Origin of the sequence: Thalassospira indica, from assembly GCF_003403095.1 — a bacterium.
GTDB lineage: Bacteria > Pseudomonadota > Alphaproteobacteria > Rhodospirillales > Thalassospiraceae > Thalassospira > Thalassospira indica.
The window spans coordinates 4270155-4327825 of the sequence record NZ_CP031555.1 but is presented as its reverse complement, the minus strand read 5'-3'; the positions used below and the strand labels follow the sequence as shown (position 1 = coordinate 4327825).

The window sequence follows — 57671 nt, the reverse complement described above, 5'->3', positions numbered from 1 at the left end:
CTTTGTGCCGATCCTTGATGCCGGGGATTTCGCTGCCTTTGCGGTCATATGCCTTGTTACCGGGGCGGCACTGGGCGCGGATCTGGCTTTGCCACCCGCCATTCAGGCCGATGTCGATGACTGGGATCGTTACCGGTTTGGGGTACGGCGCACAGGCCTTTTATTTGCCCTTTGGAACATGACCAACAAGCTTGCCATGGCGCTTGCCGCCGGGATTGCCTTTCCGATATTGGGGGCATTTGGTCTGACCGACGGCGGAGACGAAAAAACTGGCGCATTGGTTGTGCTGGTTTTGATCTATGCGGTGATCCCCATCGTATTGAAGGCAGGAGCAATCGGGATGATGTGGCGTTTTCCGTTGGACAGCACGCATCAGGTTGCCATTCGTCGGCGCCTTTCACGCCGCAATGATTGATCTTGGGATTGTCAGGACAGGAGAAAATCGATGCTGCGGAACTTCATGGCGCTGTGTGTTTTGGTACTATTAGCCGGATGTGGGTCGATGAAACCGCAGGATTTTGCGCAAAAAGAACCCCGCTTCGACGTGTTTGACTATTTCGAAGGCGACAGCCGGGCTTGGGGAATTTTCGAAGATCGTTTCGGAACCCTGCGTCGTCAGTTCACCGTCGAAATAACGGGAACCGTTGAAGATGGTGTTCTGACACTTGAAGAAGACTTTATCTATGACGACGGCGAAACAGACCGCCGTGTCTGGAAAATCAGCAAAACCGATGAACACAGCTATGAAGGGCTTGCGGACGATATCGTTGGCAAGGCGATTGGCAGTCAGTACGGCAATGCGCTGAACTGGTCTTATGACATGGATCTTAAGGTCGGTGATGGTGCCTGGCGGGTGACGTTCGACGACTGGATGTTCCTGCAACCCGATGGGGTTCTGGTCAACCGGGCACGGGTCAAGAAATGGGGCTTTGAGATCGGCGAAGTAACGCTGTTTTTCACAAAGACCCAACGCGTCGCGCAAGCCGCTGAATAAACCAGCGCAATACCGGGATTTTGGCATAAAAGTTCTGGCCGGAATCCCAGTGGTCAAAATGCGATGCCAGGCGCGTGCCATCGTCGTTAAACGTCACCTCTGACATGCCGGTAAATTCCCAATTGCCGATCACCTTTACCCGTGCACTAAAGCGCCAGCGTAAAAATCCGCGATCCCGATCGATCGCACGGTGGGTAACGACAAAGCGCGGATGATCCGCATCGGTAAACGCCTTGGCCAGATAGGCACAAACGGCGTCTGGACCCCTGACGGTCGTGAACGGGTCGCAAAACACGAAATCGTCTGTCACCAGTTCCTTTAACTGATCAACAGTCTCAAGCGACAGTTTCTCGTAATAGTCTGCGTAAGTTGCCAGCAGCTGGCGCTTGGCGTCGGTAATGTCGTTCATGATCAGAGCAGCTTGCGCATCAGTTTGAAGAAAATCGGATACGGCAGAATTTGGGTCAGCTTCAATTGCCGCACAAATGGGGGCGGGAAGGCAATCTCGAATTTGTCACTGCCGCAAAGCCCGCGATAGATGTAATCAGCGGCCTGTTCCGGTTCGAGCAGATAGGGCATTTCAAAATCGTTCTTGTCGGTCAGCCGTGTTTTAACAAAACCCGGATTGATCACGCGCAACAAAACGCCGCTGCCGCTCAGTTCGGTATGCAGCGATTCACACAGATTGATCAGGGCGGCTTTTGTCGGACCATAGGCCGCGGCATTGGGCAGGCCGCGATATCCTGCCACCGATGCCATGACGGCGATCTCGCCTGATTTGCGTGCGCGCATCTTGTTCAAAAGCGGCTCTAGGCAATTGACGATGCCCATGTAATTGGTATCGACGTGACTGCGGATGGTGGCGGCTGAAAACGCACTGAGCTTCATCGGGGAATAGATACCAGCCGCCAAAACAACCAGGTCAGGCAGGCCAAACTGCTTTTCAACCTTGGCAATCGCACCATTCACCGCATTTGTATCGGTAATATCGACCGGAACCGGGGTTAAACCCGGCATTTCAGCCGCAAGTTCATCGAGTTTGTCGGAATTTCGGGCCGAAATGATGATTTTTTGCGCGGAGGATGTCGGGTTTTCATGGAGTTTGCGTGCTAATGCTGCACCAATCCCTGAAGACGCCCCGATAATCCAGATGGTCTGGAAGTGCTTTTTCATTCCTCATCCTTTTGCGCGGTTTGTGTCGCGCAATTCATGCAACGATATGTGATCTGCGATCCGTCGCGTGCCTCGAAGGCAAGACCGACCCACCGGCCGTCGGCATCATACCATGCGGTGGTTTCAAGTTCGCCGTCATAGGTGAAACGGGTGGCGCGCAACGTGCCGTTGGTTGTCTGCAGCGTTTCCGGCTCGTTCGCGCTGATATCGACCGCGTTTGACTTGCCGGTGATGGTATTAAGGACCGCTTTGCTGCCCAAGACACCGCAATGCCAGTGATCAGTCGGGAAAATCCCGTTTGGCAATGACTGATCCCCCTCCGGGCCACTGACAACGAGTGTACCCTGCGCATCAGATTTGGCGACCACCTCGGTCTTGTCACCATCATCATCTACCCGCACCGAAAGGGCGGCCAGGCGGTCACCCTGCCACACGCTTTCGGATCGATAGTCAAAGCTGTAGGCGTTAAACCCCAAGAAGCTGATATCGATATTGCTTTGGGCAACCACCTGCAGGCCATCACGCCCCTGATTGAACTGCACAACATGGCTCCCGACCGGGGAATCATTGCGCCGGATCTGAAAGCGAAGCTCATTGCCATACCGCTGGATCGCATCAAATTCGCGGCAGGTCTCCGGGCCATCGAATGCCTCGGAAAGGCGCGCTTGCTCAACGGGTGTGGAGTTGTGCTGCGTTGCTGATTGGGCATCGGCTGCAAAGGCATTGGAAGACAGCGCGATACCGCCCGCAAAGGCGCAGGCGCCAAATAGCGATTTGACCGGATATGCCATGGATGTCTTCATGATTGGTACCAAAGCCAGATTGAAAAACTAATACTCCCTTCTTGTTACGCAGTGGCGTGATCTGCGGATCAAACGTCATGATCATTGCCCGCAAAGGTCTGATGGGGTAAGCAGGGGCTCACGGGCCAAGACCCGAAATGAAAGGCCACGCCATGCCCCATCCGATTGCAGACGACCTGATCGCGCATGTTCTGCACCGCGATTCCAACATCATTGTTCTGAACAAGCCGCCCGGGCTGGCTTCGCACGGTGGGCCGAAAACCTATTTTCATGTTGATGCCTATCTGCCGGATCTGAAATTCGGCATTCAGCCTGAACCAACACTTGCACACCGTCTGGACCGGGACACCGCCGGCTGTTTGTTGCTGTGCCGTCATCCGAAATCGTCAAAAAAGATCACCCGCCTGTTCACCGAAAAGAAAATCGGCAAGTCCTATTGGGCGGTGGTCCGCGGTGCGATGGAAGATGATCACGGCTTTATTGATGCGCCGATTGGCAAGATCAATGATGAAAGCGGTTGGACCATGCTGGTGCATGAAGATGGTCAGCCGTCAAAAACCGAATATACCGTGCTGGGCCGTGGCAAGGATGCGGATGGCAAGGACATCACCTGGCTGGAACTTGTCCCGCATACCGGGCGGACTCATCAGTTGCGTGTGCATCTTGATCATGTCGGGCACCCGGTGATCGGCGATCCGTTTTATGGCCGCGGCGATGAACCACCGGTCTTTGGTGCGCCGCCGACCCTGATGCTGCTATCGCGCCAGATCATCGTTCCATTCCATGCCGACCGTGATCCGGTGATTGTCGATGCCCCGCCGCCCGAGCTGATGCGTTCCGGGCTCGAAGCATGCGGTTACGACGGCGAATACGCCGCGCATGCAAGTTCAATTGATGCTCAATACACCGGCGATGACAGCGACGCTGAAGGCGGAGAGTAACGTCTCCAGCGTGATGATCGATGCCATTGCCTCCGGATCACCATTGAGTTGGCGTGCGAGGATATAGGCATTGCCCGCACACGGCATGCCGGCATAAAGAACCCCCATCGCCAGAACCATGCCATCGACACCGGCAAGATACAGGCAGACGCCGGTGATAACCGGCAAAACCGCAAGCTTGATGGTGGTAGCCAGGGCAATCGCACCCACGGCCTTTTTATCCATCACAAAGCGCAAACCCGCCCCGACCGAAAGCAGGCTGAGCGGCAGGGCGGCTGTCTTGAACAGGGCGGCGGTATTTTCAATTGGCAACGGAACGTGAATATTACTCACATTCAGGATGGCGCCGGCCCCGGCGGCAATAATGATCGGGTTTTTCAGAACGCCTGCAATGATCCGCTTAAGGTTGCTTTTGCCACTGCTAAAGGCGCTTAGCACTACAACGCCCAGCATGTTGGTGGCGATCACCATCACCGCAACAAAGATGATGGCAAGCGCCAATCCCTCTGCCCCGTAAAGCGCATCGGCAACCGCCAGCAGGACATAACTGTTGTAACGTACCGAACCCTGAAAAATGGATGTGAAAAGCGGGGTGTCCCGCGTGATCACCGGACGCAACAAAAGCAGGGCCGCAGAAAGCCCGAGTGTCGCAGCAAGCGTGACACCGACGGCGGTGCCTGCATGGCCGCTGGAAAAATCGGCGCGATAAATCTCGACGATCAAAAGCGATGGCAGCAACAGATAATAGGTCAGCCGATCAATCCCGGCCCAGATATCGGCGGTTTTGATCAGGAAATGCTTTAAGGCCGCGCCGACCAAAATGGCGGCAAAGATCGGAAAGATCGCGGCGATGACATCATAGGCGAGCTGCATGGCGGGTGGGGCGCTCCGGCGCAGAAAACGTCTTGTTGGGCCGTTTGGGGTGCGGGCTAAACCTTGCGGTTGCTGTAATCGGCAAAGACCTGTTCGGGGGAATGGTTGCGATATTGTTCGCAGATTTCCTCGAACTTCGGATTGCTGATCAAAAGGTCTGCCGTGCTTTGATTGCAGGCAATCGGCACTTCATACATGTTGGCCAGCCGGATCAGGGCACGGACATCGACATCGTGGGGCTGGGGTGTCATCGGGTCGGTGAAAAAGAACATGGCTTGCAATTCGCCGTGCGCAATCATCGAACCCAATTGCTGATCGCCGCCAAACGGGCCGCTTTTAAGCGGATGGACATCCAGTTCAGTAAACCTTTCCTGCAACACACGCCCGGTGGTGCCGGTGGCAAAGATGCGCATATTGGCGAATACATCCTTGTGTTTTTCCAGCCAGTCAGCCATTTCGCGTTTGCGACGGTCGTGGGCAACAACGCCAACAGACAGCACCATTTTCATTCTCCGGGCCAGTAAACAGGTTTTGTCATACTAATCCCCAAAGCCCCCCAGCGTCACCTGCCAAAAGTCTGACAATTCCACAAACTTCATAAAATTTAGGCACTTAGGCGTTTCTGAGGGCCAAAACAAAACGGCCGCCCCAAATGAATGGGACGGCCGTTTGCAGATCAGGAAACTGATCAATTACATGTGGATTGCGCGTTTGTCCGCGTCCAGCGCTGCTTCCTTGACGGACTCGCCAAGGGCAGGGTGGGCGTGGCAGGTGCGTGCGATGTCTTCGGCAGAAGCGCCGTATTCCATCGCCAGAACCACTTCGGCAATCAGATCGCCCGCAGCCGGGCCGACAATATGCGCGCCGACAACACGGTGCGTTTTCTTGTCTTCGAGGATTTTGACAAAGCCCTCGGTGCTTTCCATTGCCTTGGCGCGACCGTTTGCGGTGAAGGGGAATTTGCCGACTTTGTAGTCTGCGCCTTCTTCCTTCAGCTGCTCCTCGGTTTTGCCAACAGCGGCAACTTCCGGCCAGGTGTAAACAACACCCGGGACCTTGCCGTAATCGACATGGCCTTCTTCGCCCGCCAGCATTTCTGCCAGGGCAACGCCGTCTTCCTCAGCCTTGTGGGCCAGCATCGGACCAACGATGGTATCGCCAATCGCAAAGATGCCGCCAACATTGGTCTGGAAATGCTCGTCGGTTTTGACACGACCACGATCGTCGAGTTCAACACCGACAGTGTCCAGGCCAAGGCCTTTGGTGTACGGACGGCGACCAATCGCCACCAGAACCACATCGGCTTTGAGTTCTTCTGCATCGCCGCCCTTGGACGGTTCAACAGTCAGGGTCACGCCAGACTTGGTGGTCTTGGCACCGGTAACCTTGTGACCGAGTTTGAATTCAAGACCCTGCTTGGCAAAGATGCGCTGGGTCTGTTTGACCAGCTCGCCATCCATGCCCGGCAGAATGCGGTCAAGATATTCAACAACGGTGACTTCGGAACCCAGACGACGCCAGACGGAACCAAGTTCCAGACCAATCACGCCGGCACCGATGACAACCATTTTTTTCGGCACTTTCGGAAGAACCAGTGCACCGGTCGAGGAGACGATTTTTTCTTCGTCAATTTCGACACCCGGCAACGGGGTGACTTCCGAACCCGTCGCAATGACGATATTTTTGGCAGTAAGCGTTTCTTCGCCGCCATCCAGAAGGGCAACCTTGACCGAGGTCGGCGAGGTAATTTCGCCGGCACCTTTGACATAGGTAACCTTGTTCTTCTTGAACAGGAACTCGATGCCTTTGACATTGCTGTCAACGACCTTGTCCTTGCGGGCCATCATCTTTTCGATGTTGACCTTCGGCTTGGAGACTTCGATGCCGTGGGTATCGAAATGCTCGGTCGCTTCTTCGAACAGGTGCGAGGAATGCAGCAGGGCCTTGGACGGAATGCAGCCTACATTGAGGCAGGTACCGCCAAGTGCGCCGCGTTTTTCAACGCAGGCGACTTTAAGGCCAAGCTGTGCGGCGCGGATGGCGCAAACATAACCGCCAGGACCGCCACCGATCACGACAACGTCGTAGTTCTCACTCATGAGTTCTTTGATCCTTTTGTCTGATCAGATATCGAGCAGGATGCGTTCCGGGTTCTCGATGCATTCCTTGACGCGTACCAGGAAGGAAACGGCTTCACGGCCGTCAATGATACGGTGGTCATAGGAAAGCGCGAGATACATCATCGGACGAATTTCGACTTTGCCGTCGATTGCGACCGGACGCATCTGGGTCTTGTGCATGCCAAGAATACCGGACTGCGGCGCGTTCAGGATCGGCGATGACAGAAGCGATCCAAAGACACCACCGTTGGAAATGGTGAAGGAACCGCCGGTCATTTCATCCATGCCGAGTTTGCCGTCACGTGCACGCTTGCCGAAATCGACAATGGTGCTTTCCAGATCCGCAAAGGTTTTTTCCTCTGCCGAACGGATGACCGGAACAACCAGACCCTGCGGGGTACCAACGGCAACGCCGATGTCGCAGTAGTTTTTATAGATGAAGCTGTTGCCATCGATCTCGGCATTGACAGCCGGCCATTCTTTCAGCGCCGTGGTGCAGGCCTTGATGAAGAAGGACATGAAGCCAAGCTTCACACCGTGTTTCTTCTCGAAACCGTCTTTGTACTTGTTACGGCAAGCCAGAAGGTTGGTCATGTCCACTTCGTTATAAGTGGTCAGCATGGCCGCGGTGTTCTGGGCTTCTTTCAGGCGGCGCGCGATGGTCTGGCGCAGCTTGGACATTTTGACACGCTCTTCACCGTCACGCAGTTCACGTTCCGGTTTCGGAGCTGCCGGGGCGCTCGGTGCCGGGGCAGCAGCGCGCGAAGCAGATCCGCCGCCTTCGAGGAAGTTCAGAACGTCGCCCTTGGTCAGGCGGCCGTCTTTGCCCGTTGCCGGGATTTTGGACGGATCAAGGTTCTTGTCTTCGACCAGTTTGCGAACGGCCGGTGCCAGCGGATGATCGCTGTTTGACGCGGTCGTTTCTGCCGGTGCAGCAGTCGGGGCTGCTTTCGGCTCTTCTTTCTTGGCCGGAGCTTCTTCTTTCTTCGCGGCCGGGGCCTCTTCCTTGGCCGGTTCATCAGAAGCAGCGGCGCCTTCGGCACCTTCGTTGATCATGGCGATCAGCGCACCAACTTCGACTTCGTCGCCTTCGCCAACGACCAGCTCGGCAATCGCGCCAGCAACCGGGGCGTTGACTTCTACGGTGACCTTGTCGGTTTCAAGTTCGACAATCGGTTCATCGGCTGCAACAGCATCACCGACTTTTTTGTACCATTTTGCCACCGTGGCTTCAGATACAGACTCGCCCAGTGCGGGAACTTTAACTTCAGTCGCCATTTTTTCCTCGACCGTTTTTTCAATCAGGCAGTGTGGGTCTGCCAGCATACGAATGAAATCTAAATGAACGTGGCGGACGGGCGATTTCTCGCCCGTCCGGTAAAGTTATTTTACGCTAAGTGCCGCGTCGACCAGCTCAGCCTGCTCGCGCAGGTGGGCTTTCAGAAGGCCCGTTGCCGGCGAAGCAGATGCTGCGCGACCAACATAAACAGGACGACCTGCCTTGTGCTTGATGCTGGCAAGCGTTGCCTCGATCCGGCGATCAACGAAGAACCAGGAACCCATGTTTTCCGATTCTTCCTGACACCAGACGACATCAGCATTCGGGTATTTGGCCAGTTCCGTTGCCAGTTCTTTTTCCGGCCACGGATAAAGCTGTTCGACACGCACAAGCGCAACATCTTCGATGCCACGGTTTTCGCGTTCGGCAAGCAGATCGTAATAGACCTTGCCCGACGACAGAACGACGCGTTTGACCTTCTTGTCGTCAACCAGCTTAGCGGTTTCGCTGATCACAGGCAGGAATGTCGTGCCCGTCGCAAAGTCGGACAGGTTCGACACGCACTGTTTGTGACGCAGAAGCGATTTCGGCGTCATCAGGATCAGCGGCTTACGGAACGAGCGACGAATCTGACGGCGCAGGATGTGATAATAGTTCGCCGGCGTCGTGCAGTTCGCCACCTGCATGTTGTTTTCACCACAAAGCTGCAGGTAACGTTCCAGACGTGCGGAACTGTGTTCCGGGCCCTGGCCTTCGTAACCATGCGGCAGCAGCATTACCAGACCCGACATACGCAGCCATTTGGCTTCGCCCGAGCTGATGAACTGGTCAATGATGACCTGTGCACCGTTGGCAAAATCACCGAACTGGGCTTCCCAGAGAACCAGCGAATGCGGTTCTGCAAGGGTGATGCCGTATTCAAAGCCAAGAACACCTGCTTCGGACAGAGGCGAGTTGAGAACTTCAAGCTCGGCCTGACCGGTACGGATGTTGTTGAGCGGAGTGTATTTTGCTTCGGTGGTCTGATCGATCAGTTTGGCATGACGCTGCGAGAACGTACCACGCTGGCAATCCTGACCCGACAGACGAACCGGCGTGCCTTCGCACATCAGGGTTCCGAATGCCAGGGCCTCGGCGGTTGCCCAATCAATACCTTCGCCGGTTTCGAACATCTTCGCTTTGGCCTTCAACTGACGAAGGATTTTGCGGTTGATGTCAAAGTCACTCGGCGGGGTCGAAAGTGCGCGGCCGACTTCCTGCAGCAGGTCGTTTTCAACGCCGGTTTTACCGATCCAGTCAGCATCGTCACCATGTGAGGACGCAAGACCCGACCATTTGCCTTCAAGCCAGTCAGCTTTGTTCGGACGGTAGTTTTCCGATGCCTTGAACTCTTCATCAAGGTAATCCTGGAACGACTTGTCCAGTTCCTTGATGCGTTCTTCGCTCAGAAGACCTTCCTTGACCAGCTGCTGGGCATAGATGTCCTTGGTGGTCGGGTGTTTGCCGATCACGTCATACATCTTTGGCTGGGTGAATGCCGGCTCGTCGCTTTCGTTGTGGCCAAAGCGGCGATAGCAGAACATGTCAATAACGACGTCCTGCTTGAATTCCTGACGGAATTCGGTCGCGATGCGGGCCGCATGAACCACAGCTTCGGGATCGTCGCCATTGACGTGCAGGATCGGAGCCTGAACGACTTTGGCAATGTCCGAGCAATAAGGCGAAGAACGGGAATCGGTCGGTTTGGTCGTGAAACCGATCTGGTTGTTGACCACAAAGTGGATCGTACCACCGGTACGGTAGCCTTTGAGGTGCGACAGATCGAAGGTTTCCGCCACAAGACCCTGACCGGCAAAGGCCGCATCACCGTGCAGGAGGATACCCATAACCTGCTCGCGATTGGTGTCTTTGCGCTGGGCCTGCTTGGCGCGGACCTTACCAAGAACAACCGTGTTCACCGCTTCAAGGTGCGACGGGTTCGCCGTCAGCGACAAGTGAACAACATTGCCGTCAAATTCGCGGTCAGCCGAGGTACCAAGGTGATATTTAACGTCACCCGAGCCCATCACGTCGTCCGGCTTGGACGGGTTGCCCATGAATTCCGAGAAGATCGCCTGGAAGGGCTTGCTCATGACGTTGGCAAGAACGTTGAGACGACCACGGTGCGGCATGCCGAACACAACCTCGCGGATGCCAAGCTGGCTGCCGCGTTTGAGGATCTGTTCGAGTGCCGGCATCAGGGCTTCGCCACCATCAATACCGAAACGTTTGGTGCCGACATATTTGGTGTGAAGATAGTTTTCGAAACCTTCGGCTTCGATCAGGCGCTCAAGGATGGCTTCCTTGCCACGGGTGGTGAACTGCGTCTGGTTGCCGATGCTTTCGATACGCTGCTGAATCCAGGATTTCTGTTCAGGTTCCTGGATATGCATGAATTCGATACCGATCGACCCGCAATAGGTTTTGCGTGCCAGCGAGACGATCTGACGGATGGTCGCGGTTTCAAGGCCAAGAACATTGGCGATGAAGATCGGACGATCCATGTCGGCTTCGGTAAAGCCATAGGTCTTCGGATCAAGTTCCGGGTGCGGTTCACGCGGTGCAAGGCCCAGCGGATCCAGGTTCGCTTCAAGATGGCCGCGTACCCGGAAGGAGCGGATCAGCATCAGAGCGCGAATGGAATCATTGGCGGCAGCGCGGATGGCATCGGAATTTACCTGACCAGCCGTGGGTGCTGCATGAGGTGCCGGTGCATAGCCCACCTGGGCCGGGCGTTCGGCATGCCCCTGTGAGACGTCGTATCCCTCCATGCCGCCAACAACCTTGGTTTCCCGTGGCTGCCAGCTCGGCCCGCGCATTTCTGCGAGGATTTCGGAGGCGTCGTCCTGCAACCCGTCAAAAAACTCAGCCCAGCTCTGGTCAACCGCAGACGGGCTTTCCAGATACCGGGCATAAAGTTCAGCGATGTAGGTTGCGTTCGACTCGTTCAGAATCGTGTCGAGATCTTGAGGTTTCATTTGTGGTCTTGGAAGGCATGGTCCCCAAGAAGGACCACGCCCCCCCTTGCCTTTCCTCTGACTACCCAGATTAGCCCTTCAAAGCCTTCAGCATGGTCGAGCCGAGGCTTGCCGGGGAATCGGCAACAAGAACGCCTGCACTACGCATGGCTTCCATTTTCGCATCGGCCGTACCTTTGCCACCGGAAATGATCGCACCGGCATGGCCCATGCGTTTACCCGGAGGTGCGGTAACACCGGCGATGAAGCCGGCAACCGGTTTCTTGACTTTGGAAGCCTGCAGGAATTCACATGCTTCTTCCTCGGCCGAGCCGCCGATTTCACCGATCATGATGATGCCTTCGGTTTCCGGATCCTTCAGGAACAGGTCGAGGCAGTCGATGAAGTTGGTGCCGTTGACCGGGTCACCACCGATACCGATACAGGTCGACTGACCAAGGCCAGCGGCCGTGGTCTGTGCAACTGCTTCGTAGGTGAGCGTACCGGAACGCGAAACGATACCGATTTTACCGCGGCGGTGAATGTGACCCGGCATGATGCCGATCTTGCATTCGTCCGGGGTAATGATACCCGGGCAGTTCGGGCCGATCAGGCGGGTCGACGAACCGTCGAGCGCGCGCTTGACGCGGACCATGTCAGCAACCGGAATACCTTCGGTGATGCAAACAGCCAGTTCGACTTTGGCGTCGATGGCTTCAAGGATTGCGTCTGCTGCGAAGGGCGGCGGAACATAGATAACCGAGGCATTTGCACCGGTGACATGTACCGCTTCTTCAACAGTGTTGAAAACCGGCAGGTCAAGGTGCTTGGTGCCGCCTTTACCCGGGGTAACACCGCCAACCATTTTGGTGCCGTATGCCAGTGCCTGTTCGCTGTGGAAAGTACCCTGCGAACCAGTGAAACCCTGGCAGATAACTTTGGTGTTTTTATCGACGAGAACAGCCATAGTTACGCGGCCTCCTTCACAGCTTTGACCACCTTCTCGGCGGCATCGGCAAGGTTGTCAGCCGAAACAATCGGCAGACCCGATTCTTCGAGGATCTTCTTGCCAAGTTCGACATTGGTACCTTCAAGGCGAACGACCAGCGGGACGTTCAGGCTGACTTCGCGGGCTGCTGCCACAACGCCGTCTGCGATCACGTCACAACGCATGATGCCACCAAAGATGTTGACCAGGATGCCTTCGACATTCGGATCCGACAGGATCAGCTTGAAGGCGGTGGTCACGCGTTCTTTGGTTGCGCCGCCACCAACGTCAAGGAAGTTAGCCGGTGCGCCACCATACAGCTTGATGATGTCCATGGTTGCCATGGCAAGGCCAGCGCCGTTGACCATGCAGCCGATGGTGCCATCGAGCTTGATGTAGTTGAGGCTGTGTTTTGCAGCTTCGAGTTCGGCCGGGTTTTCTTCGTCTTCGTCACGCAGTTCTTCGATGTCCGGATGACGGAACAGCGCGTTGTCGTCGAAGTTCATTTTGCAATCAAGCGCAATGATGTCGCCGTCGCCGGTAACAACCAGCGGGTTGATTTCAACCATGGCAGCATCGGTGTCGAGGAAGCATTGGTACATTGCGGTCATGAATTTGACGGCTTTGGAAACCTGCTTGCCTTCGAGGCCGAGTGCAAACGCCAGTTTGCGACCGTGGAAGCCAGAGAAACCAGCCGCCGGATCGATCTCGACAGTGACGATCTTTTCCGGGGTTGCTTCTGCAACTTCTTCAATGTCCATGCCGCCTTCGGTCGACGCCATGAAGATCACGCGCGAGCAAGCGCGGTCGACGAGAACCGAAAGATACAGTTCGCGTGCGATATCGCAGCCTTCTTCGATGTAAACGCGTTTGACTTCTTTGCCATCCGGGCCGGTCTGGTGGGTAACCAGCGTGGAGCCGAGCATCTGTTCGGCATTGGTGCCGACTTCTTCCGGGCTCTTGACGACGCGAACGCCGCCTTTGTCACCTGCCTTGGCTTCCTTGAAGGTGCCTTTACCGCGGCCACCTGCATGGATCTGGGATTTTACCACGTAAACCGGGCCAGCCTGGGACTGGGCAGCTTCGATGGCTTCCTGAGCGGTATATGCAACCTTGCCGTTCGGCACAGTTACACCGTATTTGCGAAGAATTTCTTTCGCCTGGTACTCATGAATATTCATGTTCGGTCGCTTTCTTGCCTTCCGTACGATTTCCGGTGGGTCAGAAATCTGGATTTCAATGTCCCTGTAACGAGCGGGAGGGACTTTGTTAAGAGGCCGCGATCATTGAAGTTTGAATAACAACAATGATTGAAAAACGGGCCGGTCACTGACCAGCCCGTTTCGCGTTCTTAGAGCATGCCCTTTGCAGCTTCGACGAGGCCGCGAACAGCTTTCACGGAATTGTCGAAGTTTGCTTTTTCGGACTCATCAAGATTGATCTCGACGATGCGTTCTACACCGTTGGCACCCAGAACAACCGGGACACCAACATAAAGACCGTCAACACCGTATTCGCCGCTCAGGTAAGCAGCAACCGGCATGACGCGCTTCTGGTCTTTGAGGTAGCTTTCCGCCATCGCGATTGCCGAAGCAGCCGGGGCGTAGAAAGCAGAACCGGTTTTCAGCAGGGCAACGATTTCGGCGCCACCGTCACGGGTGCGCTGCACGATCTCGTCGATCTTTTCCTGCGTGGTCCAGCCCATTTTGATCAGATCCGGAACCGGGATACCTGCAACGGTCGAATAACGGATCGACGGGACCATGGTATCGCCGTGGCCGCCAAGGACAAAGGCGGTAACGTCTTTGACCGAGACGTTGAATTCTTCTGCGAGGAAGTAACGGAAGCGGGCCGAGTCCAGAACGCCAGCCATGCCGACAACTTTCTTCGGATCGAAGCCGGTTGCCTGCTGCATTACCCAAACCATCGCATCAAGCGGGTTGGTAATGACGATGACGAACGCGTTCGGAGCGTGTTCCTTGATGCCCTGACCAACCTGGGTCATGACTTTGGTGTTGATACCAATCAGGTCATCGCGGCTCATGCCCGGCTTGCGAGCAACACCGGCGGTGACGATGACGACATCAGCGCCTGCGATGTCTTTGTAGTCACTGGTACCCTTGAGGTCGGCATCAAACATGTCGACGGGGGAGGATTCAGCAATGTCGAGCGACTTGCCCTGTGGCATGCCATCAACGATGTCGAAAAGGACGACGTCGCCAAGCTCTTTGAGACCGACGAGGTGAGCAAGCGTGCCACCAATATTGCCGGCACCGACGAGCGCGATCTTGTTGCGGGCCATTCCGTTACCTTCTTCCCTATTGCGCTTCCTGGGGGTCGAAACTCAACTTGGGAGCGCGATTGAAAATTTAAACCTGCGAACGCGAAATAATCGTTCGTAAACACCGAGTGTCGTAAACTGAATCGCCACGAATGACAAGGGGAAACCCCACTGTTTTTACGAGGAAAACCGCCGCTTCGCGGTTTATTGCAACTATGGTCTAAACGCTTAAAAACCATTCACGTTGCAGATGCGAACATGGGCTAATGCGCAGCAAAACCAAAGCTGGTTTACGATTGCGGCCTGCCTAAATGAAAGGCAGTGCGCCCCTTTGCTACGAATTCGTGCGTATGAACAGGATTACACTGGCGCAGCATTGCAGGAAACGGCCATCAGCCATGCGGTCGGGACGGGGGCGTAAAATCCAATATATGACGATTTTTGCGTGAAGCTTCGTTTCCCCTGCGTCAAACGCAAGAATCGCGCGATGATAAGCGCTCATATGGCGAATAATTGCGACGATTTTAAAGTGACCCGGATGGAGTCGTTTTCCACAGGCTGCGCTATTGCGGGCAGGTCGTCCGAAAAAGGTAGGTCAAAGGTGGGATCACAACTGCCGTTATGATCCGCCATTCTGGCGTTTTGAAAGCCGTCAGGTCAGGTGCGCCATATCGAGATATTCCTGACTGCGCATTTCGGTCATGCGCGAGACCGTGCGCTGGAATTCGAATGAGTAATCACCGTCGCTGTAGATCTCGGTCGGGTCACACTCAATCGCACAGATCAGCTTGGTTTTGTGTTCGTACATCGCATCAACAAGCGTACCGAACCGTTTGGCCCAATCGCGACGCGAGTCCGGCAGTTTCGGGATGAAGTCGATGACGATGGTGTGGAAATGCGTCGCCAGTGCGATGTAATCCCCCGGTCCCAACGGACGGGTGCACAGTTCTTCAAAGCTGAACTTGGCAACCCCGGCACCGGCAGCACTGATTTCGATCTTGCGTCCCTTGACGGTCAGGCTGTCGGGCGCGACGCGTGCGCCTTCGGTCAGGGTGGCAAACATCTCGTCAATCCGCTTGGATGCCTGTTCGCGGGTTATCGGATACAGGAATACCTCGGCGGCCGTCAGATTGCGCATGCGGTAATCGGTCGGGCTAGCCAGTTCCAGCACATCAAGCTTTTGCTTGATCATATCGATGAAGGGCAGGAAGTTCTGGCGTTGCAGACCATCCTTATACAGGTCATCAGGTACCCGGTTGGATGTCGTGACAATCACGACCCCATGGCCAAACAACTGTTCAAACAGGCGGCCGAGGATCATGGCATCGGTGATGTCGGTTACCTGCATCTCGTCAAAGCACAGCAACCAGGCATCGTTTGCAAGGTCCTTGGCAATCGGCGGGATCGGATCGGCATCGTCCTTTTTCTTGGTCTGGCGATAGCGGTGCATGCGTTCATGCACATCCTGCATGAAGTCATGGAAATGAACGCGACGCTTTTTTTCAATGTCGATGGTTTCATAGAACAGATCCATCAACATGGATTTGCCACGACCAACCTGGCCATAAATGTAAAGTCCTGATGGCGGGGTCGGTTCATCGCGCCGACGGGTGAGGCCAAACCGTTCGCGCCAGCCACCTGTGCCGGTCGACGGCTCATAGTTGATCAGCGCGTTTTTCAGGCTTTGCAGTTTTTCCGCACAGAGTTCCTGCATCGGATCGTGGGACAGCTCACCAGCGGTGATTTTCGCGCGATAACGGGAAAGCGGGCCGTCGGTCATCAACAAATCTCGAATGCAGTGAAAAGAATTAGGACTGTGAGATTGTCATAGCTCCAAGTTGCATCGCATTGCAACAAGACGGTTTGCATTGCTGCCATCAGATCAGGCGCATCTTTTTAAACAGCCAGATTTCAAACGCGGTAATCACTGCCAGAATGATCGACACCCCAAGGAACCCATACGGGCTGTCAGTTGCCGGAACGCCGCCGACATTGATCCCAAGAAGGCCGGTGACGAAACTGATCGGCAGAAACAGACCGGCAATCACGGTAAGCCAGTACATCGTGCGGTTCATCTGTTCGCTTTCGAGCGCCATCAGGTTTTCATTCACGATCTGAATGCGTTCGCGCAGGGAATCAAATTCCTCGACCAGACGGACGGTTTTATCGGTCAGTGCGCGGGCGCGGCGTTTGAACCGCTTGTCAGACCAGACCGGTTTTTGTTCGACATAATGGGCCAGTGCATCGCGTTGCGGTCCCAGATGCCGGCGCAGGCGCGACAGCCGATGACGGATGTCCGATCCGCGTTTGCGCAGCGCAAGGGTTTTGCCCTCGGCCACGGTTTCCTGATCGTCCTCGATCGCCTCGACATCTTCTTCCATGCCGCGCACGACATTCTCCACCCGAAAGGCAAGCCGTTCGGCCACAGTCAGGACGAAATCATCAACGCTGTTGGGCGCCTTGTGGCCGGCAATGGCGGCCCGCATGTCATCAAACGCCTTGAGCGGCTGGTTGCGCAGCGTGATCACCATATTGTTTGTGACCCAGAAACGCACCGAGATCATATCGGCCGGATCATTTTCCGCGTTCAGGTTCACTCCGCGCAGATTAAGCGAATAGCCCGGATCATAGAAAAACACCGCCGGACGCGTGCCGCGGGTCGAAAGCGTATCGGTGATGGTCGCATCAATTCCGGCAACCGTGATCAGCCAGTCGCGCACCCCGTCGCCCATCCAGTCCAGATGTACCCAAAGATAATTTCCCTCTGCAATCGGTGGCAGGCCCGATTGCAGGGCGTCCCATCCAACCGGTTGTGCGGTGCCATCCGGGGAAATTTCAAAGGCATTGATCAGCGCATTTTTGCTCATCGCAGGGCTCCTTGGCTGACTGCGTTCATGCAGGTCAGGGACGGGGTTATCATCACGTCACAATGACAACGGAACGAAACGTTAGATGATTCGTTACTGTTCTCAGTGTAGGGTTCGGTTCTGTGACCAAGTATCAGGCCAACCTGTTTACAAAACGCGAAAAACACTCAAGAAACGGAAGCCGGGCAGCGCTTCGGGCATCAATATGGATCATCAGGCATGACATCAGTTCGTCAGGTAATCGCAAGTCTTGCAATCTGTCTGTTTGCAATGACGGTTTCTTTTGGTTTGGCAGCACAGACCAACGGGCAGCGCCCGGACGCTGTTCAGAAAATCGAGCTGGAAAATGCCCAGAACCAGATCGCAGCCTGGGAATCCTCGCTTGATGATATCGAGAAATCGATTTCCGGCGAGGACATTACCGGGCGCGTAATTGCCGATGGCCGCGAACGTATCGAGACCATCCAGCTTGCCATCAATGATCTGCGCGGGCGGGCCAATGATCGCCTGCAGCGCTTTGAGGCAGCCCTTGGCAAGCTTGGCGAGCCGCCCGCAGAGGGAGAAGAAGAAGTTCCCCAGGTCGCGCGCGAACGCGACCGTATTGATCAAGACATCGCACGCGTTAGCGGGGTTATCAAACAGCTTGAACTGGTCAATTTCCGCGCAAGCGAGCTGTCTGATCAGTTGTCAGGTCTGGCGCGTGAACGCTTTACCCGGCGCGTTCTGGGCCGGGTGGATGTGCCGTTTGATCCGGTTGTCTGGTTTGAAGCCTGGCGCGAAATCGTAAAGCTGCCCAGCATGGTGCAGGCACGCTATTCCAACCTTGAACTCGAAGGGGACGTCGCCGATCAGCTGTCCGAGGTCGCCCCGGGTCTGGTTTTCCTGACCTTCATTGTGATCGCCGCTCTGATTGGCGGCGAGGTGGTCGTGCTGCGCTATATGCCAGCACGCTGGAACAGTGTGCCTGACGAAGATCGCGTATCACTGATATCGGGAACGCGGTTCCTGTTTACCGCCTTGGTGCCGGGCATCGCCCTGTTGATCGCTTATGGAATACTTGAATCCCGCGATGCAATTCTGAGCGGTGCGATGGGTGATTTTGTTCTGCAATGCTTTGCGGCTGCCTTGTTCCTGTTGTTTGTCGGGGCTGCGGTGCGCAGTGTGCATTCACCGTTTGCGCCGTCCTTGCGGCGTTCCGGCACAACGCCAAGGGGCGCACGGGTTGTCGGGTTCTGTTCTCTGGCAGTGGCGGTGATTTTTGCCTTTGACATGGTGCTGTTGCAAGGCGCGACGACGCTTGGAACGTCGCTTGATATCGCGCTTGTGCAAAGCATCTCGAACGTGCTGGTGATTTCGGTTCTGCTGTTTGTCTGTTCACTCGGTGTGTTCTGGCAACATGACGAACGCGACCGTCACGAAATCTGGTCAAAGATCGAACGCCGGTCGCGGCGTGGCCTTAAGGTCATTGCGATCATGATGCCGGTGCTGATGTTGCTGGGCTATGTCGCACTGGCGCGCTTCATCCTTGAAAACCTGATGATGGCGCTGGCGTTTTTGACCTGTTACTGGCTGCTGCGCGGTTATTGCCGGGCTTTGATGCATACTTACTTGGTGCGCCCGGAAAGCAGCGAGGACAGCAATGTCAGCGATGCGGTGCATGGCACGCTTTATTTCTGGCTGCGGGTTTTGATCGATGTGGTGATGTTTTCCATCGCCGTGCCGGTCGCGGTGATGATCTTTACCGACATTGCCTGGGCTGATCTTATTCTGGCGGTCCAACAGGCCTTTATCGGCATTCAGGTGGGCGGCATTCATTTCTCGCTGCGCTCTATCATGCTGGCGGCCTTGATGTTTGTCATCGTGCTGGCAGTGATGCGCTTCTTCCAGCGCATGCTGAGCACGCGGGTGCTGCCCAACACCAAGCTTGATCAAGGGCTGCAACATTCGGTTTCGGCGATCTTTGGTTATGCCGGGATTTGTCTTGCCATACTGCTTGCGGTTTCGGCCGCCGGGCTTGATTTGTCCAATCTTGCAATCATCGCCGGTGCCATTTCGGTCGGTATCGGTTTTGGCATGCAAAGCATCGTGAACAACTTTGTCTCCGGCCTGATCCTTCTGGTCGAACGCCCGATCAAGGTTGGTGACTGGATCGTCGTTGGCGCGGATCAGGGCTTTGTAAAGGACATCCGGGTGCGTGCGACCGAGATCGAAACCTTTGACCGGTCTTCGGTTGTCATCCCGAACTCCGAACTGATTTCCAACCGGGTTCTGAACTGGACGCTTAAGGAACGTTCAGGCCGCGGCATCATCAAGATTGGTGTGTCTTACGGATCGGATGTCGACAAGGTTCGCGAGATCCTGTTGGAAATGGCCGACAAGCGCCGCGAGATTTTGACCTATCCGGCACCGCAGGTGGTGTTCATGGATTTCGGGGCCAGCTCGCTTGATTTCGAACTGCGCTATTTCCTGCGCGATATTGGCGATGTGATTGCGGTGGCAAGCTCGATCCGCTTTGAACTTGTGCAGCGCTTCCGGGATGAAGGTATCGAAATTCCGTTCCCGCAGCGTGACCTGAACCTGCGTGATATCGATAAGCTGACCGATGCCATCCGCGACGCTGGCAAGGGGGCTCCGAAAAAGATCGAGAAGACCGAGCCTGAGGAACCCAAAACGTCAGAAGACAAAGCAGAAGACGCGTCCTCAGGCACCGACGATGGCGGCGCGGATCAAAAAGCTGCCCCGCCGTCTGTGGCCAAGGATATTTCGCGCGATCGCGATGCGCCTGGCCGTGAAATTCCCGATGCGGGCGGCAGTCCTGACGGCGATGCACCGCGCTAGGGCGTGTGTTCAAGCTGCCTGTTGCTATTGGGCTTTGTGGGTTTGTCGGGTGAAAAATTCTTCAAGCTCGGCAAAGCCCATGGCCTGGTCGGAAAATCCGAATGTGCCGGTATCGATCATTTCACGCGATGCTTTGACAAAGGCGCCATAGGCAAGGCGGGCAAGTGCTGATCCGACGCTGATCCTTTTTGCGCCCGCCTCCGCCAGTTCAGTCAGGCTGAAGGTGTTTCCGGGCATGCCCATAACGACATTCACCGGTTTGCTCAGCGATGCGCAAACCGTTCGGATCGTCTCAAGATCATACAAGCCCGGCGCATAAAGAACATCCGCCCCTGCCTTTTCAAAGGCCTGAAGGCGCTTGATCGTGTCGTCAAGGTCGGGGCGTCCCCACAGGAAGTTTTCGCACCGTGCGGTCAGGACAAAATCATGGGGCAAGGCTGATCGGGCTTCGACAGCAGCCTGAATGCGTTCAACAGCAAGCGAAAAATCATAGATCGGGTTTGCCCGGTCTCCTGTGTGATCTTCAAGCGAACATCCCGCCAGCCCGATTGACGCTGCGACCGCAATCGTTTCTGCCGAGCTTTCCGGGCTATCGCCCATCCCTTTTTCAAGATCGGCAGTGACGGGAAGTGGTGTCGCCGAAACCAATACCTGGCAATGCTTGAACGTATTTTCGGGTGATGTCTTGCCTTCGGCAACGCCAAGGGAAAATGCCATGCCCGCACTTGTTGTTGCCAAGGCGCGAAAGCCGAGTGCGGCGAGAATTCTGGCTGTTCCGATATCCCATGGATTTGGAATGATGAATGCACCAGGTTCTTCGTGAAGCGCCCGAAACATTGCCCCTTTGTCCTGCGTCATGTTCTGATCCTTTTGTGCAAAATCGCAAATTCTGTTTAACACAAAACAACAGAACATAACAAGAACATTTGTCGCGCAGGTTGCAACCGCAAGGTATCGCGCACTGAAGATATAGCGTTGATCGGATGATCAAATATCGAAAAGGGCCGCAGTGATCTTTTGCCCCATCGGGGCCATCAGGTGGCGTTCTCGTGGCGACAGCCACCTGAGTTCGGCAATCTCGCGTTCGGGCGCAAGGGTTCCGCAATAATAGCCGGTAAAACAGGTCATGCGCACAATCGACCCTTCGGGCAGGTTGTGGCCCTGTCCGGCAAACGTGCCCAATTGGCGGAGCGTGCCGGGGATCAGATCGACACCGAGTTCTTCCTTGATTTCGCGTTTGATGGCTTCGCGTGCGGTTTCGCCGGGATCAATCTTGCCGCCGGGCAGATAGAACCGGTCGCGACCGTGGCTTCTGACCGACAGGATGTTTTCGCCGTCGCGCAAGATCCAGTTGGCGGTTTCGATTACCTTGATCAAGGCTGGGTCTGTGGTGCTATGACTGCTTGCGCGCATGTGGCCTCACAGGATTGCGACATCAAGTCCGATATCAACGGCCGGTGCGGATTGGGTAATCCGCCCGACGGAAACGTAATCGACCCCGGTTGCGGCAATTGCACCGATGGTCTGAAGGGTGACACCCCCGGATGCCTCAGTCTTGCAGCGACCAGCGACAATGGCAACCGCTTCGCGCAACATATCCGGGCCCATGTTATCAAGCAGGATGATGTCTGCGCCAGCGTCCGTGGCTTCTTTGACCTGATCAAGAGTGTCACATTCGACCTCGATGTTAGGCAGATTGGCCGCACGCGCCGCCTCAACGCATTTGGTGATCGATCCGACAACACCAATATGGTTGTCCTTGATCATCACCCCGTCATAAAGACCCATGCGGTGGTTTTGTGCGCCTCCCATGCGGGTGGCGTATTTTTCAAGCTTGCGCCAGCCCGGCAGTGTCTTGCGGGTATCAAGCAGTTTGGCGTTTGTTTCGCCCATCGCCGCGACATAGGTGCGCGTGGTGGTGGCAATGCCCGACAGGTGTTGAAGCGTATTAAGCGCTGTGCGTTCGGCGGTCAGGATACCGCGCGCATTGCCTTCGACCACGGCCAGGATGTCTTTGGCCTTGATCGCATCCCCATCTTCGCAGCGCTTTTCGATCTTCGCATCCGGGACGAGCTTGCGGAAGCACTCAAGCGCGATATCAAGCCCGGCCACCACGATGTCTTCACGGGTTTCAAGCGCGACGCGAAGGCGGGCATTTTTAGGCACCACATTGTCAGATGTGATGTCGCCGGTACCGATATCCTCGGCAAAGGAACGATCAATGAATTCCGCGATTTCGGCGTGTGTCAGGACGGTCATGATGGCGGGCTGCTTTGAATTCTGATGGGGAATGGCAAACAGCCCCGCAAAATTTGCGGGGCTGTGAGGTTGGCTGGCTTACGCCGCGTCGTCTTTTTTGACCGGAATGTTCTTTGACATTTCCAGCATGCGTTCAAGCGGCTTGACCGCTGCGACGCGCAGGTCTTCGGGCATGACGATCTGCGGGCCGTTATTGACCAGGCACAGATACAGCTTTTCAAGCGTATTCAGCTCCATGAACGGGCAGTTGTTGCACGCACATGATCCGTCGGCACCCGGTACTGGAATGAATTCCTTGTGCGGGGCTGCTTTTTCCATCTGGTGGATGATGTGGGGTTCGGTCGCGATCAGGTATTTCTGATCCGGACCATTGATCACATATTCCAGAATGGCGCGGGTCGAGCCGATGTGATCGGCGTGCTTCAGAATGCCATCATGGCATTCCGGGTGGGCTGCGATCTTGGCATCCGGGTTCTGGGTCTTGAGGCGGATCAGCTCACGTTCGGAGAACTGTTCATGCACGATGCACGACCCGTTCCAAAGCGTCATGTCACGACCGGTTTTCTTGGCAAGATAGGAACCAAGATGGCGGTCAGGCGCCCAAAGGATCGGCTTGTCGAGCGGGATCTGATCAATGATCTCGGCCGCGTTCGACGAGGTCACGATAATATCGGACGCAGCCTTCACCTCGGCCGAGCAATTGATATAGGTGATTGATACGTGATCAGGATGCTGTTCGCGGAATTTGCGGAACGGTTCCGGCTGGCAAGAATCTTCGAGCGAGCACCCCGCTTTGGAATCCGGCAGCAGAACGGTTTTGTTCGGGCTCAGGATTTTGGCAACTTCCGCCATGAAGCGCACGCCGCAGAACACGATGACATCGGCATCGGTTGCTGCTGCCTTGCGCGACAGATCAAGGCTGTCACCGACAAAGTCGGCAAGGTCCTGAATTTCCCCATCCTGATAGTAATGGGCCAGAATGATCGCATTCTTTTCCTTTTTCAGGCGCTGAATCTCAGCTTCCAGATCAAGGGTGGGATCAATCTGCATTTCCGACATTGCGTCGGCCGAAGCCTCGGCAATGGTGATCATTTCATTCATGGCGTCTTCTCATCTCGCCTGGTTGCAAGCCGGAGATAATGCGCGGGGCCCGGCATCGCAAGTTAATGACAGTTTGAAGACTTCAATATCGCCATTGGGCAGGGATGGCAAGGAATTGGGCGGCAAAGAAAGGCAGCCTTGCGTCAACAACAGCCCATCTGATTGATAAATCTCAGTGCTGCTACCTTTGAGCAATTCTATGTTTGGCCCGGATTACGTAACGGATTGACGATGAAATGCGCGTTCGTACCCGCGTTTTCGCTGTTTTTTTATCCGGCTGTTACATACCTGCCTTGTAGAATAAGAAATATGCGCGGGGCCCCGGATCAGGGCATAAAGCGCATAACGAATACATATGAGAGTCTTGAATATGGATTGGGTCCCGATCGCCTTTGGCACGTTTAAAGCTGCCGCACTGCTTATCGCGATGTTCTTTGCCATCAAATGGCATTACGACCAGGGCCAAAAGTACGGCAGGCAAGCCGTCCTGCGCGCCAGCGCCAAGGTCACCGGCCTTTTCGTCCTCGCCCTTCTGGTGGTCGGCGGCATTACGTTCGCGCTCAGCAATTTCCTGGGTCTGGATCTGACCTACTGACGATACAACCATTATAAACGACATCGGCCCTGCAGGATCTCCCGCAGGGCCGATGTCGTTTTATTTTGATGGTGCTGCAGCTACCCGCAGGAATCAGGGATCAAACGGAAAACCCATAATAGTCCCACTCTGCCGCAGACACCTTAAGCGCCATCTGTTCGTATTCGGCCTGTTTGATTTTGGTAAAGGCCGTGTGGAAGCGGTCGCCAAGCGTGCGTTTGTTGAATTCGGACTCCCCAAACTGATCAATCGCATCCAGCCAATGACGCGGCAGGTCGTTGGGGGCCTTTGCCTCGCCGATTTCATCTTCGCACGGTTTGCCCGGATCGATTTTGCCTTCGATCCCGTCAAGCGCCGCCCCCAGGGTCACAGCCGCAACCAGATAGGGGTTGGCATCGACACCGGCAATACGGTGTTCGAAATGGCGGGTTTTGCCAGGCGTGCCCGGCACGCGAAGCGCCACGGTGCGGTTTTCAACGCCCCAATCGTCTGAGGCCGGTGAATACATCGCCGATGCAAAGCGGCGCCAGGAATTCATGAACGGGGCCAGCAGCAACATGGTTTCACCAATCGTGCCGCGAATGCCGCCAATTGCATGCAGCATAAGTGGGCTTAACGATCCATCCGGCTCGTCGGCAAACAGGTTGTTGCCATCTTGGCCCGCTAGTGAGAGGTGCAAATGCATGCCCGATCCGGCTTCATTGCCAAATGGTTTGGGCATAAACACCGCTTCCTTGCCAAAGCGCCGTGCGACCGTGCGGATCAGGCGTTTGGCGATGATCACGTCATCGGCCGCTCGCATCAGATCGCGATAGCGGATGGTCATTTCATACTGACCGGGACCATATTCCGAAATCAGGGTTTCCAGCGTCAGATCAAGATGCTTTGCCCCGTCATATACCGCATCAAAAAGTGGCGACATCTCGTCAATTTCATCGACGGACATTGTGTTGCGCAGCTTGCTGCGCCGCTTGGTGATGGCATAGGAGGCCGGGTGATAGAGCCCTTGCGCATCCGGGGCCTGATCGACCAGATAAAATTCAAGCTCGAACGCGCCCATCGGATAGAAGCCAAGCTTTTCGGCCCGTTTGACCTGTGCGCCAAACACATTGCGCGGGTCCACGTCATGCGGTGCGCCGTCTTCTTCATACATGGCAATCAAAAGCTGCCCGCGCCCGGTATGGGGCAGATAACCAAGCGTGCCCGGCACCGGCCAGCAGCGGCAATCCCCGCCGCCACCGGTTTGCACAAGGCCGCAATCATCAACATCTTCGCCACTGACATCCTGCCCGAAGATCGAGCTCGGCAAGCCGCGGCCAGATTTATAGATGCTTTCGAGCTCATGACGCCGGATCGTCTTGCCCCGGCCAATCCCGTGAAAGTCGGTCAGGATGATGTCGATGGCCTCGACATCGGGATAATTGGCCAGAAAGTCCTGTGCTTCGGACAATTGACTTCCACTGGGGGAGGGGGCGTTTGCGGTGGCCACGGCACGATTTCCTAAGATGCTGATAGTTGTTCCGTCGAAACAGAACCGATACTGGGCAGGATATTAGCCCTGATAACGACGGAAGAAATAGCGATCTTTTGGAACGCCTTCGGGAAGCGGCTCGGCAATCGTGCCCGGCACATCGATTTTCTGATCGGATGCGACAATGGCACCCTTCATCAATGCCGGCGGCAAGGTCGATCCGATAAAGGATGCGATCTTGGCGTTCAGGTCTTCATCCCCGGTGCCAACATCGGAATGCACCAGCGCAACCTTGCCCTTGAAGCGCTCAACCGCCTTTGGCAGGGTTTCGAAGATGTCGCCAAGGAACAGATGGTCATCATCGGGTATGCATTTCGGGTGGGCCGCGATCTGGCGATCAAAGACGAAGATCTCGCGATCCGGCATGATTTCGCGCAGGTGATCGAAGGTGCGCCCGTTGCCAAGCCCGACTTCAAGCACGATGCCGTCCTGATCCTTGATCATTTCGGCGGCCGCATTCAGGCAATCGCGTTGGGCTTGAAGGCGGCGGATAACGCTGTTCAGACGGGACATTGTATAAAAGGCTCCGGGTTGTTTTTTCGTGGGTAAGCACTTGATTTAACGGCTTTGGGCATTGGCGCAAGCGGGCTTGTCCCAACTTGCGCCAATGGATCGCAAATCAGGCGACAAATTTGGTGGCTTCAAAGGCCGGAACGCGCGCGTCAAAGGTTTCAAGCCAGCTGACCAGCGTCGGATAGCTTGCACGCCATGTGCCCTCAAAGCGCAGATCAAGATACCCCAGCGCACAGGCAATCGCGACATGGCCAATCGTCAAATCCCCTTCAAGGGACGGTGCATTGGCACTCAGATGATCCAGCGACCGTTTGACCTTACCTGCCTGATAGGACAGCCAGTCGTCATGGCGTTTGTCTTCCGGGCGCATGCGGGTTTCATAAACCTGCAGGATCGATGCATCGACAATGCCATCGCCAAGCGCCTGCAGGGTCAATGCTTCCCAGCGGGCATCGCTTTCGGTCGGGTGCAGGGTGGTGCCATCGACCTGTGCGTCAAGATATTCACAGATCACGCGGCTATCGAAAATCTTGCGGCCATCATCAAGGATCAGGATCGGAATTTTACCCAGCGGGTTTTGCTGGCGCAGGGTATCGGCCGGGTCGTTGGTGTTCGACATTTCGACTGACAACTGGTCATAAATGCCAAGCATCTTGGCAACGATTTTAACTTTCCGGCCAAACGGCGACGGACCACTCGAACGCAGAATCATGGATTTCCTCCGGGCGTATCAATTGTTTGTCCGCAGTCTAAGGGCGAACCGGGATCGCAAGGAACTGAAATTTTCTCAAATGAGGATCAGGAACCGGAACCGGTGGCCGCCGGCGAGGTTTCGGTATCGTCTTCCTCATCCCCTTCCCCTTCGCCCAGTCCGGCCAGATGAAGTTCACGTGCAAGACGCACGGCAGGGCGGGCGGCAAAGAACACCGATCCGATGATAAACATCCACGTCCCGGCCTTGACCGTTGCATCATCGAGAAACAGGAAGCTTCCGACAATGAACAACACAGCAGCCAGAAGGTCGACGGCCGAATAGGCGATCTCATAGGCGCTGTAAATCTGGCGGTGGCGATGGCTGGCATCAAAGCGGCGGGATCGAAAGAGCTTCATTATTGGGCCTCTTTTAGTCAGCTAAGTCTGACTGTTGAACGTATCGAGACACGAAACGTTTCCTTTTCAGGACCTAGTTATATCAAATTAGGAGGCAAATGGGTCTGAAGCTGCTGGTTCGGATGAGAAAGGATCAGACGGGCGGTCTTCCATTGGTGAAGACCACATTGCTCGTTGGCACCGATGAAGTTCTTCTAATGCTTCGTAACTATCCCTGAGTGATAATCGAGCGATTAATTTATTTGAGTAATGGAACTCGACTACATGCTTTGTCGCAAACTCTTGAAAAAATTCTGTCTTGGAGAATTCAGCGTATAAGAAAGCTGTCCCCGCGTCTAAGTCTATGCCGGTTGCAATTGCTTCCCAAGGCACTTCATCATCGAATTGAATACGAATGTTGTAGTCTTTTCCGCGTTCAAGTGAACGCCATTCGGGATTTCCAAGAATCAAATACCCAACATCTGACTCCGAGTTGATGCCAATTCTAAAAACTGTGCCTTTTTCATATAGGGCAAAGAGAAAACATCCATTTCCGAGGGTGGGGTCTACTTTAACGGTCCATTGGCCCACTTCTTTCCAAAGAGGTGCATCATTTGCGTCAGCTTCAAAGGCGCCAGCAGCAACAAAAATATATAGAATAGATGCAACTAATATCTTCTTGTTCAGAAGCATTCGTCGAGACTTCCTCGATTTTCACAAACTTTGTAAGTTAAACTCTAGTGTTAGTTGCGATGTGAGTAAACGCTAAAGTAGAGATTCTGGTCTATCTGTTGCGCGCTCTAGGATGGGTGCCGTTATAGACCGCCATCAATTGTTCGGTATCCACAGCCGTGTAGCGCTGGGTGGTCGACAGCGATGCGTGACCCAGCAAATCCTGGATGGTGCGCAAATCGCCACCCCCGGCCAAAAGATGCGTGGCAAAGGAATGGCGCAGCGCATGCGGCGTGGCGGTATCGGGCAGGTTTAAAAGTTCGCGCACCTTGCGCATTTCGCGCTGGGCGACCTGTGCGACAAGGCGTTTGCCACGCGCACCAAGGAACAGTGGGTCATCGCTATTGGGCGCAAACGGGCAGCTGCGCATATAATCCTCGATCGCGTCGCGCACGATGGGCAGAACCGGGACAAGGCGCTGCTTGTTGCCCTTACCCGTGATCACCATCGAATCCCCGGTCGGGCGTTGATTGGCGTTCAAATCCAGCGCCTCGGAAATACGCAATCCGCAGCCATAAAGCAGGGTAAAAAGGGCGAGGTTACGTTTGCCAAGCCATGGTTCATCCTGCCAAGCATCGGCATTTTCAAGCACCGCCATCGCGTCATCGGGTGCGAGTGGCTTGGGTGTTGATTGCGGCAGGCGCGGGTTACGGATCGATTGCACGGCGGCATTTTGCCCGCGTCCGGACCGTTCAAGGAAACGATAGAAATTCCGCAAGCTTGAAAGGGCACGCGCCGTAGACGTCTTGGCCATGCCATCCATGCTGCGCCGGGCCAGCCAGCTTCGAAAATCGCGCGGGTTCAGACGCAGCAAATCGCGAAGGGTTGGGGTATCGCCAAGATGGTCTTTCACAAACCCCAGAAAGGCATAAAGATCGGCCAGATAGTTTTCCGTGGTGTGCTCGGATGCGCGCCGCTCATCGGCAAGCCAGCCATGCCAGTCGGCAATGGCGTCGCGCACATCATTTGGCAGGGTGATGGCGGTCAGACCGTTTGGGTCAACCATCGGCGCACACCAAACTCGATGACAGAAGCCAGGAACATGATCAGGTCATTGGCCTGTGCCGGGCTGAAATAATCGGGTTCCTTGACGCCAAAGGCAACAAGCCCGACCGGATCGCCATAAAACGGTGCCAGACGCACAATCGCAGCAGAACGGATATCAGATGCCTTCGGACCAAAGATCGCCTCATCCCCTGCATCATCGGGCAGAAGCCAGACATCCTGTTCTTCGCCAAGAACCTGATCAACTGCACCAGAAACAAGGCGACGGACCCGGCCATCACAGCTTGGCACCGGCGCTTCATTGCATTCCTCGAAACACAGCGCGATGGCGTCAAGGTCGAGCAGCTCGGGGACAAGGTCTTGCAACGCCTCGACAAAGGTTTCAAACCCGCGTGCGTTAAGCAAAGCCAGAACCGCACGGTGAATGCGGCTTTGGGTTTCGAGGTTGGATTTGGAAATATTGATCAGCTCGCTGGTTGCCCCGCGCAGCTTTTCGCGTTCATCGCGCAGCCGGGCGACGACATATTGCTGCATGTCGGCAACGCCATTGCCGAGTTCGCGCATCGGCAGATCAAGACTTTCAAGCAAGTCCGGGCGCGTGGTGAAGAATTCAGGATGTTCGGCAAGGTAGTCCGCGACATCATCGGCGCGCAAAGCTGTCTTTTCCATCGGTTCCGGCTTGAAAAGTGAGAAACAAAAAACCCGGCTGCCACAATGCGGGCTGCCGGGTTAAATGCATGTTAAAAACCGCGCGGGGTGCGGGTTTTTATATGTCTATCGCGATCAGCGATCCAAAATTACAGGATCGACTGGCCGGTTTTTTCCCAATCGGCGAGGAAGGCTTCAAGGCCTTTGTCGGTCAGCGGGTGTTTGGTCAGCTGACCCAGAACCTGCGGCGGGATGGTGACAACGTCAGCACCGAGACGGGCCGAGTCGACAACATGCTGCGGGCCACGTGCCGAAGCAACAAGCACTTCGGTGGTCCAGTTAGGGTAGTTGCCATAAACATCAACGATGTCGGCTATCAGCTGCATACCATCAGAGGAAATGTCATCCAGACGGCCAACGAACGGTGAAACATAGGTCGCACCGGCCTTGGCAGCCAGAATGGCCTGACCAACCGAGAAGCAAAGTGTTACGTTGGTCTGAATGCCTTCGTCGGTGAAGGTGCGGCAAGCCTTGAGACCATCAGCAGTCAGCGGCAGCTTGACGACGACATTGTCGGCGATCTTGGCAAGCTTGCGGCCTTCGGCAACCATGGTTTCGTAATCGGTCGCAGCAACTTCTGCGCTGACCGGGCCGTCGACAACGTCACAAATTTCCTTGATCAGTTCGAGAAACGGTCGGCCAGACTTTGCTACCAGCGAGGGGTTGGTGGTGACACCGTCCACGAGGCCGGACATGGCCAGTTCGCGGATTGCGTCGATGTCAGCGGTATCGATGAAAAACTTCATTGGAATTCCTGTTTAGGACCTGTTGTTCAATGATGCGGTTAGCTGCTAGGTTCTGGATCATCTGATGACGGAACCAGATCCTTGCTGTGGGACCGTTATTTTCTTGTGCCCTGTAGCTGGCGATCCTGAAAGGGCACCGGTCGGATGGGCAACCTCACGGGGTTTATAATATATGAGTGCCGCAAAGGCCACCTCTGGAAATTTGTTTGCGAATGATCCGGCCTTTGAGGTAACCGCCCAGACCGTGAGCGTCCTGCCGCCCCTGCCTTTGGCGGGCCCCTATGACTATCTGGTGCCCGAAGGTGTCTCGGTTGCGCCGGGCGATTTCGTTGAAATTCCATTGGGCCGACAAACCCAGCGTGGTGTCGTCTGGGGCGATGCCAAGGGTGATGTTGATCCCGCCAAATTGCGTGAAATTCTGGGCGTGCTGCCAACGCCCCCGATGGATGACGTGACGCGCAAATTCATTGACTGGGTGTCGGCCTATACCATGTCCCCGCAGGGGGCAGTTTTGCGCATGGCGATGAGCGTTCCCGACGCGCTTGAGGCCCCCAAACCGATCTTTCGTTTTACCCTGAACCCGGAATTTGACGTTTCAGGCCTGCGCATGACACCACCCCGCAAACGGGTGCTGGCCTTTCTGGCCGACCATCCGCCGATGGAGCAGGGCGATATCCTGCGTGAAACGGGTGCCGGGGCCAGTGTCGTCAAGGGGCTCGTCGAAGCAGGTGCCGTGCAGCGCTTGATGGTGACCCCACCATCGCCATTTGATGCGCCGGATCTTGATATTCCCCGTCCCGATTTGTCGGCTGAGCAGAACGAGGCCGCCGATGAGCTGTGCGCCCGTCTGGAGCAGGGCGGATTTTCCTGCACTTTGCTGGATGGTGTCACCGGATCGGGCAAGACCGAGGTCTACTTTGAGCCAGTCCGTGCTGCCTTGGCAAAGGGTCAGCAGGTTGTCGTCCTGTTGCCAGAAATCGCGCTTTCGGCCCAATGGCTGCAACGTTTCCGCGACCGGTTCGGGGTTGAGCCCGCCCTTTGGCATTCCGAAGTCGGGCAGGCCAGGCGTCGTGATACCTGGCGGGCGGTGGCCGATGGATCGGCCAAGCTTGTCGTCGGGGCCAGGTCGGCCCTTTTCCTGCCCTATCATGATCTTGGCCTGATTGTGGTCGACGAGGAACACGAACACGCGTTCAAGCAGGAAGATGGCGTGATGTATCATGCCCGCGACATGGCGGTGACACGGGCGCATCTGGGCAATATCCCCATCGTGCTGGCGTCCGCGACCCCGTCGCTTGAAACCCTGGCCAATGTTGAAGCCGGGCGCTATCAGCATGTGCAACTTGGCAGTCGTCATGGTGTGGCGGTGTTGCCATCTGTCGAGATCATCGACATCCGCCAGGACAAACCCCAACGCAATCGCTGGATCACGCCGACGCTCAAAAAACGGCTGGCAGAAACCTTTGCCAATGGCGAACAGGCGATGCTGTTCCTGAACCGACGCGGTTATGCGCCGCTTACCCTGTGTCGGGCCTGTGGTCATCGGTTCCAATGCCCGAACTGCACGGCTTGGCTGGTTGAGCACCGGGCATGGGGCAAATTGCAATGCCATCATTGCGGCTATCAGGCCAAGGCCCCGGATGCCTGCCCGTCCTGCGGGGCTGAGGGTAAGCTCGCCCCGTGCGGTCCGGGGGTTGAGCGCCTTTTTGAGGAGGCGGTCGAAACCTTCCCCGATATCCGGGTTGAGGTTGCGACATCTGATAATATCATGGGACCAAAGGCCGCGGCAGAGCTGATCAATCGTGTGCATAATCACGAAGTCGATCTTTTGATTGGCACGCAGATTCTGGCCAAAGGGTATCACTTCCCGATGCTGACATTGGTGGGCGTGGTGGATGCCGATCTTGGCTTGGCCGGGGGCGATCTGCGTGCAGCCGAGCGGAGCTATCAATTGCTGACCCAGGTTGCCGGGCGCGCAGGGCGTGGCGATCGGCCGGGCACAGTGATCTTGCAGACCGCCGATCCCGCCAACCGTGTGATCAAGGCGATTGCCGCAGGTGACCGCGATGCCTTTAACGCGGTGGAGCTTTCGCAACGTATGACCCATGGCATGCCGCCGCATGGTCGGTTGGCGGCCCTGATTATCAGCGGCAAGAAGGAAAACGAGGTCGACGAAGCTGCTTGGCGCATTGGCCGGGTTGCCCCGCGGGGCGACGGCCTGATGGTCCTTGGTCCGGCCCCGGCACCGTTATCTTTGCTGCGTGGGCGCTATCGCCGTCGCTTCATGATCCGTGCGGACAAGGGCGTTAAGATGCAGGCGCTGATCCACGAATGGCTGTCAAAGGTCAAGACACCGGGCAGTGTCCGCGTGCAGGTCGATATCGATCCCTACAGCTTTATGTAAGACGGGACTTTTCCTGATGCTTATTGGGAATATTGCGACTGCCACCAGTCATACCCGTCCGGTCCAAGGTATCGTTCAAAGATACGAAGCAACCGGCCATCTTCGCGCATTTCGCGGATGATTTCGTCATACCGGCTCAGGAACGCTTCCTTTTCGGGATAATCGGACGCCTTGGAAAACACATTATAATAGGGCGCACGACGCAGTGGCGGATACAGAAAGGCGATCTTGTTGCGATAGCGATTCTGCAGACTGTCATATATGGTGTTGAGGTAATTGACCGGTACCGCGTCAAACCGGTTTTGCAGCAACATCGGGATCAGAAGGTCACTGCGGGCCACTGTCTGGATATCAAGACCGGAATTCCAGAAGGCGCTGGTATAGGAATAGTCGGCTGCAGCCCCGATCCGCACCCGTGCGAGATCGGAAAATTCCTCGAACCGGATTTTTTCTTTGTCCTCGACCCGGATTGCAAATCGCCAATCCAGCAGCAGATGCGCCTCATTGGGATATAGCAGGAATTCGGCGCGCTCGTCATTCATCGAAAGCGTCAGGACGATGTCCGAGTTGCCGTTGCGGGCGTTGTGCAGCAAACGGCTGCCATTATCGACAAAACGGAACACATAATCCCGGATTCCCATGGTGCGCAGCACCTCGGTCATGATGTCGATATCAATGCCCATGGGGTCTTCATGGCCAACCCATTTCAGCGGGGCTTCTTCAAGCCCCTCGATCACAAGGGTGCGGGCTGAAGGGCTTTTCCACGATAACAGGATCAGGCACACTGCTGCACAAAGGCAAATCCCAATTTCAAGGAAGCTTTGTTTTCGTGCCGTTGGCGTCTTCATTGTCGTTCCTGTTGTCCTGAAAACGGCGCAGGTGCATCTGCTGTCATATTATATTTAAGGAGTTAATTTGATAATGCTTTGTGAAAGTAACAACGAATCATCTGAAAATCAGCGCAGCATGTGCGATTGGGCCGAGCAGACATTCGGCCCGGTCAGTGATCCGGCCTCACTCGTAGACCGAGCCCTTCTGGAAATGCAGGAACTTGGCGAAGCGGTTCAGGATCGCGACATCAGCGAGATCGGCAAAGAGGCCGCCGATGTTCTGATTTTGCTGTATCGTCTTGCTGATCAGTTCGACCTCGATCTTGATCAGGAAGTTCAGGCCAAGATGGCGATCAATCGGTCAAGAACCTGGGTATCAAAGGGCGATGGCACGGGATCACACGTCTGAAACCATCCAAGCTTGTTTGTCACATTTACGCGGGCCATCCTGACAAGCCTTCACGAGTATTCAACTCGATATAGGAAGCGCGCTGTGCGATTCTGTCGACATATTGGCGCAGGGTTGGCCTGTCGATGGCCGGGCACGGCATGTTTCGCGACCATCGCATCAGCATGACGGCCAACATGTCGACCATCCCGAAATGATCACCGAGAAGATAGTCGCCCTTCTTCAAAAGGCGCGCCTCGAAATCATCCCAGACAGAGCTGATCCGCTTTTCGGCCAGTGCCTTGACGGCATCGGCCCCCTCCGGATTGCCGTCCTTTGCCGCATAAAGCCAATCGCGCATCGCCGGCATCAGCGTATTGGCGATGTAGATGGCAAGTTGTAGCCATTCTGCTCTTTGGGGACTCCCGACGTCAGGCACCAGTCCACTGCCGGGATGGCGTTCTGCCAATAGCATCAACAGGGCGACTGTTTCGCCGTATGCTACCCCATCAATGACCAATGTGGGCACACGCCCCGACGGATTGAGCTTTAGATATTGCGGGTCACGTTTTTCGCCACGATCAATATCAACCAGGAAAGCCTCAAAGGGCACACCGAGTTCAATCAACATCCAGTGCACCGCCATGCTGGCGGCCCCCGGTGCGTAAAACAGCTGATAATTCATGGGCGGTGATCTCGATGCGGTTGGTTGACGACTAGAAACAAGACACTAGTGAAATCCCGTGCTGGTATCCAGTATCAGCTAACTCCCAACAGCAGATCAATTTGGGCAAGCCCGTCCGTAAGGTGTGAAGTTGGTTACAGTTTCGACCGGTTTATCCCGATAATTGCCGCCAGGATAAAAACCAACTCTGTGCAATTCGGGGATTCGTCGGCTGAATCAGGATTTCATTAACCTCGCGGCCCCATCCCCAACCAGAGGCATCTTATTAAATAGTTGTAAGCCTGCCTTAAAACTGGGCGATTTCGGGGTGTTTTGGCCGAACTTTGCCAAAGAATGGAAAAGAGGGCGCAATTGCGCTTGCGCGGGGGTTGCCCACTCAAAGGACATGTGATACCAAACGCTCGCTTCCCGGAAGGAAACCCTTTCGGGGGATCATTTTTTTATACGTATCCGAGTCGTTCTCATAACCAGAATTGAGGGCTTTCACCGGTGTCCCAAAATACTGCCGCGACCGGGCTCCAAGGGCGCTACGCCACAGCACTATTTGACTTGGCCAACTCGGCCAACCAGCTTGATGCTGTTAAAAGCGATCTTGAATTGCTCGACCAGGCCATCGCAACCAGCGATGACCTCCGGAATGTACTCCGCAGTCCCGTGATTTCCCGGGACGTGCAGGCCAAGGCGATGGCGGCTCTTCTGGACAAGCTTGGCGTTTCCGAGTTGACCAAGAAGACCGTAGGGCTTCTGTCTCAGAAGCGTCGTCTGTTTGCCCTGCCGGATGTCATTGATTCCTACCTTTCCATGCTCTCGGCTCACAAGGGCGAAGTTACCGCACAGGTGACCTCGGCTTCCGAGCTGAAAAAAGAGCAAATCGAAGCCGTTACCGGCGCTCTCAAAGAAGTTGTTGGCGCCACTGTAAAAGTGGACCTTAAAGTTGATCCGGCTGTTCTTGGCGGTCTTGTCGTCAAGGTCGGTTCCCGGGTTTTTGATGCCTCGCTTCGTACTAAACTGCAGAAGCTCGAGCTCGCTATGAAAGGGGTTGCGTGATGGAAATCCGCGCCGCGGAAATCTCCGCTATTCTTAAGGATCAGATTGCCAATTTTGGTGCTGAAGCCGAAGTTGCCGAAGTCGGTCAGGTTCTGTCTGTCGGTGACGGTATTGCCCGTGTTTACGGTCTGGACAACGTCCAGGCTGGTGAACTCGTTGACTTCCCGGGTGGCATTAAGGGCATGGCCCTTAACCTCGAAGAAGACAACGTTGGTGTCGTGATCTTCGGTTCTGACCGTTCGATCAAGGAAGGTGACCAGGTTAAACGTACTGGCGCCATCGTTGACGTTCCGGTTGGCAAAGAACTTCTTGGTCGCGTTGTTGACGGTCTGGGTAACCCGATCGACGGCAAAGGCGAACTGGGTGCAAAAGAACGTCGCCTTGCTGACGTCAAAGCACCGGGCATCATCCCGCGTAAATCGGTTCACGAGCCGGTACAGACCGGTATCAAGTCGATTGACTCGCTGATCCCGATTGGCCGTGGCCAGCGTGAGCTGATCATTGGTGACCGTCAGACCGGTAAAACCGCCATCATCGTTGACACCATTCTGAACCAGAAGCCGGTGAACGATGCAGCGAAATCCGACAGCGACAAGATGTTCTCCATCTATGTTGCAGTTGGTCAGAAACGTTCGACCGTTGCACAGGTTGTTAAGGTCCTTGAAGAGCGCGGCGCGATGGAAAACACCATCATTGTTGCTGCGACCGCATCCGACCCGGCGCCGATGCAGTTCATCGCACCGTTCGTTGCTTGCGCAATGGGTGAGTACTTCCGTGACAACGGCATGCACGCAACCATCTTCTATGATGATTTGTCCAAGCAGGCTGTTGCTTATCGTCAGATGTCGCTGCTGCTTCGCCGCCCGCCGGGACGTGAAGCATTCCCGGGTGACGTCTTCTATCTGCACTCCCGTCTGCTGGAACGTGCGGCAAAGATGAATGACGAAAACGGCGCTGGCTCGCTGACCGCACTTCCGGTTATTGAAACCCAGGGTAACGACGTTTCGGCGTTTATTCCGACCAACGTGATCTCGATCACCGACGGTCAGATCTTCCTTGAAACCGACCTGTTCTACAAAGGCGTGCGCCCGGCTGTGAACGTTGGTCTGTCGGTTTCGCGTGTTGGTTCGTCCGCACAGATCAAAGCGATGAAGCAGGTTGCTGGCTCGATCAAGCTGGAACTCGCTCAGTATCGTGAGATGGAAGCATTCGCACAGTTCGCATCGGATCTTGATCCGGCAACCCAGAAACTTCTGGCCCGTGGCGCACGTCTGACCGAGCTGCTCAAGCAGCCGCAGTACTCGCCGCTCAAGGTCGAAGAGCAGGTTGTTGTGATCTACGCTGGTGTTAAAGGCTATCTCGACAGCATTCCGGTGAACAAGGTTCGCGCCTTCGAAGAACAGTACCTGTCCGAAATTCGTTCGGCTGGCGCTGATATCCTCGATGCGATCCGCACCGAGAAAGTTCTGTCCGATGACAGCGAAGCCAAGCTTAAAGCGTTCCTCGACAAGTTCGCGAAAACCTTCGCGTAAGACTGAAACTTAGGCGAAGGAGGAAACGCAATGGCTAGTTTGAAGGATCTGCGCTCGCGCATTGCCAGCGTCAAATCGACGAGGAAGATTACCTCGGCGATGAAGATGGTGGCAGCCTCCAAGCTCCGTCGTGCACAGGATGCAGCGGAAGCAGCGCGTCCCTATGCTGAACGCATGGGGACGATGCTGGGCCGTCTTGCAACTGCCGTCAGCAGCAATGAAGGGGCGCCAAAGCTTCTGGCCGGTACCGGTAAGGATGATGTGCATCTGCTCGTCGTCTTCACCGCAGACCGTGGCCTTTGCGGTGGTTTTAACGCATCGATCGTCAAAGCAACCCGTCTGAAAGCCAAAGCCCTGCAGGCTGAAGGCAAGACGGTGAAGCTGATCTGTGTTGGCCGCAAGGGGGCAGATGCGCTCAAGCGTGAATTTGGTGACAATATTGTCGCCCGGTATACTGGCATCGAGGGCAAGAAGGGGATTGATTTCTCTTCGGCAACCGAGGTGGCAGACAAGGTTCTGGCGCTTTACGACGAAGGCGAATTCGACGTCTGCACGATCTTCTACAACAAGTTCGTGTCCGCGATTTCGCAGGTGGCAACCGCTCAGCAGCTGATCCCGTTCACGGGTGAAGAAGCAGACGAGCAGGAAGAAGCAACTGGTTCTTCTGCGGTTTATGAATACGAACCGTCCGAAGAAGCCATTCTGGCTGATTTGCTGCCGCGTAACGTTGGCGTCCAGATTTTCGGTGCAATGCTTGAAAGCAGCGCATCTGAACACGGTGCGCGTATGTCCGCGATGGATAACGCAACCCGCAATGCCGGCGATATGATCGACCGACTGAGCATCCAGTACAACCGCTCACGTCAGGCTCAGATCACCAATGAACTGATTGAAATCATTTCCGGCGCCGAGGCTTTGTAAGCGGGTCGCAGGAAGTTAACGGATAGCTTTGTCCGAGCAGGAGACAATAACTATGGCGAACAAGAAGGCGGGGAAAATTTCCCAGGTAATGGGCGCCGTCGTCGACGTTAAATTCGACGGCGATCTGCCTCCCATTCTGAATGCGCTGCATGTTGACAACAACGGTCAGCGTCTGGTTCTTGAAGTTGCACAGCACCTTGGTGAAAATGCGGTCCGTACGATCGCAATGGACACCACCGAAGGTCTGCAGCGCGGTCAGGAAGTCACCGACACCGGTGACGCGATCTCGGTTCCGGTTGGTCCGGAAACCCTTGGTCGTATTCTGAACGTTATCGGTGAGCCGGTTGACGAACGTGGTCCGGTTAATGCAGCCAAGACCTCTCCGATCCACCGTGAAGCACCTGACTTCATCGACCAGTCCACCGAAACCGAAATCCTTGTGACCGGCATTAAGGTTATCGACCTTATCGCGCCGTACACCAAGGGTGGTAAAATTGGTCTGTTCGGCGGTGCGGGCGTTGGTAAAACCGTCCTTATCATGGAACTGATCAACAACGTGGCAAAAGGCCACGGTGGTTACTCAGTCTTTGCTGGTGTTGGTGAACGTACCCGTGAAGGTAACGACCTCTATCACGAGATGATGGAATCGGGCGTTATCAACCCGGAAGGCGAATCCAAAGCCGCACTGGTCTATGGCCAGATGAACGAACCCCCGGGAGCACGTGCACGTGTTGCTCTGACCGGTCTGACCCTTGCGGAATACTTCCGTGATGAAGAAGGCCAGGACGTTCTGTTCTTCGTCGATAACATCTTCCGCTTTACCCAGGCTGGTTCGGAAGTGTCGGCACTTCTCGGTCGTATCCCGTCTGCTGTGGGTTATCAGCCGACGCTGGCAACCGACATGGGTGCGCTGCAGGAACGTATTACCTCGACCAAAAAAGGTTCCATTACCTCGGTTCAGGCAATTTACGTCCCGGCCGATGACTTGACTGACCCGGCACCGGCAACCTCGTTTGCCCACCTTGACGCAACCACCACGCTGAACCGTCAGATTGCCGAGCTCGGCATCTACCCGGCAGTTGACCCGCTCGACTCCACTTCGCGTGCTCTGGATCCGGGCGTCATTGGTCAGGAACACTACGAGACCGCGCGTGAAGTTCAGCGTGTTCTTCAGACCTACAAAGGCCTGCAGGACATCATCGCCATCCTCGGCATGGACGAGCTTTCGGAAGAAGACAAACTGGTTGTGGCACGTGCCCGTAAGATCCAGCGTTTCCTTTCGCAGCCGTTCCACGTTGCAGAAGTCTTCACCGGTACTCCGGGCGTGTTCGTTCAGCTCGAAGACACCATCAAGGCTTTCAAAGCGATCTGCGCTGGTGAATATGACCACATGCCGGAACAGGCATTCTACATGGTCGGCACCATCGAAGAAGCCATCGAAAAAGCCAAGAAGATGGCCGAAGCTGCCTAAGGCAGCTTTGGTCCCCCTCCGGCTAAGGAGCGAGGATTGTCATGACTGATACGACTGTACTGGAACTTGTTTCACCGTCTGCCCTGCTCAAATCCGAGCCGGTCGAGATGGTCGTTGTTCCGGGCACGGACGGGAATTTTGGTGTTCTGCCGAAGCATGCGCCGATGATCTCGACCATTCGTCCGGGTGTCATCGACATCTATGCAGGTGGTAAGGTTTCCGAACGTATCTTCGTTGCTGGCGGTGTTGCCGAGGTTAATCCCGAGCGTTGCACCATTCTGGCAGAAGAAGCGGTTCCGGTTTCCGATTTGAAAGCTGACGAAGCACAGGCCCGTCTTGAAGAGGCTCAGGCCGCTCTCAAGTCTGCCGAGACTGCACACGACAAAGCCAATGCCGAGCGCGCGCTCGACATTGCCCGTGCACAGATCCAGGCCCTGAGCAACTAAGCCTGCTTTCAGAAAATCATTTAAGAAGGCCGTCCTGATGGGGCGGCCTTTTTTGTTGTCCGATGTCGTCTTGGGTCGTTTTGGGGCTTTCGGGTTTCGGCCTAACCGCGCCAGCCCGCCTGCGCGCGTAAACTTGCTGCCTGCAAAATCCAGCCACCCCCAAACCCCAGCACCACGATCGCGCCAAATGCCGTTGCGATCATCGGTCCGGCGATTGTCGCGACCTGTGCGAGATCAATGGTGCCGATGGCTTGTGCGGCGATAATTGCAATCCCGCTGCCGGCCATCAGTCCAACCAGTCCACTGATCGCAACCATCAGTCCGGTTTCAAGCGCCCCGGTTCGGGTGATTTGACTGGGCCGAATACCAAGGGCGCGCAGCATGGCAATTGTTTCTGTCTGACGCTGGCGCAGCGCGATCAGTCCGCAAATAATCACCAGAACCGCGCCAAGGGTCGCCAGTGGCGTGATCGTGAGCAGCCCTGCGACCACACCGTCAAACAAGCCGGTCAGTTTTGCCAGAACGTCGTTGACGAAAATCACCGGGATATCGCGATGGGTCTCAAGGATCGGGTCCATCGACGTCCTTGCATCCATCGTGTCATTGAGCTGCACAGCACTTATCACCCCATGGTCAAAGGCCGACGACATTGGCGACAGCACAATCGGGAAATCAAGGTCAAGTCGGGTCCAGTCAATCTGTCGCAGATTGGCAATGCGGACGTTATGGGGCTTTCCCATGATATTGACCGTCAGGCTGTCTCCGACCGCCGCACCGATTGCCTGTGCGACACTGGCGTCAAGGGACGCCAGTCCTTCATTGACGCTCTCTGGCGGCCACCAGTGGCCATCTGTAAGCGTGCTTTCGGTCATGTATGCTGTCGGACGATCCGTCCATGACATGCCCCGGTCGCCGCGCAGGAACCAGTGATAGCGCCGTGGTACTTGGGCCTGCGTCAATGGCACGCCGTTCAGATGCGTGACCCGACCGTGCAGAAACGGCATCTGGGTGACGCTCTGAACACCATCAGTGCGTTGGATTTCTGCCTGAAAGGCGTCTTGTTCTTTGGGCGGGATATCGAAAAACACCACATCCGGGGTCTGGGACGGCAAGACGGATTTCAAATGCTGCCCCGCCAAGCTGCCAAACAGCATAACCGCGGTCAGACAAGTCATCGCCAGACCAAAGGACGCGGTGATGGTTACGGTTGGCGCAGAAGGCCGGGCGATATTGCGCAATGCCAGACGAAGGGTGAGGGAAAGGCGATGTCCTGTTGATAACCTTCCTGCCATTGCCCGGATTATCCGTCCGAGACCGACAAAAAGAATCTGGCATCCGACAAGAACCGCCAACAAGACAAGCGAAAACCAGCCAAGGTCAATCAGGGCGCCGGCAATGCCAAGCAAGCAGGCCGCAATGAGGGCCTTTGTGATTATGAGCTTGGTCGAACGGCGTTTTATGGTGTCCTGCGTTTCACGGTGATCCTGATGGCGAAACAGGAAGGCCGGGGAAGCATCGCTGGCATCGCGGATCGGGTTGATAGAAACAAGGGCAACAAAGCCGAAAACAAAGCCCGCAATCAACGTGCCATTCTCGAAAGTTGGCCGTACGTCAAAGCCAAGCATTTCGGCGAACAACGGACCAAGCACCTCGCCCGCGATTACAGTCAAAACAACCGCAATCAGGATGGCGAAGGCAGTGATAAGTCCCATTTGCCAGATAATGCTGGTGGCAACTTCCTGTGGTCGGGCGCCCAGGCTGCGCAGGGTCGCAAAGCGCGGACGTCGCGTGGCAAGGTCGGCTGTCAGGGCATTTCGGATGGCACTTGTCGCGATGGCAAAGATCGCAATTCCCATCAGGCTGACGAAGGCGGACGCGAAATCCCCGATGCGTTCAAGCCCGGGGACGCCGTCCGCCGCACTGACAATCCGCCATCCGCTATCTGGAAATCGGTCCTCGATGGCGGCAATAATCTGATCCGGCGATCGCGCGTTATTCGGTGGCAGTTTGATCCGCAGATACCAGTAAACCTGCTTTCCCGGTGCCAAAAGTGGGCTGTTGCGATACGCGTCGAGCCCAACGATCACGCGGGGACCAAGCGAGAACAGCCTGAATTTGCGTTCTGGCTCGGCGGCGATACGTGCGCGGATCTGGTAAGGCTGACCCCCAAGATAAAGGGTATCGCCGACCCTGTACCCAACGTCTTCAACCAGTTCGGGACCAACGACAATGCCGGGTGTGCCATCGCGGGTGCCAAGGGCTTCCGAAAGGGGAATGTCTGGCGACAGTTTCAGATGTCCAAAAAGCGGATAGGCGGCATCAACCGCCTTCAGTTCGGAAAGCACGACCTGTTGATTGTCGGATGGCTGGACCATCACCCTTTGTTCGATTGTCAGGCTGAGGGTGCCAAGCGTTTCAAGAAAGGCAATTTCATCTATCGTCGTTGCCCGGTGAAACAGACGCAGCGAGATATCCCCGCCGATGGTCTGTTGTGCTGACTGGCGCAACCCATCGCGAACCGACTGCGTCAGACTGACGGTCAGCACCAGAATGGTCGCGGCAAAGACAAGGGTGGCGAACAGGGTGACAATGCCAATACCGGGTTTGCGCAATTCACGCAGCGCAATCCTAAGGCAGGTCGGGATGGGCCGGGATGTCAAAAGCAGAGATGTCGGGCGGCGCACGGCAGTCTCTCTGGCAGGGGGTTACGGCGTGGGGGTCAACGCCAGTCCCAGCCAGAAGGATTCGATCATTTTCATCAGTTCGATGAATTCTGTCACATCAACCGGTTTCCGCAAATAACAGTTTGCCCCGGCGGCATAGCACAGATCGACATCATGCTCGGCACCGGACGTTGTCAGGACGATTACCGGAATGGATGCGCAATTGGGATCATTGCGGATATCGCGCAACATTTCGCGGCCATCCTTGCGCGGCATGTTGAGGTCCAGAAGAATCAGGCGTGGGCGCGGTGAATTGCGATACGGACCATCTTGCTGCAAAAACTGCAGTGCGGTCATCGCATCCTTTACGTGATGCAATTCAACCGGTTGTTTGAATTCCCGAAGTGCTTCGCGCACCAGGCGCGCATCACCAGGATTATCTTCAATCAACAACAGGTTGTTTATTGAACCGTTCTTTTGATCCGGCATGCTGATCCGCTATCCTTAGGGATGAGCTTTTGGTGCGCATGGTCATCCCTGATCTTTTGTTTTGTGAGCCTGTCAATATATTGATCCGAAAGAAAAAGATGGCCCCCACCATCGAAAGGTATTCTTTGGAATCACATATATGATGTATTTCTTATCTATCCTTAAGTCTTAATTTCATACCTCAGCACGAAGTTCAATTCAATAAGACTTCAGTAAAGTTGCAGATATTATCCGACTGTATGGGATATAATGGTTCAAAAGTGCAGGGAAAAGAGTTTCTGCAAAACAATTTTTATCGGCAATATTACCGATAAATGCCTGCTCAGTTCGCCGAGATGCCGATTTCTTGTGCCAGCGAGTCGAATCGGGCAATTAGTTCCGGCTGGTCGGCAAACACCGTGCTGGCCTTCTCGAACGCCGCCTTGGCATCGTCTTCCCGGCCCAGCACCATATAGGCCTGCATCAGGCGGGCCCACCCGTCGGGATTGTTCGGCTCAGCCTCCAGCCGTTCGGCCAATCCATTGACCATCGACATGATCATTTGCTGCTGCTCTTCAGGTGTCATTTCCTGCGCGGCGGCGATATCTTCCTGACTTGGGCCGGTGGACGTGTTTTCGGCAATGTTCAGGCGTCCTTCAATGTCGATCCCTTGGGCAAGGGCGGCTTCGTTGATCCGGCCAACCACCATCGGCAACCACGGGGCATCGCCCGGTGCCCCATTGGCAAGCGCGATCCAGCGATCGACCGCAGCACCGACATTGCCTTCCTGTGCATCGGCAAGGCCAAGATAAAACTGGATGCGCGGATCGGTACTGTCAGTTTTTTCGGCTTCGCGCAGCACGCCACGGGCTGTTGTATTGATTTGGCCGTTGTTGCTGCGGATCAGGCTTTCGGCATACATGGCCAGATAATCACCGTCGCGTCCAGACCGTTTGACGGTTTCAAGAAACGCGGTTTGTGCTTCTTCCGGGCGACCAAGCGCCATCAGGCTGGCACCCAGCAATTCCCAGGCCCGCAGATCATCTGGATTTTCCAAAAGCCTTTGCGACAGATCGCTAACGGCACGATTGAGCACCGACTGGCGGTCTTCATCCGCCGTCTGGGCCATGCGCACGGCATTGATTTCATCGGTGCGGCTGGTGATCGGACGGTCTGGCATGGTCGGATTGCCAAGATCAAGATAAAGCCCGAACCCGCCTGCAATGAACAGCACGATAAAACCGGCGGCAATGGCCCGGACGGGCTTGTTTGCCGATGTCTGCTCGATAGTGTCAGTGGGCTGTTGCTTTTTGATGCGCTGATCGGCCGCCAGAATACGACGCTGAACTTCGGTGCGCGCGGCATCGGCTTGTTCTGCGCTTAGAACGCCGCGCTCAATATCACGGTCAATCTCGGAAAGCTGATCACGATAAACCGCCAGATCGCGCGAAAGCTCGTTTTCCGGGCTGCCATCTTCAAGCGCCGATGCTGACGACGCATCACTTGCCTCATCCGATCCAGCTTTACGGTTGCCGCCAAAAATCGGCCACAGAATGAACCCCGCAAGCAGCAGGGTAATCGCGCCAAGAACAATCCAGATGGTCATTATTTAGGTATCCTGTCCTTGGCTTATTCTGCGGGCACTGCTTTGGCGGCAGTTTTGTGGGAACGGGCCGGTGCCCCGATGCGATAACGACGATCCGAAAGCGACATCAAACCGCCAAACACCATGACAAGCCCACCAAACCACATCCATGGGATCAGGGGTTTGACGTAAAACCGCGTGATCCATTTGCCGCTTTCATCCTGATCACCGATCACGGCATAGATGTCACCGGTGAAGCTTGACTGAATGCCGGCTTCGGTGGTTGGCATGCCTTCGACCGTGTAGACGCGCTTTTCCGGTGTCAGGACAACGGTGCGTTCGCCCGGTGTGGTGATGGTGATTTCCGCTTCGCGGGCGGCATAGTTCGGCCCCTGATATTCACGAATGCCAGACAGGATAAAGGTATGCCCGGCAAGTTCGGTGCTTTCGCCAACGGCAAGTGACTGAACGGCTTCTTCGGTCCAGGCCTGCGATCCGGTGATACCGGCCACCACGATTGCCACACCGGCATGGGCCAGCATCGTGCCGTGGGCCGAGCGCGGCAGATTGCGCATGCGGCGCAGGCTGGTGCCAACTGGCTCGCGGAACAGCTTGATCCGGCCCGACCACTCAAGGATCGATCCGACAAACAGCCAGGCTGCAAGCCCCATCCCGAACAGGGCAAAGGCCGGGCCACCCGACAGCCAAAGTGTCACCAGCACCACAACGGAGGCAGCCGCAAGGGCGATCTTGAGCTTGTTAAACACGCCAAGAAGGTCGGCACGTTTCCACGGCATCAATGGGCCAAAGGCCATCGCGACAATTACCGGGGTGATGATCGGAACGAAGGTCGCGTTAAAGAACGGTGCGCCGACCGAGATTTTCTCGCCAGTCAGGGTTTCAAGCAACAGCGGATAAAGTGTGCCGAGCAAAACCATGGCGGCGGCAATCGACAAAAGGACATTGTTAAAAATAAGCGCCCCTTCGCGCGAGATCGGCTGGAACAGCCCGCCACCCTTCAATGTCGGTGCCCGCCAGGCATAAAGTGTTAACGACCCGCCAACGGCAATGAACAGCAGGAACAGGATAAACACCCCGCGCGTCGGATCGGTGGCAAAGGCATGCACCGATGTCAGCGCACCCGACCGCACAAGGAAGGTCCCCAGAAGCGAGAAGGAAAACGCCAGGATCGCCAAAAAGATGGTCCAGCTTTTAAGCGCGTCGCGCTTTTCCACCACGATGGCCGAATGCAAAAGCGCAGTCCCCGCAAGCCACGGCATGAAGGATGCGTTTTCGACCGGGTCCCAGAACCACCAGCCGCCCCAGCCAAGCTCGTAATAGGCCCACCAGGAACCAAGCCCGATGCCGGCGGTCAGAAATACCCAGGCTGCCAGCGTCCAGGGGCGCACCCAACGCGCCCAAGCCGGATCAACCCGGCCTTCAATCAGGGCTGCGACCGCAAAGGCAAAGGCCACCGAAAATCCGACATAGCCGAGATAGAGGAACGGCGGATGAATGGCGATGCCCGGGTCCTGCAACAGCGGGTTCATGCCTTCGCCGTCAAGCGGCGGGTTCAAGACGCGCTCAAACGGGTTCGACGTCAGAACAATAAACAGGATAAAGCCAGCCCCAATCAGCCCCATCACACCCAGCACACGGGCCAGTAGCGTCGGCGGAAGATTGCGGCCAAATGCCGCCACCGCGCCACCAAACAGGGTCAGGATCAGCACCCAAAGCAGCATCGATCCTTCGTGATTGGCCCAAACGCCTGTGATCTTGTAGATCTTCGGTTTGGAGGTATGGCTGTTAGCCAGAACGTTAAGGACCGAGAAGTCGGAACTGACATAGGCATAGGTTAGCGCAAGGAAACTTGCCGCGACCAGTGCAAAGCATGCCAAAGCCAACCGTGGTGCGACGGCCAGAAGTGCGGCGTCACGCCGCGATGCCGCCAGAAACGGTACGGTGGATTGGGCCACTGCCATCACCAATGACAGTATCAGCGCGTAATGTCCGATCTCTACAATCATATTATCGTTTCTCGTCCCTAGCAGGCTTTACAGTATCAATTATGTGCCCGGATGCGACATATAATCCCTTTAAAAAGGCTTGGAAACCTTGCGGAATATCAAATATGCGCTATTTGCTGCCCTAGGACGGGCGAAAATATGGCAATAGACATTACATATTGTACGCAAACAGGCTATAAAACGGTGGTCAGTAAGCGTATTGGTAGGCCAGAGGTTGACAACTGATGAGTCAATGTCCCGTCATTGACATCGCACAGAAAGAGACTTGGGCGCGTCGTGCAACGACGGCCTCCATTGTCATTGCTGCGACACTGATCCTGATCAAGGCTGTCGGCTGGTTCCTGACCGATTCCGTCAGCCTTCTATCTTCCATGATTGATAGCATGCTTGATGTTGGTACCTCTGTGATCAACTTCATGGCTGTGCGGTCGGCCTGGCGTCCGGCGGATTACGATCACCGATTTGGCCATGGGAAGGCAGAACCGCTTGCCGGTCTGTTCCAATCCGCCTTCATGATTGGGGCTGCGATCCTGGTTCTGGCCGAGGCGGCATCGCGCATCACCGAACCCATGCCAATTTCATTTGCCGTCGAAGGCCTTTGGATCATGGGTGTTTCGCTGATCATGACCATTGGTCTGGTTTTGCTTCAGCGCAAGGCGGTGCGGATTTCAGGCTCGGCCGCGGTCGAGGCGGACTCGCTTCATTACAGCAGCGATATTCTGTCCAATCTGGCGGTGATGATTGCCCTGTTTGGCGGGATGTCGGGCCTTGCCTGGGCCGATCCGGCGATTGGCGGGCTTGTTGCGATCTTCCTGCTCTATTCCGCAGTCAAGGTTGGCCGGACCTCGGTCAAGGTTCTGATGGATGCGGAACTGCCCGAATCTGATAGCCAGCGCATCATCGAACTGACCATGAAAAACCCCGATGTCATCGGCATCCACCGTCTGCGGACCCGTTCATCGGGCGTGCATCGCTTTGCCGAGATCGAATTGATCATGGATGGCGGCATGCTGATGCGCGAATCGCACACCATCTGTCATCAGGTGATGGACAGCATCCGTGCAGAATATCCCGATCTCGATATCACCATCCATCCGGAACCGCCCGAAGACATCCACCTTGATGAATTCAGCGGCTATACCGAGGATCCGGAATTCTGGCACACCGGCCGCGCCAAACGTGCCGGGCAGCACGACATCCCGGTCAACAACAGTGTCGGCGAAGTCGCGGCCATGGGGCGCTAGGCGCCAGACGGTTTCACAGATGACCACAAAAAATGGCGGACCCTCTCGGGCCCGCCTTTGTTATATGCAGTGTTTTTGCAGTTTGCTGTGTTGAAACCTAAAGAACGGTCAACATGCTTGCGACCAGCGGGTGACGGACGATGTCCTTGTCACGCAGCTGGACACAGGCGACATCCTCGACATTTTCAAGACGTTCGGACATTTCCGAAAGACCCGACATTTCCGGCAGAAGGTCGGTCTGGTCCGGGTCGCCGGTCAGGATCATGGTGGAGTTCCAGCCAAGGCGAGTGACCAGCATCTTAAGCTGTCCGTATGTGCAGTTCTGCGCCTCGTCGATCACCACAAAGGCGTTGTTGAGTGTGCGACCCCGCATATAACCGATCGGTGCAATCTCGATCGTGCCGTCCGAGATATAAGTCTTAAGGCGCTTCGCCCCCAGGCGATCATTGAGCGCATCATAAAGCGGGCGCAGATACGGTGCCATTTTGGCCTCGACGTCACCTGGCAGGAAACCGATATTTTCCCCGGCTTCAACCGCAGGGCGGGCCAGAACGATGCGGGCGATGTCGCCGTTATCAAGGGCTTCGACCGCCTTGGATACAGCGATATAGGTTTTGCCGGTGCCGGCCGGGCCAAGGGCCATGACCAGATTGTAATTGTCGATGGCATCCATCAGGGCTGCCTGGTTTTCACTTTTCGGGCGGATGTTGCGGCGGTAGCTTTGATCGCGTTGTCCTTTCTGTTCTGTTCCGGTCTGATCCGACCCGCCAAGCGGGTGCCAATCAGCATTGTTTTCATCAAACAGTTCATGAACATTGTTATTAGACTGCTGCGGACGGTTACGACGACGTGCTGCGCGCTTACCCATGACAATCACCTCAACAAAGTGGCCAAAAAAGCAAAACGCGCCATTCCGTTATGGAAAGGCGCGCATTCAATTTTCATCTCGCGATGGAAGTGGCGGTAGGAGTTTCCGCCGGTCACAGCATGTTGCATGTGCGATCCGGGGGGCGAAAATTCTCGGTTTAAGACGCTTTTTCGCGGCACTCGGGAACTCCTCCTGCGGTCCAGTTATTGACCGTTAATTGGAATCGTACCCCTATATGCAGTGTCTTGTCACGGCTTTTTGCGCGATTAAAGTTTCATGAAATCGGTTTATGAGTCTTTTCAGGTATTTATCCCGCATCTGCGAAGGAAGTTTTTTCCAATCAACCATGCGTTGGTGTCGCTGAACGCGATGGCAGGGCGGCACTGATCACCCAGGCGAGCGTTAAAAACGCGATTGATGTCACAAGGCATCCGACCAATCCGCCATAAAGATACGCCACCCCCGAAAGTACCGTTCCGGTCAAACGTCCGATGGCGTTCGACATATAATAGAACCCGACATTCATCGCGACCTTGTCGCCCTCGGCATAGGCAAGGATCAGGTAGGAATGCAGGGATGAGTTGATCGCAAAGACAATCCCAAACACCAGCAACCCACCCAGAACGGCAAGTTCCGGGGCGAAGTCCTGTGTGATGGCAATGGCAATAGCAGCAGACACGGCAATAAGGGCGGCAATCCAGATTTGCGCAGTGCGGCCATCCGGCTCGCGGGTTTTCGCACGCAGCATCTTCGGCGCAATGGCCTGAATAAAGCCATATCCGATCACCCAAAGCGCCATGTAACTGCCGACTTCGATATGGCCCCAGCCAAGCTCGGATGCCAGAAACACCGGCAGACCCACGACAAACCAGATATCGCGCGAACCAAACAAAAACAGACGTGCGGCGGACAGAACATTGATCTTGCGATCACGCGAAAAGACATCACGAAATTTCGGCTTCATCGCGCCGGCCGGGCCGGCCATCGCAGAGCCGAGCGATATGGCAACCGCCACAAGGGTCAGGGCAAGACCCGCGGCCATCGCCAAAAGCGAACCGGAAAAGCCAAGCCAGGACAGCAACGCTCCACCCATGAAAAAGCCCACACCCTTAAGCGCGTTCTTCGATCCGGTCAAAAGCGCAACCCAACGGAAAAGCGCCCCCTCGGCATGGGCGGGGACCAGAACCTTGATCGCCGATTTGCTCGACATCTTGGTCAGATCCTTGGCCACCCCCGATGCCGCCTGAAGCCCCATGACATAGGCGACCGAAATGGCCGGAAGCCAATCAGGATTGGTAAATGAAAGGGCGGTCAGCGATGCAATTTGCAATGCCAACCCTGCAAACAGGGTAAAGCGCAATCCGCGCGCCTGCGCTAGCCACCCACCGACCAGATTGGTGACGATGCCTGCCACTTCGTACAGGATGAACAACAGCGCGATTTCAAACGCCGAATAGCCAATGCCGTGAAAGTGCAACAGCACCAGCATACGAAGCGCCCCGTCGGTTAGGGTAAAGCCCCAATAGGCCCCAGTGACCAGCGCATAGTTGCGGATTGCGGCCGACATCTTTGCTATTTTCCCAAAAGGTGTTGCGCGACTTTGGCCGCCAAATCCGCCATCCGGCAGACATATCCCCATTCATTGTCATACCAGGCCAGGATTTTGACCTGCCGCTTGTCGATCACCATGGTCGATCCGGCATCGATAATCGAAGACCGGCTGTCATTAAGGTAATCGGCACTGACCAGCGGGCGTTCTTCATAGCCAAGAATACCGGCAAGATAGGTTTCAGATGCCTCACGCATCAGGCGATTGACGGTCTCAGTATCGGTGTCTTCTGCGACTTCAAACACACAATCGGTCAGCGACGCATTCAGCAACGGGACACGCACGGCAATACCGTTCAGCTTGCCCTTGAGTTCCGGGTAAATCATTGTGATCGCGGTCGCCGAGCCGGTGCTGGTCGGGATAAGCGATTGCAGGCACGACCGTGCGCGGCGCAAATCCTTGTGCGGCAGATCGACAATCGTCTGGGTGTTGGTGACATCATGAATGGTGGTGATCGATCCATGCACGATGCCAAGCTTCTCGTGCATGACCTTGACCACTGGCGCCAGACAGTTGGTCGTGCAACTCGCCGCGGTCAAAAGGTGATGCTGGGTTGGGTCATAAAGATCATCATTCACGCCGTAAACGATGTTAAGTGCGCCTTCCTTGACCGGGGCGGCAACGATGACCTTTTTAACCCCCTGATCAAAATAGGGCTGCAACGTCTCGGGCGTTTTGAACTTGCCGGTGCATTCCAGAACAATGTCGCACCCCATGCCGACCCAATCGGTCTCGCCGGGGGTGGCATTTTCGCTAAAACTGATCTTGTGCGTCTGATCGATGACCACATAATCATCGATGCAGGCAACACCATTGCCCCAGCGGCCATGGACCGAATCAAATTCCAGCAAATGGGCCGCGGTAACAGCCCCGCCCTTGATCTCGTTGATATGGACAAATTCAAGGTCCGGGTGCCCCCATCCTGCGCGCAGAACCAGACGGCCCATGCGGCCAAAACCATTGATGCCAATGCGGATTTTGCGGCTCATATCAGGGCTCCCTTAGTTTGCAATTTTCGATGGGGTGAACCAGCCACGGGTGCGGTTGGCAATGGCGACAAGTGACAGCATCACCGGCACTTCGACCAGCACACCAACCACGGTGGCAAGGGCCGCACCCGATGAAAAGCCAAACAACCCGATGGCGGTTGCCACAGCCAGTTCAAAGAAGTTCGAGGCCCCGATCATCGAAGACGGGGCGGCGATTTTGTGTTCCACACCCAGCACCTTGTTGGCGAGATAGGCGATGGCGGCGATGAAATAGGTCTGCAAAATGATCGGTACGGCCAGAAGGGCAATGATCATCGGCTGGGCAATGATCTGCTGCCCCTGAAAGGCAAACAGCAGAACCAGCGTGCTAAGCAACGCAATCATCGATACGGGTTTGAGCTTGGCATCAAAGTTATTGAACGCCGCGATCCCGCCTTTCATGACGCGGTTTCGGATAATCTGCCCGGCAATCACCGGAATAACGATAAACGCCACAACCGAAATGGTCAGCGTTTCCCACGGGATGGTGATTGCCGAAATACCGAGCAACAAGGCAACAATCGGCGCAAAGGCAAAGATCATGATCGTGTCATTAAGTGCCACCTGGGTCAGCGTAAAGTTCGCATCCCCCTTGGTCAGGTGTGACCAGACAAACACCATCGCCGTGCAGGGGGCTGCCCCCAAAAGGATCAAACCGGCGATGTAGCTTTCAATCTGTGCCTCGGGCAGGAGCGGGCGGAACAGAAAGCCAATAAAGAGCCAGCCAAGCGCTACCATGGTAAACGGTTTGATCAGCCAATTCACACCAAGCGTGACACCAATCCCGCGCCATTGCCGTCCGACTTCATGCAGGGCACCAAAATCGACCTTCATCAACATTGGCACAATCATCAGCCAGATCAGAACCGTCACCGGTAGATTGATCTCATAGGCGGTCAGATTGCCAATCGCCTGAAACACGCTGGGGAACATCTCGCCCAAGACGATGCCGACCACGATGCTGACAGCAACCCAGATGGTCAGAAAACGTTCGAAAATACCCATCTAGCTGCATCCTTTTTTATCGACGGTGGCAGAACGGCTTGGCAGCCCGCACAGTTCGGGGTGCCCCTGACAGCAGTCATCGGCAAGAAACCCGAGAAGATCACGCATGGCATCGGGAACGATCCGGTAAATGATCGACCGGCCTTCGCGGGTGCTGGTAATCAGCCCTGCCTGACTAAGTGTGGTCAGATGAGATGACATGGTGTTGTGCGGAATGGATATCTGCCGGGCCAGTTCGCCTGCGGCAATACCGTCATTCCCGGCCCGAACCAGCAACCGGAATGCTGCCAGTCTGTGTTCCTGTGCCAGGGCGCCAAGGGCGCTGATTGCGTGTTTTGTTTCCATATGTCGGGAAATATCGACATATAGTCACGCCGGCAAGTGACATTTGTATTGCAGTGCTGGTCAAACCCAAGTGTGATGTCAAAAAGGATATTTGAATCAGTCAGATGCGGGAGTTTCAGAAAATGTATTTAAATAACTAGAAATATAGTTATAATGGCGTCATGAGCGAAAAAATCATTGCACCGGCCTTTGCCGCACTGGGCCACGAAGCCCGTCTGAAAATCTATCGTCTGCTGGTCAAGGCCGGGGACGAAGGGCTTAATATTGGCGATATCGGGCGGGTGCTTGGCCTTCCGGCATCGACCCTTTCCCATCATCTCGGCACCTTGGTTCAGGCTGGTCTGGTCAAACAGGAAAAATTGGGGCGCGAAACCCGTAACCGGGCGGATTTCGAAGTCATGCGCGATCTTGTCGGGTTCATCACCGATGAATGCTGCAGCGGTGTCGATCTTGATGTCGCCGGTGAAACGGAAAAGGCCTGCTAGGGCGGGTCTCTTTTTTTGGATCAATATAACTAATTTTCTAGGGATATGGATATGAGTGCCCTGACATTTCAATTGCGCCGCATCGGCACTACTGCCCGACAAACAGACCGGGTTTTGCTGGCAGCCTGCATCATCCTTGCCGCGATCTTTATCTTTGACGCGCCGCAATTTGTCCCAAGTTTGCAGTTCACGGCTGAGTCCTTTGTAAGCACGGCACCTTTTCTGGTGCTCTCAATCGGTATTGCCGCCTATGCGACGGCAACCGGGGCCGATAACCTGATTTCGCGCGCCTTTGCCGGGCGGCCTGTGCGAATGGTGTTTACCGCTGCGGCCTTCGGGGCACTGTCGCCATTTTGCTCCTGCGGGGTGATCCCGCTGATCGCAGCTCTGCTTGCTATGGGGGTTCCGTTGGCGCCGGTCATGGCGTTCTGGTTGGCCTCACCCGTGATTGACCCGGCGATGTTTGTTCTGACCGCGGGCACGCTTGGGACCGAATTTGCGGTGATTAAAATGATCTCGGCGATTGGTCTTGGTCTGATGGGCGGCTTTGTCACCCTATGGCTGGGGTCGCGGGGCTTCCTTGCCGATCCGTTGCGTGACGGCGTTGGCAATGGTGGCTGCGGCGGGGCCAAGGTCCGTTCGCACAAGGCGGTTGTCTGGAAGTTCTGGCACGATGATGAACGGATCAAAAAGTTCAGATCGTCTGCGATTGCCAACATGATCTTTTTGGGCAAGTGGATCGCCTTTGCCTTCCTGCTTGAAAGCATCATGGTCGCCTATGTCCCGGCTGAAAATGTCAGTGGTCTGCTTGGTGGGGACGGGATTGGCCCGATTGCCATTGCCACCCTTGTCGGGGTTCCGGCCTATTTGAATGGCTATGCCGCCCTTCCGATCATGGAAGGCCTGATTGCGCAGGGTATGCAATCGGGGGCGGCAATGGCGTTTCTGGTGGCTGGCGGGGTATCGTCCATCCCGGCGGCGATTGCCGTTTTTGCGCTGGTCAAAAAGCCGGTCTTTGCCCTGTATCTGGTTTATGCGCTGGTCGGTTCGTTCGTAATTGGCGTTATTTCGCAAGCCTGGTTGGGGTAAACCGCCCGCTTCATGTCCGATATGATGATTTCACGGTGGCAATGACGTTAAAAGTCGCTACATTGCGCGCCAAGAAATTCATATCGGATTAAAGTTGATAACCATGTCGATGATTGACAAGCAGGTATCGCGTCGCCGTACCTTCGCTATCATTGCTCACCCGGATGCGGGTAAAACCACCCTGACCGAAAAACTGCTTCTTTTCGGGGGTGCCATCCAGATGGCTGGTGCAGTGAAGGCGAAAAAGGAACAAAAGGGTGCCCGTTCGGACTTCATGAAGATCGAACAGGATCGCGGTATCTCCGTGTCCTCTGCCGTCATGACGTTCGAGTTCGAAGAAAATATCTTCAACCTGCTTGATACGCCGGGCCACGAAGACTTTTCCGAGGATACCTATCGCGTTCTGACCGCCGTTGACTCGGCTGTGATGGTGATTGACGGTGCGAAGGGCATCGAGGCCCAGACACGCAAGTTGTTTGAGGTCTGCCGTCTGCGTGACGTGCCGATCACGACGTTCGTTAACAAGCTTGACCGTGAAGCACGGGATTCGTTCGAACTGATTGATCAGATCGAACAGGATCTTGCCCTTGATGTGTCGCCGGTGACCTGGCCGATTGGCTCGGGCCGTGATTTCCATGGCTGTTACGATCTGGTCAATGATCAGCTTCTGTTCATGGAAAAAGGCGGCAATGTCGTCAAGGAAGCCATCCCGATCAAGGGGCTTGATGATCCAAAGCTTGATGAATTGATCCCCGATTACCTTCTGGAAAAGCTGCGTGAAGAAGTAGAAATGGTGCGCGAAATCTGTCCGCCATTTGATTTGCAAAGCTACCGCGAAGGCCATCTGACCCCGGTCTTCTTTGGGTCGGCGGTCAATAACTTTGGCGTGCGTGAATTGTTGCGCGGCATTGGCGAAATCGCACCGACCCCGCGCCCGCAAGAAGCGGCAACGCGTCTGGTCGAAGCGGTCGAGCCAAAGGTCGCCGGCTTCGTGTTCAAGGTTCAAGCCAACATTGACCCGAACCACCGGGACCGCATTGCGTTCATTCGTCTGTGCTCGGGCCATTTCAAACGCGGCATGAAGCTCAAGCATGTGCGCGCCGGCAAACTGATGGCGGTGCATAACCCGATGCTGTTCTTTGCCAATGAACGTGACATTGCCGAAGAAGCCTGGCCGGGCGACATCATCGGTATTCCGAACCACGGCACCTTGCGCATTGGCGATACACTGACCGAGGGCGAAGACCTTCGCTTCCGTGGGGTTCCGGCCTTTGCACCGGAATTGCTGCAGAAAGTCCGACTTGATGATCCGCTCAAGGGCAAGCACCTTCAGCGCGCGCTTGAACAGCTCGCCGAAGAAGGCGCATCGCAGGTCTTCAAACCGATGATGGGGGCGGACTGGATCGTTGGCGTGGTCGGACAGCTTCAGTTCGAGGTCCTGAAAGAACGCATCTCGGCCGAATACGGCATCAAGGTGCATTTCGAACAGACCCCGGCCTATGCCGCACGCTGGGTGGTGGGAGATGATCCACTTGAAATCAAGAAATTCCGGGATGCCAACCAGTCGGCGCTGTTTGAAGACCATGACGAAACACTGGTCTTTATTGCGCGCAACGCCTGGCACCTTGAAACCACGCAACGCGACTGGCCGAACCTCAAATTCGAAGCCACCCGCGAACAGAACCTGATTGCGGCGTAATTACTGCACGCAGCCAAACGCAAAAAGCCGCCTTCTTCCGAGGGCGGCTTTTTCTTTGCGGGTCTTCGGCGGTTGTCTAGTTGCCGATAAAATATCGGCCGACACCAACCAGAACCATGCCCACCGCCATGGCGGCAAACAGGTTGCGCGCAAGCGCCATGGTAATCACGGTGGCTGCCGCCCCGGCAATGCCGATGGCACCCGCCGAAAGCGCACTTGGTACCCAGACGGAAATCAAAACCGCACCGGGCAGGCGTTCCAGCACATGCGCCCAGCGGCCATGTTGCGGCAAACGGTCCGCCATCAAAAGCCCGCCCAGTCGCATGCCATAGGTCACCGCCGCCATGCCAAGGATGGTCAGAACGGCATCTCCGCTGAAACTTGTCAGATCGGGGAATTGGGTCATTTTCCTGTCTCCGTGACGGGTGTGGCTTCGACAATGCCCTCCGGCGCGCCATAGGCATCCCGGCCTTCAACGGCAAATTCAGCCTCAAGGCTGTCATCATCCATGTCTTCGCGCCAGGTCAGGGCGGCGACAAGGACTCCCGCACCCGCACCGGCCAGGATCGACCAGGTGCCGGGCAGGGTGTAATGGCCAATGACGGATCCGATCGCGGCGGCGATCCATGGTAAAAGGTCAACCTTGCCCTTCCACATGCCAATGGTCAGCGCGGCAAAGACGGCGGTGAAGGCGAAATCAAGCGCATAAACCTCCGGGTCGGGAATGCCCCCGCCCAGAAGGTAACCCACCGTATTGCCGGTCGCCCAGACCACGCCCAGGAAAATCCCGCCGCCCAGCAAAAAGCCCGGATTGGCCAAATCCTTTTGCGTCATCGACACGGCCCAGTTTTCATCGGCGACCATATGCATGCCGGTCACCTTGACCCACAGCGGACGACCGCGAAACACCGGGCGCAGTGACGCCCCGATCAGGATATAGCGCATATTAATCACCGCCGTTGCGATGATGATGGTCGCACTCGGAATGGTTTCGCGCCAAAGATCGACCGACACGAACTGCGCTGATCCGGCAAATACAGCCAGGCTCATGAACAGAAGCTCGCCAAGTGACAAGCCGCGCTGTGCGGCCAACACACCAAGTACCGCACCAAAGATGATGGTGCTGGGCAAAAGCGGCAGGCAGGCAAGGGCACCGCGCCGGATGGTGTCCGCGTCGAAATGCCCGATCTGGGGCTGGGGCTGGTTTTGGATCTGGTTCTCGGTCTGATTTTCGGTCTGTCCGGGGCGTGACATTTCCGACGTTTCCTGTGGTTGTTGGTGCCGGTTCGTTTTGGCGACCGGCACTTTCATGGGCGTAAACGGGTGGGCGAGGAGCCATTAGTTCAGGCGCCATACTGCCCGATATCAAATAGGCGGTATTGGACGATATTGCTATCGGT

At 55.7% G+C, this 57671-nt stretch carries 54 protein-coding genes (1 of these 54 only partly in view); 16 read left to right on the top strand and 38 right to left on the bottom strand.

The window, feature by feature from the left end:
• Both DY252_RS20225 and DY252_RS20220 read left to right on the top strand, forming a co-directional pair.
• On the top strand, positions 1–415 hold the 3' end of the coding sequence (locus tag DY252_RS20225) for an MFS transporter (protein WP_064788691.1). 926 nt of this gene lie to the left of the window's left edge; the window shows 415 of its 1341 coding nt (coding positions 927–1341); its start codon lies beyond the left edge, outside the window; it ends in the stop codon at positions 413–415.
• An 87-nt stretch (positions 416–502) separates the two neighbouring features.
• Entirely contained in the window at positions 503–994 is a 492-nt protein-coding gene (locus DY252_RS20220; RefSeq protein WP_008889729.1) for a DUF3833 domain-containing protein, read from the top strand.
• Here the strand turns inward: DY252_RS20220 and DY252_RS20215 are convergent.
• The 3 genes from DY252_RS20215 to DY252_RS20205 are packed head-to-tail and all read right to left on the bottom strand — an operon-like array spanning position 957 to position 2970.
• Positions 957–1403 (bottom strand): nuclear transport factor 2 family protein, encoded by a 447-nt coding sequence (locus DY252_RS20215; protein WP_064788692.1) that lies wholly within the window; start codon positions 1401–1403, stop codon positions 957–959. The two genes, DY252_RS20220 and DY252_RS20215, sit on opposite strands and share 38 nt — an antisense overlap.
• 2 nt (positions 1404–1405) lie before the next feature.
• Entirely contained in the window at positions 1406–2167 is a 762-nt protein-coding gene (locus DY252_RS20210; protein ID WP_064788693.1) for an SDR family NAD(P)-dependent oxidoreductase, read from the bottom strand.
• Positions 2164–2970, bottom strand: coding sequence for a DUF6134 family protein (locus tag DY252_RS20205; RefSeq protein WP_231959701.1), 807 nt, complete (start codon positions 2968–2970; stop codon positions 2164–2166). The genes DY252_RS20210 and DY252_RS20205 overlap by 4 nt, the downstream gene beginning before the upstream one ends.
• A gap of 152 nt (positions 2971–3122) precedes the next feature.
• Here DY252_RS20205 and DY252_RS20200 point away from each other — a divergent pair, with 152 nt between their 5' ends.
• The gene (locus tag DY252_RS20200) at positions 3123–3911 is read left to right on the top strand and encodes an RluA family pseudouridine synthase (RefSeq protein ID WP_231959702.1); all 789 of its coding nucleotides are present in this window, start codon (positions 3123–3125) and stop codon (positions 3909–3911) included.
• On the opposite strand, the gene DY252_RS20195 is transcribed toward DY252_RS20200, so the two are convergent.
• The 10 genes from DY252_RS20195 to DY252_RS20150 all read right to left on the bottom strand — a co-directional run bounded on the left by DY252_RS20195 (position 3858) and on the right by DY252_RS20150 (position 17315).
• Entirely contained in the window at positions 3858–4784 is a 927-nt protein-coding gene (locus tag DY252_RS20195; protein ID WP_064781233.1) for an AEC family transporter, read from the bottom strand. The two genes, DY252_RS20200 and DY252_RS20195, sit on opposite strands and share 54 nt — an antisense overlap.
• Positions 4785–4840: 56 nt before the next feature.
• Entirely contained in the window at positions 4841–5287 is a 447-nt protein-coding gene (locus DY252_RS20190; protein ID WP_064788696.1) for a methylglyoxal synthase, read from the bottom strand.
• 189 nt (positions 5288–5476) lie between these two features.
• Positions 5477–6883, bottom strand: a complete 1407-nt coding sequence (gene lpdA, locus DY252_RS20185; protein WP_064788697.1) for a dihydrolipoyl dehydrogenase — start codon at positions 6881–6883, stop codon at positions 5477–5479.
• Between the two features lie 24 nt (positions 6884–6907).
• Positions 6908–8182, bottom strand: coding sequence for a 2-oxoglutarate dehydrogenase complex dihydrolipoyllysine-residue succinyltransferase (gene odhB, locus DY252_RS20180; RefSeq protein WP_064788853.1), 1275 nt, complete (start codon positions 8180–8182; stop codon positions 6908–6910).
• 105 nt (positions 8183–8287) lie between these two features.
• Complete coding sequence (locus DY252_RS20175) at positions 8288–11200, bottom strand: 2-oxoglutarate dehydrogenase E1 component (protein WP_064788698.1); 2913 nt, start codon at positions 11198–11200, stop codon at positions 8288–8290.
• A 70-nt stretch (positions 11201–11270) separates the two neighbouring features.
• A complete protein-coding gene (sucD, locus tag DY252_RS20170; protein WP_008889739.1) occupies positions 11271–12146 on the bottom strand; it encodes a succinate--CoA ligase subunit alpha in 876 nt (291 codons plus the stop codon).
• A gap of 2 nt (positions 12147–12148) precedes the next feature.
• Positions 12149–13378 carry an ADP-forming succinate--CoA ligase subunit beta gene (gene sucC, locus DY252_RS20165; RefSeq protein ID WP_255356213.1) on the bottom strand — a complete coding sequence of 410 codons (1230 nt, stop codon included), beginning with the start codon at positions 13376–13378 and terminating at the stop codon, positions 12149–12151.
• 140 nt (positions 13379–13518) lie between these two features.
• Positions 13519–14469: a malate dehydrogenase gene (gene mdh, locus DY252_RS20160; RefSeq protein WP_064788699.1), complete on the bottom strand. Its 951-nt coding sequence runs from the start codon at positions 14467–14469 to the stop codon at positions 13519–13521.
• A gap of 631 nt (positions 14470–15100) precedes the next feature.
• On the bottom strand, positions 15101–16228 hold the full coding sequence (gene zapE / locus DY252_RS20155) for a cell division protein ZapE (protein ID WP_064788700.1): 1128 nt from the start codon (positions 16226–16228) through the stop codon (positions 15101–15103).
• 97 nt (positions 16229–16325) lie between these two features.
• Positions 16326–17315, bottom strand: a complete 990-nt coding sequence (locus DY252_RS20150; RefSeq protein WP_064788701.1) for a CorA family divalent cation transporter — start codon at positions 17313–17315, stop codon at positions 16326–16328.
• A 219-nt stretch (positions 17316–17534) separates the two neighbouring features.
• Here DY252_RS20150 and DY252_RS20145 point away from each other — a divergent pair, with 219 nt between their 5' ends.
• Positions 17535–20153 carry a DUF3772 domain-containing protein gene (locus DY252_RS20145; RefSeq protein ID WP_064788702.1) on the top strand — a complete coding sequence of 873 codons (2619 nt, stop codon included), beginning with the start codon at positions 17535–17537 and terminating at the stop codon, positions 20151–20153.
• Between the two features lie 24 nt (positions 20154–20177).
• Here DY252_RS20145 and DY252_RS20140 read toward each other — a convergent pair whose 3' ends face one another.
• The 4 genes from DY252_RS20140 to nadA form a co-directional block, all read right to left on the bottom strand.
• The gene (locus DY252_RS20140) at positions 20178–21011 is read right to left on the bottom strand and encodes an isocitrate lyase/PEP mutase family protein (protein WP_064788703.1); all 834 of its coding nucleotides are present in this window, start codon (positions 21009–21011) and stop codon (positions 20178–20180) included.
• A gap of 129 nt (positions 21012–21140) precedes the next feature.
• Positions 21141–21566, bottom strand: a complete 426-nt coding sequence (locus DY252_RS20135) for an NUDIX hydrolase (protein WP_051007597.1) — start codon at positions 21564–21566, stop codon at positions 21141–21143.
• Between the two features lie 6 nt (positions 21567–21572).
• Positions 21573–22412, bottom strand: a complete 840-nt coding sequence (gene nadC, locus DY252_RS20130; protein WP_064788704.1) for a carboxylating nicotinate-nucleotide diphosphorylase — start codon at positions 22410–22412, stop codon at positions 21573–21575.
• A 78-nt stretch (positions 22413–22490) separates the two neighbouring features.
• Positions 22491–23513: a quinolinate synthase NadA gene (gene nadA / locus DY252_RS20125; RefSeq protein WP_064788705.1), complete on the bottom strand. Its 1023-nt coding sequence runs from the start codon at positions 23511–23513 to the stop codon at positions 22491–22493.
• 370 nt (positions 23514–23883) lie between these two features.
• Here nadA and DY252_RS20120 point away from each other — a divergent pair, with 370 nt between their 5' ends.
• The gene (locus DY252_RS20120; protein WP_064788706.1) at positions 23884–24108 is read left to right on the top strand and encodes a hypothetical protein; all 225 of its coding nucleotides are present in this window, start codon (positions 23884–23886) and stop codon (positions 24106–24108) included.
• A 100-nt stretch (positions 24109–24208) separates the two neighbouring features.
• Here the strand turns inward: DY252_RS20120 and DY252_RS20115 are convergent, their stop codons facing one another.
• The 8 genes from DY252_RS20115 to fsa form a co-directional block, all read right to left on the bottom strand.
• A complete protein-coding gene (locus DY252_RS20115) occupies positions 24209–25597 on the bottom strand; it encodes a glutamine synthetase family protein (protein WP_064788707.1) in 1389 nt (462 codons plus the stop codon).
• A 63-nt stretch (positions 25598–25660) separates the two neighbouring features.
• The gene (locus DY252_RS20110; protein WP_064788708.1) at positions 25661–26152 is read right to left on the bottom strand and encodes a class I SAM-dependent methyltransferase; all 492 of its coding nucleotides are present in this window, start codon (positions 26150–26152) and stop codon (positions 25661–25663) included.
• Between the two features lie 106 nt (positions 26153–26258).
• The gene (locus DY252_RS20105; protein WP_064788709.1) at positions 26259–26864 is read right to left on the bottom strand and encodes a glutathione S-transferase family protein; all 606 of its coding nucleotides are present in this window, start codon (positions 26862–26864) and stop codon (positions 26259–26261) included.
• An 86-nt stretch (positions 26865–26950) separates the two neighbouring features.
• Positions 26951–27262 carry a YrhK family protein gene (locus DY252_RS20100; protein WP_064788710.1) on the bottom strand — a complete coding sequence of 104 codons (312 nt, stop codon included), beginning with the start codon at positions 27260–27262 and terminating at the stop codon, positions 26951–26953.
• A gap of 87 nt (positions 27263–27349) precedes the next feature.
• Positions 27350–27934, bottom strand: coding sequence for a hypothetical protein (locus tag DY252_RS20095; protein WP_082923457.1), 585 nt, complete (start codon positions 27932–27934; stop codon positions 27350–27352).
• 91 nt (positions 27935–28025) lie between these two features.
• Positions 28026–28979 (bottom strand): tyrosine recombinase XerC, encoded by a 954-nt coding sequence (locus tag DY252_RS20090; RefSeq protein ID WP_064788711.1) that lies wholly within the window; start codon positions 28977–28979, stop codon positions 28026–28028.
• Positions 28958–29647: a DUF484 family protein gene (locus DY252_RS20085; RefSeq protein WP_064788712.1), complete on the bottom strand. Its 690-nt coding sequence runs from the start codon at positions 29645–29647 to the stop codon at positions 28958–28960. Before DY252_RS20085 ends, DY252_RS20090 begins: the two co-directional genes overlap by 22 nt.
• Before the next feature lie 128 nt (positions 29648–29775).
• Entirely contained in the window at positions 29776–30432 is a 657-nt protein-coding gene (fsa, locus tag DY252_RS20080) for a fructose-6-phosphate aldolase (protein WP_064788713.1), read from the bottom strand.
• Between the two features lie 172 nt (positions 30433–30604).
• Between fsa and DY252_RS20075 the strand changes: the two genes are divergently transcribed.
• Positions 30605–32836 carry a primosomal protein N' gene (locus DY252_RS20075; RefSeq protein ID WP_064788714.1) on the top strand — a complete coding sequence of 744 codons (2232 nt, stop codon included), beginning with the start codon at positions 30605–30607 and terminating at the stop codon, positions 32834–32836.
• 20 nt (positions 32837–32856) lie between these two features.
• Here DY252_RS20075 and DY252_RS20070 read toward each other — a convergent pair whose 3' ends face one another.
• Positions 32857–33684 (bottom strand): substrate-binding periplasmic protein, encoded by an 828-nt coding sequence (locus tag DY252_RS20070; protein WP_064788715.1) that lies wholly within the window; start codon positions 33682–33684, stop codon positions 32857–32859.
• 73 nt (positions 33685–33757) lie between these two features.
• On the opposite strand from DY252_RS20070, the gene DY252_RS20065 reads away from it, so the two are divergent.
• Positions 33758–34075 (top strand): MazG-like family protein, encoded by a 318-nt coding sequence (locus DY252_RS20065; RefSeq protein ID WP_064788716.1) that lies wholly within the window; start codon positions 33758–33760, stop codon positions 34073–34075.
• Positions 34076–34100: 25 nt separating this feature from the next.
• On the opposite strand, the gene DY252_RS20060 is transcribed toward DY252_RS20065, so the two are convergent.
• Positions 34101–34739 (bottom strand): glutathione S-transferase family protein, encoded by a 639-nt coding sequence (locus DY252_RS20060; protein ID WP_064788717.1) that lies wholly within the window; start codon positions 34737–34739, stop codon positions 34101–34103.
• 489 nt (positions 34740–35228) lie between these two features.
• On the opposite strand from DY252_RS20060, the gene DY252_RS20055 reads away from it, so the two are divergent.
• From DY252_RS20055 to atpC, 5 genes are read left to right on the top strand one after another with little or no spacing between them, the layout of a single operon-like run.
• Positions 35229–35786 carry a F0F1 ATP synthase subunit delta gene (locus DY252_RS20055; RefSeq protein WP_040823053.1) on the top strand — a complete coding sequence of 186 codons (558 nt, stop codon included), beginning with the start codon at positions 35229–35231 and terminating at the stop codon, positions 35784–35786.
• The gene (atpA, locus tag DY252_RS20050; RefSeq protein ID WP_008889762.1) at positions 35786–37318 is read left to right on the top strand and encodes a F0F1 ATP synthase subunit alpha; all 1533 of its coding nucleotides are present in this window, start codon (positions 35786–35788) and stop codon (positions 37316–37318) included. The genes DY252_RS20055 and atpA overlap by 1 nt, the downstream gene beginning before the upstream one ends.
• Before the next feature lie 30 nt (positions 37319–37348).
• Positions 37349–38239 carry a F0F1 ATP synthase subunit gamma gene (locus DY252_RS20045; RefSeq protein ID WP_064788718.1) on the top strand — a complete coding sequence of 297 codons (891 nt, stop codon included), beginning with the start codon at positions 37349–37351 and terminating at the stop codon, positions 38237–38239.
• A 52-nt stretch (positions 38240–38291) separates the two neighbouring features.
• Positions 38292–39710 carry a F0F1 ATP synthase subunit beta gene (gene atpD, locus DY252_RS20040; RefSeq protein WP_008889764.1) on the top strand — a complete coding sequence of 473 codons (1419 nt, stop codon included), beginning with the start codon at positions 38292–38294 and terminating at the stop codon, positions 39708–39710.
• Positions 39711–39751: 41 nt separating this feature from the next.
• On the top strand, positions 39752–40156 hold the full coding sequence (gene atpC / locus DY252_RS20035; RefSeq protein WP_008889765.1) for an ATP synthase F1 subunit epsilon: 405 nt from the start codon (positions 39752–39754) through the stop codon (positions 40154–40156).
• A gap of 101 nt (positions 40157–40257) precedes the next feature.
• Here the strand turns inward: atpC and DY252_RS20030 are convergent, their stop codons facing one another.
• The 4 genes from DY252_RS20030 to DY252_RS20015 form a co-directional block, all read right to left on the bottom strand.
• On the bottom strand, positions 40258–42840 hold the full coding sequence (locus tag DY252_RS20030; protein ID WP_064788719.1) for an ABC transporter permease: 2583 nt from the start codon (positions 42838–42840) through the stop codon (positions 40258–40260).
• Positions 42841–42861: 21 nt separating this feature from the next.
• Positions 42862–43308, bottom strand: coding sequence for a response regulator (locus tag DY252_RS20025; RefSeq protein WP_008889767.1), 447 nt, complete (start codon positions 43306–43308; stop codon positions 42862–42864).
• A 322-nt stretch (positions 43309–43630) separates the two neighbouring features.
• The gene (ccmI, locus tag DY252_RS20020) at positions 43631–44893 is read right to left on the bottom strand and encodes a c-type cytochrome biogenesis protein CcmI (RefSeq protein ID WP_064788720.1); all 1263 of its coding nucleotides are present in this window, start codon (positions 44891–44893) and stop codon (positions 43631–43633) included.
• 23 nt (positions 44894–44916) lie between these two features.
• The gene (locus DY252_RS20015; protein ID WP_064788721.1) at positions 44917–46899 is read right to left on the bottom strand and encodes a heme lyase CcmF/NrfE family subunit; all 1983 of its coding nucleotides are present in this window, start codon (positions 46897–46899) and stop codon (positions 44917–44919) included.
• 224 nt (positions 46900–47123) lie between these two features.
• Between DY252_RS20015 and DY252_RS20010 the strand changes: the two genes are divergently transcribed.
• On the top strand, positions 47124–48143 hold the full coding sequence (locus DY252_RS20010; RefSeq protein ID WP_064788722.1) for a cation diffusion facilitator family transporter: 1020 nt from the start codon (positions 47124–47126) through the stop codon (positions 48141–48143).
• A 97-nt stretch (positions 48144–48240) separates the two neighbouring features.
• Here DY252_RS20010 and DY252_RS20005 read toward each other — a convergent pair whose 3' ends face one another.
• From DY252_RS20005 to DY252_RS19985, 5 genes are all read right to left on the bottom strand, one after another.
• Positions 48241–49011, bottom strand: a complete 771-nt coding sequence (locus tag DY252_RS20005; RefSeq protein ID WP_008889771.1) for a PhoH family protein — start codon at positions 49009–49011, stop codon at positions 48241–48243.
• A gap of 340 nt (positions 49012–49351) precedes the next feature.
• A complete protein-coding gene (arsJ, locus tag DY252_RS20000) occupies positions 49352–50578 on the bottom strand; it encodes an organoarsenical effux MFS transporter ArsJ (RefSeq protein ID WP_064788723.1) in 1227 nt (408 codons plus the stop codon).
• A gap of 5 nt (positions 50579–50583) precedes the next feature.
• Complete coding sequence (locus DY252_RS19995; RefSeq protein ID WP_064788724.1) at positions 50584–51609, bottom strand: ArsJ-associated glyceraldehyde-3-phosphate dehydrogenase; 1026 nt, start codon at positions 51607–51609, stop codon at positions 50584–50586.
• Between the two features lie 12 nt (positions 51610–51621).
• Positions 51622–52653, bottom strand: a complete 1032-nt coding sequence (arsB, locus tag DY252_RS19990) for an ACR3 family arsenite efflux transporter (RefSeq protein WP_064788725.1) — start codon at positions 52651–52653, stop codon at positions 51622–51624.
• Complete coding sequence (locus DY252_RS19985; protein ID WP_064788726.1) at positions 52654–52998, bottom strand: ArsR/SmtB family transcription factor; 345 nt, start codon at positions 52996–52998, stop codon at positions 52654–52656.
• Between the two features lie 161 nt (positions 52999–53159).
• Between DY252_RS19985 and DY252_RS19980 the strand changes: the two genes are divergently transcribed.
• The 3 genes from DY252_RS19980 (at position 53160) to DY252_RS19970 (ending at position 56271) form a co-directional block, all read left to right on the top strand.
• Entirely contained in the window at positions 53160–53483 is a 324-nt protein-coding gene (locus DY252_RS19980; protein WP_064788727.1) for an ArsR/SmtB family transcription factor, read from the top strand.
• Between the two features lie 51 nt (positions 53484–53534).
• The gene (locus tag DY252_RS19975) at positions 53535–54572 is read left to right on the top strand and encodes a permease (protein WP_129542776.1); all 1038 of its coding nucleotides are present in this window, start codon (positions 53535–53537) and stop codon (positions 54570–54572) included.
• A gap of 103 nt (positions 54573–54675) precedes the next feature.
• On the top strand, positions 54676–56271 hold the full coding sequence (locus DY252_RS19970) for a peptide chain release factor 3 (protein ID WP_064788729.1): 1596 nt from the start codon (positions 54676–54678) through the stop codon (positions 56269–56271).
• Positions 56272–56347: 76 nt separating this feature from the next.
• On the opposite strand, the gene DY252_RS19965 is transcribed toward DY252_RS19970, so the two are convergent.
• Both DY252_RS19965 and DY252_RS19960 read right to left on the bottom strand, forming a co-directional pair.
• Entirely contained in the window at positions 56348–56677 is a 330-nt protein-coding gene (locus DY252_RS19965) for an AzlD family protein (protein WP_064788730.1), read from the bottom strand.
• Positions 56674–57525 carry an AzlC family ABC transporter permease gene (locus tag DY252_RS19960; protein WP_064788855.1) on the bottom strand — a complete coding sequence of 284 codons (852 nt, stop codon included), beginning with the start codon at positions 57523–57525 and terminating at the stop codon, positions 56674–56676. Before DY252_RS19960 ends, DY252_RS19965 begins: the two co-directional genes overlap by 4 nt.
• Positions 57526–57671: the final 146 nt, after the last annotated feature.

What these genes read in the sequence shown, in the direction of transcription:
- DY252_RS20025 (WP_008889767.1), bottom strand. Translation starts at nt 43,308, where the DNA reads ATGCCGGATCAAAAGAACGGTTCAATAAACAACCTGTTGTTGATTGAA.
- DY252_RS19985 (WP_064788726.1), bottom strand. Translation starts at nt 52,998, where the DNA reads ATGGAAACAAAACACGCAATCAGCGCCCTTGGCGCCCTGGCACAGGAA.
- nadA (WP_064788705.1), bottom strand. Translation starts at nt 23,513, where the DNA reads ATGAATGAAATGATCACCATTGCCGAGGCTTCGGCCGACGCAATGTCG.
- DY252_RS20120 (WP_064788706.1), top strand. Translation starts at nt 23,884, where the DNA reads ATGGATTGGGTCCCGATCGCCTTTGGCACGTTTAAAGCTGCCGCACTG.
- DY252_RS20150 (WP_064788701.1), bottom strand. Translation starts at nt 17,315, where the DNA reads ATGAGCAAAAATGCGCTGATCAATGCCTTTGAAATTTCCCCGGATGGC.
- DY252_RS19980 (WP_064788727.1), top strand. Translation starts at nt 53,160, where the DNA reads ATGAGCGAAAAAATCATTGCACCGGCCTTTGCCGCACTGGGCCACGAA.
- DY252_RS20190 (WP_064788696.1), bottom strand. Translation starts at nt 5,287, where the DNA reads ATGGTGCTGTCTGTTGGCGTTGTTGCCCACGACCGTCGCAAACGCGAA.
- DY252_RS20070 (WP_064788715.1), bottom strand. Translation starts at nt 33,684, where the DNA reads ATGAAGACGCCAACGGCACGAAAACAAAGCTTCCTTGAAATTGGGATT.
- DY252_RS20200 (WP_231959702.1), top strand. Translation starts at nt 3,123, where the DNA reads ATGCCCCATCCGATTGCAGACGACCTGATCGCGCATGTTCTGCACCGC.
- DY252_RS19975 (WP_129542776.1), top strand. Translation starts at nt 53,535, where the DNA reads ATGAGTGCCCTGACATTTCAATTGCGCCGCATCGGCACTACTGCCCGA.
- DY252_RS20060 (WP_064788717.1), bottom strand. Translation starts at nt 34,739, where the DNA reads ATGAATTATCAGCTGTTTTACGCACCGGGGGCCGCCAGCATGGCGGTG.
- DY252_RS19995 (WP_064788724.1), bottom strand. Translation starts at nt 51,609, where the DNA reads ATGAGCCGCAAAATCCGCATTGGCATCAATGGTTTTGGCCGCATGGGC.
- ccmI (WP_064788720.1), bottom strand. Translation starts at nt 44,893, where the DNA reads ATGACCATCTGGATTGTTCTTGGCGCGATTACCCTGCTGCTTGCGGGG.
- arsJ (WP_064788723.1), bottom strand. Translation starts at nt 50,578, where the DNA reads ATGTCGGCCGCAATCCGCAACTATGCGCTGGTCACTGGGGCCTATTGG.
- DY252_RS20005 (WP_008889771.1), bottom strand. Translation starts at nt 49,011, where the DNA reads ATGGGTAAGCGCGCAGCACGTCGTCGTAACCGTCCGCAGCAGTCTAAT.
- DY252_RS20210 (WP_064788693.1), bottom strand. Translation starts at nt 2,167, where the DNA reads ATGAAAAAGCACTTCCAGACCATCTGGATTATCGGGGCGTCTTCAGGG.
- atpC (WP_008889765.1), top strand. Translation starts at nt 39,752, where the DNA reads ATGACTGATACGACTGTACTGGAACTTGTTTCACCGTCTGCCCTGCTC.
- atpA (WP_008889762.1), top strand. Translation starts at nt 35,786, where the DNA reads ATGGAAATCCGCGCCGCGGAAATCTCCGCTATTCTTAAGGATCAGATT.
- DY252_RS20215 (WP_064788692.1), bottom strand. Translation starts at nt 1,403, where the DNA reads ATGAACGACATTACCGACGCCAAGCGCCAGCTGCTGGCAACTTACGCA.
- DY252_RS20090 (WP_064788711.1), bottom strand. Translation starts at nt 28,979, where the DNA reads ATGGTTGACCCAAACGGTCTGACCGCCATCACCCTGCCAAATGATGTG.
- DY252_RS19970 (WP_064788729.1), top strand. Translation starts at nt 54,676, where the DNA reads ATGTCGATGATTGACAAGCAGGTATCGCGTCGCCGTACCTTCGCTATC.
- DY252_RS20220 (WP_008889729.1), top strand. Translation starts at nt 503, where the DNA reads ATGAAACCGCAGGATTTTGCGCAAAAAGAACCCCGCTTCGACGTGTTT.
- zapE (WP_064788700.1), bottom strand. Translation starts at nt 16,228, where the DNA reads ATGACCGACGGCCCGCTTTCCCGTTATCGCGCGAAAATCACCGCTGGT.
- lpdA (WP_064788697.1), bottom strand. Translation starts at nt 6,883, where the DNA reads ATGAGTGAGAACTACGACGTTGTCGTGATCGGTGGCGGTCCTGGCGGT.
- odhB (WP_064788853.1), bottom strand. Translation starts at nt 8,182, where the DNA reads ATGGCGACTGAAGTTAAAGTTCCCGCACTGGGCGAGTCTGTATCTGAA.
- DY252_RS20105 (WP_064788709.1), bottom strand. Translation starts at nt 26,864, where the DNA reads ATGATTCTGCGTTCGAGTGGTCCGTCGCCGTTTGGCCGGAAAGTTAAA.
- DY252_RS19960 (WP_064788855.1), bottom strand. Translation starts at nt 57,525, where the DNA reads ATGTCACGCCCCGGACAGACCGAAAATCAGACCGAGAACCAGATCCAA.
- DY252_RS20085 (WP_064788712.1), bottom strand. Translation starts at nt 29,647, where the DNA reads ATGGAAAAGACAGCTTTGCGCGCCGATGATGTCGCGGACTACCTTGCC.
- fsa (WP_064788713.1), bottom strand. Translation starts at nt 30,432, where the DNA reads ATGAAGTTTTTCATCGATACCGCTGACATCGACGCAATCCGCGAACTG.
- nadC (WP_064788704.1), bottom strand. Translation starts at nt 22,412, where the DNA reads ATGACCGTCCTGACACACGCCGAAATCGCGGAATTCATTGATCGTTCC.
- sucD (WP_008889739.1), bottom strand. Translation starts at nt 12,146, where the DNA reads ATGGCTGTTCTCGTCGATAAAAACACCAAAGTTATCTGCCAGGGTTTC.
- DY252_RS20095 (WP_082923457.1), bottom strand. Translation starts at nt 27,934, where the DNA reads ATGCTTCTGAACAAGAAGATATTAGTTGCATCTATTCTATATATTTTT.
- DY252_RS20045 (WP_064788718.1), top strand. Translation starts at nt 37,349, where the DNA reads ATGGCTAGTTTGAAGGATCTGCGCTCGCGCATTGCCAGCGTCAAATCG.
- DY252_RS20075 (WP_064788714.1), top strand. Translation starts at nt 30,605, where the DNA reads ATGAGTGCCGCAAAGGCCACCTCTGGAAATTTGTTTGCGAATGATCCG.
- DY252_RS20175 (WP_064788698.1), bottom strand. Translation starts at nt 11,200, where the DNA reads ATGAAACCTCAAGATCTCGACACGATTCTGAACGAGTCGAACGCAACC.
- DY252_RS20135 (WP_051007597.1), bottom strand. Translation starts at nt 21,566, where the DNA reads ATGCGCGCAAGCAGTCATAGCACCACAGACCCAGCCTTGATCAAGGTA.
- mdh (WP_064788699.1), bottom strand. Translation starts at nt 14,469, where the DNA reads ATGGCCCGCAACAAGATCGCGCTCGTCGGTGCCGGCAATATTGGTGGC.
- DY252_RS20145 (WP_064788702.1), top strand. Translation starts at nt 17,535, where the DNA reads ATGACATCAGTTCGTCAGGTAATCGCAAGTCTTGCAATCTGTCTGTTT.
- DY252_RS20015 (WP_064788721.1), bottom strand. Translation starts at nt 46,899, where the DNA reads ATGATTGTAGAGATCGGACATTACGCGCTGATACTGTCATTGGTGATG.
- DY252_RS20195 (WP_064781233.1), bottom strand. Translation starts at nt 4,784, where the DNA reads ATGCAGCTCGCCTATGATGTCATCGCCGCGATCTTTCCGATCTTTGCC.
- DY252_RS20205 (WP_231959701.1), bottom strand. Translation starts at nt 2,970, where the DNA reads ATGAAGACATCCATGGCATATCCGGTCAAATCGCTATTTGGCGCCTGC.
- atpD (WP_008889764.1), top strand. Translation starts at nt 38,292, where the DNA reads ATGGCGAACAAGAAGGCGGGGAAAATTTCCCAGGTAATGGGCGCCGTC.
- DY252_RS20140 (WP_064788703.1), bottom strand. Translation starts at nt 21,011, where the DNA reads ATGACGCAGGACAAAGGGGCAATGTTTCGGGCGCTTCACGAAGAACCT.
- DY252_RS20100 (WP_064788710.1), bottom strand. Translation starts at nt 27,262, where the DNA reads ATGAAGCTCTTTCGATCCCGCCGCTTTGATGCCAGCCATCGCCACCGC.
- DY252_RS19965 (WP_064788730.1), bottom strand. Translation starts at nt 56,677, where the DNA reads ATGACCCAATTCCCCGATCTGACAAGTTTCAGCGGAGATGCCGTTCTG.
- DY252_RS20010 (WP_064788722.1), top strand. Translation starts at nt 47,124, where the DNA reads ATGAGTCAATGTCCCGTCATTGACATCGCACAGAAAGAGACTTGGGCG.
- DY252_RS20110 (WP_064788708.1), bottom strand. Translation starts at nt 26,152, where the DNA reads ATGTCCCGTCTGAACAGCGTTATCCGCCGCCTTCAAGCCCAACGCGAT.
- DY252_RS20065 (WP_064788716.1), top strand. Translation starts at nt 33,758, where the DNA reads ATGCTTTGTGAAAGTAACAACGAATCATCTGAAAATCAGCGCAGCATG.
- arsB (WP_064788725.1), bottom strand. Translation starts at nt 52,653, where the DNA reads ATGGGTATTTTCGAACGTTTTCTGACCATCTGGGTTGCTGTCAGCATC.